The organism is Acetobacter estunensis (assembly GCF_011516945.1).
Classification (GTDB): domain Bacteria; phylum Pseudomonadota; class Alphaproteobacteria; order Acetobacterales; family Acetobacteraceae; genus Acetobacter; species Acetobacter estunensis.
Map to the genome: position 1 here is coordinate 1 of NZ_WOTH01000017.1, position 57,553 is coordinate 57,553.

The window sequence follows — 57,553 nt, forward strand, 5'->3', positions numbered from 1 at the left end:
TCAACATCAAAGAAACCAGGCTGCTTCATCTTCCACCATCCCCAATCAACGCCGAAGAAATGGAATCACACAGAACAGCTCAGAGCCAAGGGTTTTTCGAACCCTCCACCTTTTGGGGTGATCACAGTTTATATAATTTTTCCTCTGCAAAAAATCTGAAAAATTGTCAGAAATGCAGTGTTGAATGATTTCAGGTGTAGAAAAGACCCAGTCAAATGGACCGGAAAAGCGCCGTAAGCCCGCATCTTGAATCATCTGAGCCGTAAAGCAGAATGACCCCAAACTAACGACATAACATATTTTATTTTCGTTATTCATGTTCGGGTGCCAAAATTAATCTATGCTTCCTTGTATGTGTTGAACAAGAATTTGCCGAAGTATATCGTGGCCATGCTGCTGAATAAGGCTATGATAATAGCGCCAATGGGATCCCAGATTTGGGTCAACTTTTCCTGCTTCGAGCCCTTTCACGCCTTCTTCCAACTTTCTTTGTAACTGTTCTGTAGTGCGAATAGGAAAATGCAACATTGTAAAACCAGCTTCGATCATGCTTTTAACACGACCTTCTGCAGGGCCGCCGCCCGCTATGTAGTGGTTTCCCGCCTCAGGATAAAATCCACCGCTCAATCGAAGTGCGATTTTGGTGACGTGCGTTTTCATTGTTTGGAACACCGCCATTGTGGTGGTTGACAGTGTCTCTGCAAATTGTGTGATCTCTTGAGTGTTTCGGTCAAACAATGCGGCCTGCGCCCAGTTAAATACAAGAACCTGAATGTTTTCGTCTCGAAGCGTTGCATTCATGGCTTCTACAGCAATGGCACCATCTTTTACACAACATGTGATAAATTCGTCGGCATCTAGAAAAAATACCCAGTCAAGTGCATGTGCCTGAATGGTTGTATATGTCCGAATGAAGTCCATTATGGCCTTCATTTTGACTTCCTGTACATGCCCAGGTTCATAATCCGTGAGGTAGCAGACGTGAGCTTCGGGAAAATGTCTGCGAAATGCAAAGATATATTCCGCCGTGCGGTCGGTGCTGTTGTTGTCTAGGATAAAGAAATGCCGAAAACCCAGTCGATAATGGTGCTCTAGATTTAACCGGATGGTGTCTTCCGAGTTTTTCACCAGCATCACAAAGGCAGCGTTCGCCAATTCGGAGACATGGACATGATCATTGATCTGCCAGTTTTCGCTCATTCGCAGGCTGTCGAAACAGGTAATTTCTCTCTGAACGAACTGCGGTGAAAGCTCTGCCATAATCGATGTTTCCGTATTTTATCCCAGCACGAGGAACCCGATATACCGTTTTGGGCTATAATCCTACCGTCAGCTTGTCCTCTGGGATAGATCTCGACGCTCCGACCTTATGTGTGCAGCGCTTATTTTCTTAAAGGACCACTACTGGATAACCATTGGCGCTCTGTGGTGCACCAGACGAGACTTCCTGTGCCATGACCCACGGTCTCTCCATTGTTGCGAATATCTGGAACGAAAGCGATCTCTCCCGGCTCACAGGGCGTGGGAAGGTTTTCTGCGTGGATGGCTGCCAAGCGTATGGGGTTTTGGTGCATCTGGCCGCCGCCGGTTTCGGCGCGTAGCTTGATTGGAGTGTAGATAATGCCCCGCCAGGCTGCTCCAGAAAAATGTGTGATGGCAAGGATATCGGGAGGGACGGCAGCATTGTAGCCGCTGCCGGGGTCTGTAATGCGGATAGAGCGAATACCGTAAAGTGGTTCCACAACAGGTTCTACGCTTGGTGGCCCGTTTCCTCCAGAGATCCAGGAGAGAGTGAGGACGGTACGTTTCATGCCTTCTGGCGTGATGGCGTCCGGCAAGACGGAGCAGTTTCCGGGATGTGTAACGGTGAAAAGTGTGCCGTCATATCGCACTGTGGGGTGGGTCGTGCAGCGTCCACCTGTCAGAGCGAAGGTCATGCCAACTGTCACGCCATCTGGGGCATTACTGTGATCGGTCGCATTCATGGCGATCCCGCCCTGAAGGGCGCGAAGACTGTAGGACGCCACTTCCGCTCTGGCAGGGGTTCCTCCCTGGGGTGGACGACCGATGGAGAGCGTGACAGGTGCGTTGAAACGTCCCGGCTCTTCAATGATGATGTCGCTGATACCCGAAGTGGCGTTTTCGAGAATGGGTGTATTGACGCTGGTAGCGCCGATCTGGCCGTCTTTATCAATGGTTGCTGTGCGAGTGGCTGCGGCTGTTACGCCCGCGGATATGACGCCAGATGTTGCTGTGTCGGGTGCGGTTTGCATGGTGATGAATTGATTGCCGAAAATGCGCCCCTTTGAATCGATCCCGCTATCGGGCATGGGCTGCTGGTTGGAATACAGTCCGTCATGATGGGCGATGCACCAGTCAAGAATGGTTGCATCGCATTGGGCCATGGTATGCCAATCTCCCGCTGGGTCCAGAGCGTAGGATGTGGGGACGTGTCCCGGGCCAGGGGCAATATTATCGATATGGAGGCCGAGCGTGTTGCCATTGAGCGCATTGCCGGCGAAGGCTCCCCACCAGCCGGAATTGTTGGCAATTTCTGCTTCCAGGCCCGCCCAGGGAATATGTTGTCCCGGCTCGATCTGATCGGTGCCGTGATATTCCCATAGGAACCCGCGTCGGACGAATTTATTGACGTGTTGTTTCACTTCCGCGCCGACCATGCCGCAGCCCCATCCGCTGCCATCGTTGAGGCAGTTTGCGTTATCTTGGGCGATAAGCAGGGCCTGGCCCTGAATATCCGGTAATGAGCGCTGGTAGAGTTCCTGTGTGATGTTGACGGTGGTGGGCATTTTATTATGTCCGCTCGCCAGAAAGGAGACCTGGGAAAAAGCGGGAGCGTTGCCGTCGCTGCTGTCAATGGAGGCGGAACCGTAAATGAAACGGACGTTGGGCGCCAACTCAAACGAGGTTCCATTGCGGGTATAGACGGTTTTTGAGAGGTAATAGACGCCGCCGGGAACGAAAATGCGGGCATTGTTGCCGCCGTGTTCCAGATCATTCCACCATGCAGCTTCCTCAAAAGCGCGGTAATCATCTTGTTGCCAGAAGCCGATTGGTTGTCCGGCGTGGGCATTGGTCATCCAGTTGCGGGAGAACCAGATGGGGCTGCTTTGCCAAGTCAGATGAAGCGGAGTGCCTGAGGGGATCAGTGTGGAGACGGGTTGATCCGTGTAGAGCGTTTTCCCGCTTACGGAGATGATATGCGTTCCTGAGGGTAGGCCGGGGGCGGAGATCGAAGCTCCTGATGGGATAATGGCTGGGGCGTTGACGATCAGGGCGGTCGCCATACCGTGAGACGGAGCGATGGGCGACTGCTCTGCGTCTGGTAGGGTTTCAGTGGCAGTGAAGAGAGTAATCACCTGTTGCTCGGGGGGAGAAATGCCGCTGATTATTGTGTCGGGTGGCAGACCGTCTGTGATGACGTGCATTCCGGGACGCAAATGGGAGTCTGTCGGGACCATCGCGGAATGCTCCCCGATGTTTGGGGGATTCAGGAGGACGGAGTCCCATGCTCCACCAATAATGCCGCCTGCAGCATAGTCCCGCACTTCGGGCTTGTCAGCTGTGCGCTGCGGCAGAGAAATGGGAAAGGTTTCTCCCGGGAGAGCCGCCCTGACTGGTGGGAGTGGATCTGCGTGAAGGTTAGGTGCGGCAAGAAGTAGGCCGATGGTAGCAAGGAGAAGGCGTTTCATGGGAAGACTTTTGCATACAGTAACGGGATTTCAATGACGCTAAAAGGAAATGTTCCGCGTTTCACTCAAGATAAATTTAGTTTGCCTGTAAAGCTGACGCCTTGCGTCTGATCTTATTTTCTTGCTGAAGTACATTGGATATTTTGTGGTCGCATTCGAGTAATTGTTGCAAGGATATGGCTTTTCAAAAATCCAGATTGGCATACCAGGCTGGAGGCGTAAGCCCGGGCACCCGGTCATTCAGCAACGGACGGAAGCACGGGCGCGACTTTACGCGGGCGTACCAGTCACGGGCCGTCGGTGATTTGCTCCAGTCGATATCGCCAATAAAGTCGAGGCAGGAAAGATGGGCCGCAGCGGCGAAATCGGCCAGCGACAACGCGCCTCCTGCCAGCCACGTCCGTGATTCCGCCAGTTGTCCGATATAGTCCAGATGCGGATAAATGTTGGCATAGCCCTCGCGCAGCGCCGTTCCATCCGGATTGCCGCGCGCACCGAGGCGTTTGAACACCTTTTCCCCGAGTAATTTGCGGGTTACGTCGCGGGCAAAACGGTTGTCGAACCACGCGACCAGTCGCCGGACTTCCACCCGTTCCGCCAGTGTGCGGCCAAGAAGGCACGGGTCAGGATAAGCTTCTTCCAGATACTCGCAGATCACCGAAGAATCCGGCACGACAAGCCCATTGTCTTCCACAAGCACCGGTACTTCCTGCGCAGGATTCAGGCGGGCGAACTCGGGGCGCTGCTCCCACACCCGCTCTGTCAGCGGCTCAAAGGGAAGGCGCTTTTCACCCAGCATCAGCCGGACTTTCCGGCAATAGGGTGACAGGGGGAAATGATGTAGGATGCGCATGAGGCCCGATTTAGGCGATCCGCGCCGCGCGCGCCAGTATCGGGATGCTTGCGTGCGCGTGAATGTTCGTCAATGTTGCAGAAAATACGGCCCCCACTCGCCTCGACAGTGAAGGGGCGGCGGTGTAGCTACCATGTAAACCTATCCGGCGAGCGCGTGGTGGCGTGCCATCCCGTCTTCAGATTCTAGAGAACGAGCTTTCCATCGTGACCCTTTCCACCGCTTCCGCAGAAACGACGGGACTGCCTCGCATTCGTGCCGGCGGCCGTTCCTTTCTCGCTCTTGTGCTTACGCCGGAAGCGCCTCTGGAAACGTGGCTGGCGGCACTGGATCATCAGATCGCCCGTTCAGCCGGTTTCTTTTCCGGTAAACCCATCATCCTTGATCTGACGCTTCTGCCGCTGGACACGCCCGGCCTGTCCGATCTGCTCCCGGCTCTGGGCGAACGCGCGATCCGTGTGATCGGAATTGAAGGCGCCGATCGCGATGAAGCTGTCTTCGCGGGATGGGACTGGCCGGAAGGGCTGACGGGCGGTCGCTCGACACCGGAAGAAGATGTTCCCGATGACGAACTGGAGCCATCGTCTCTGCCGCCGGGCGCGCTGATCGTGGATGAACCGGTACGCTCAGGACAGCATATTGTCTGGGCGGAAGGAGATGTGATCGTGCTCGGATCCGTCGCCTCGGGCGCGGAGGTCTCGGCCGGAGGCTCGATCCATGTCTATGGAGCGCTGAGAGGACGGGCCATTGCCGGGATTGTCGGACGTCCGGACGCTCGGATTTTTGCCCGCGTGATGGAAGCGGAACTGCTGGCCATTGACGGTTTCTACGCGATTGCCGAGGAAATGCCCGCCGAGCTTCTCGGGAAACCGGCGCAGGCTGTGCTGGAAGACGAAGTTCTTACACTTCGACCGCTTTCCTGACACTTTTCTGGCATTTCTTCACTTTTGGTTTCCGGGTTTGTGAGCCCATACTGACCATATACCGCAGTGCCCATGAGGTGCCGTGGGACAGACAATAAGGACAAGGAATTCATGGCGCAGGTTCTCGTCGTCACATCCGGCAAGGGCGGCGTTGGCAAGACCACCACCACCGCGGCTCTCGGCGCGGCGCTTGCCAAGACGGGCAAGTCCGTCGTCGTCGTCGATTTCGACGTCGGGCTGCGGAATCTCGATCTGGTGATGGGAGCTGAACGTCGGGTCGTCTTCGACCTGGTCAATGTCATTCAGGGGGACGCCAAGCTTCCGCAGGCGCTCATCAAGGACAAGCGGCTGGACAATCTCTCGCTCCTGCCGGCCTCCCAGACACGCGACAAGGACGCGCTGACGGCGGAAGGTGTCGCCAAGGTGATGGCGGAACTGAGAGAGAAGTTCGACTGGGTGGTGTGCGACAGCCCGGCCGGTATCGAGCGCGGGGCACAGTTGGCCATGTATCACGCCGATCAGGCCGTGATCGTGACCAACCCGGAAGTCTCCTCGGTGCGCGACAGTGACCGCATCATCGGTATGCTCGACAGCACGACCGAAAAGGCCAAAGCCGGTGAGAAGGTGAAGAAGAGCCTGCTTCTGACCCGCTACGACCCGGCGCGCGCCGCGCGGGGAGAGATGCTGAGCGTGGACGATGTGCTGGAAATCCTGTCCATTCCGCTGATCGGCATCATCCCGGAGAGCCAGGATGTGCTGCGGGCTTCCAATCTCGGTGCGCCCGTCACGCTTGCCGCGCCGGAGAGCGCACCGGCCCGCGCCTATTTCGAGGCGGCGCGCCGTCTGTCCGGCGAGAAAGTGGACATCACCATTCCGACCGAGAAGAAGGGCCTGTTTGACTGGCTCTTCAAGCGGGGGGCGGCATGAGCGGATTTTTCTCAAGCTTTTTCAGTCGCAAGTCTTCGGCTCCGGTCGCGCGCGATCGGTTGCAGATCCTTCTGGCCCATGAGCGGGCCAGTCTGGGGGAGGGAAAATCCGACCTTCTCGTTCAGCTCCAGAAAGAGATCATGGAGGTCATTCGCAAGCATGTGTCCGTCGATCAGGACAAAGTGCAGGTGAAACTGGACCGGGGCGCAAGCTGCTCAATGCTGGAAATCGACATTGAGGTGCCGGGTCTGGAAAACGGCGATAAAAACAAGCTGAGCGATCATAAGAAAAGCGCCTGACGCACTTCCCGTCTTTGATCTCGGCATAAAAAGGGCGCTCTCCATTAGAGCGCCCTTTTTGTATGAGAACAGCGTAATGATGTGCCTTTGGTGGGCAAGGGCGACGGAACCCTTGCCATGACCGCCTGAGGGCAAGTTGGTGTCAGTCTTCCAGTTGCAGAGCCTCTGTCGTGCTCTTGCGCAGCTGTTCGCACAGAGCCGGATTGTCTGAGAGTTTCTGTCCGAATGACGGCACCATTTCCTTGAGTCGGGCCTCCCACGCGGGAAGTTGCGCTTTAAAGCAGCGCTGGATGATCGTCAGCATAATGGGGGCGGCCGTAGAAGCACCGGGGGAGGCGCCAAGCAGGGCCGCAACCGAGCCATCGGCCGAGTTGATGACCTCCGTGCCGAACTGCAGCACGCCACCCTTCTTGGCATCGGCCTTGATGACCTGCACGCGCTGACCGGCGACAATCAGTTCCCAATCCTCATCGCGCGCATCAGGAATAAACTCGCGCAGGGCCTTCATGCGGTCGCCCTGACTCTGAAGCACCTGCTGGATGAGGTATTTCGTCAGCGGCCAGTTATCGCGGGCGACAGCGAGAATGGCGCCGATATTATTGCCCTTGATCGATCGAGGCAGGTCGAACAGCGAGCCTTTCTTGAGGAAACGCGTGGAGAACCCGGCATATGGGCCGAACAGCAGCGAGGATTCGCCGTCGATCATGCGGGTATCGAGATGCGGGACGGACATCGGCGGGGCACCTACGGACGCCTTGCCATAGACCTTGGCACGGTGGGCGGCGATGACCTGAGGATTCTTGCAGCGCAGGAACTGGCCGCTAACCGGGAAACCGCCCACGCCACGGGATTCGGGGATGCCGGTCTTCTGGAGCAGCGGCAGCGCCGCGCCGCCTGCGCCGATGAAGATGAATCGTGCGCTCACGGTTCGGCTCTGGCCCGTATGGAGTGCTTTCACGCGGACATTCCAGCGACCGTTCTCGCCGCGTTTGATGTCCTCGACCTCATGACCCGTGTGAAGAGCCACGCCGGGCTTTGCGGACAGCGCCCGGAACAGCAGGCGCGAAAGGGCGCCGAAGTTCACATCCGTGCCGGACGCGATCCACGTCGCGGCCAGCTTCTCGCCGGGTGCGCGGTCTTTCATGACCAGCGGCATCCACTGGCGAAGCTGCTCGGGGTCTTCGGAGTAGCGCATGCCGGAAAACAGCGGATGGTCCTTGAGCGCTTCATAGCGACGGCGGAGGAAATCGACGTTCTTGTCGCCCCACACAAAACTCATATGCGGGATGGGCGTAATGAATTCGCGGGGGTTGGGGATCTGGTTGCTGCGCACGAGGAAAGACCAGAACTGACGCGAAATCTGGAACTGTTCGTTGACGTTGAGCGCTTTGCTGATGTCGATCGCGCCATCCGCGCGCTCGGGCGTGTAGTTCAGTTCACACAGCGCGGAGTGACCGGTGCCAGCGTTGTTCCACGCATTCGAGCTTTCCAGCGCGACGTCATCGAGCCGCTCGAAGATGTCGATCGTCCAGTCGGGCTGCAGGGTCTGGAGGAATGTTCCCAGAGTGGCGCTCATCACGCCACCACCAATCAGAAGGACATCCGTGGAACTGCGGATTTCAGTCGTTGCAGCACTCATGAAACTCTCCGGGAAGATGGGATCCGACACGACATAGAAGCGCTTTCCACACACTGGAAGGATGCGGGAAAACGCACACTGGAAAACAGGCGCGGCAGGAGAGCCGTCATGCTCTCCCCGCGTGATGGGCCGGACCAATACATGACAGATGGTATGCACGCGATTTCGTTTCAGCGCGACATCATCTCTTTGCGACTGACATGGCTGGCAGCACGAAACCGCCTTCCCGTCCGCCGCGTTGCACGTGAAGGTTCCTGCCTCGTCCGAGAGGCGACACACCATCGAAAGGACAGTCCATGACCATCCAGAAATTCGGCACGGCGCATTGGGAAGGCCCGATCAAGGAAGGCAAGGGCCTGATTTCGACCGAAAGCGGGGCGTTGAAAGACCAGCCCTACGGCTTCAACACCCGTTTTGAAGGCAAGCCCGGCTCCAACCCAGAGGAACTCCTCGGTGCGGCGCATGCGGCCTGTTTCACGATGGCGCTCTCCCTCATTCTTGGGGACGCGGGCTTCACGCCCACGGCGCTCGATACGAAAGCGACGGTGTCGCTCGATAAGCAGGAGGGAGGGTTTGCCATTACAGCCGTCCATCTGGTTCTCACCGGCACCGTGCCGGGAGCCAGTCAGGAGAAATTCGTGGAACTGGCTGAAAAGGCGAAGGCCAATTGCCCGGTGTCGAAGCTGTTCAAAACCGAAATCACGCTGACGGCTGAGTTGAAGGGCTAAGAGTCGCCTGAACCCAGCATCGACCGGGAATAATTATCGGAAAGCCCTCGTTGCGAGCGGCTTTCCGCCCGTTGCGGGATACTATTCCGCTGCCTGTGGGAGTGATTTTGCCTCTGTCAGGGCCTGCTGGGTCAATCGCTTCTCGTTTTTCTTGAGAAACATGCCAGTGCCAAGCAGGCAGACGGCTGTCAGCACTCCGATCGCAATTCCAGTAGGGCCGGACACCTGCGAGATCTTGCGGCCCAGCAGATAGGTGCCGAGCGCCCAGCCGCCGGCCCAGACCGTGCCGCCCATCGCGTTGAAGAGCATGAAGCGCTCCCAACGCATGTCGCACGCACCCGCCAGAATGGCGACGAACACGCGGACAACCGAGACGAAACGTCCCAGAAAGACGATGGCGCTTCCGTGATGGCGGAACAGATATTGCCCGAGGATGAGGCGTTCTGACGTGAGGCCAACGCGCGCGCCGTATTTTTCCAGCAGGGGAAGTCCGAAATGCCGCCCGATCAGGTAGCCGAAATTATCGCCAATGATGGCGCCCGCAATGGCGGCCAGCGCTACGCCTTCGATCGCCAGATGGTGGGTCTTGAGACAGTAGAGTGAGGCCGTGATGATGCAGGTCTCGGCTGGTACGGGAATGCCCATGCTCTCCATGAGAACCAGCACGGTGACAATGCCATAGCCGTAATGGTGAAGCAGGCTGTCCAGATGATGAAGCAGGGGGAAACATCCTTGCGAGGGGAAGAAATCCCCACATGCCGACAGATGCGCCTTTGGGGGAAGGGGGGCTGTCGCATGTCTGCCTTCCCTGTGATGTCAGAGAGCGGCGGAGTGGACGGCATCGGCTGATGGGGGAAAGCCGATGCCGTCCGTAGATCCCGAGGGTGACGAAGTGAAGTGGACGGTTGGACACGGACGACACCTGAGGGACAAGAATCATGGTATTGCGAACAATTATTATTTGCAAGAAAAAAGAGGCCGTGTTTCGTCATTCAGATGACCCATGGGATGGGAATTGTCGAAAATTCATGACCGTCAGGCTTCTCAAGGGGTGGTGCTGTGCCCCAATCGGGGGTCTTCTGAAGCGCCGTCATGCCAGAATGGGACGTGGCGGTTTGAATGTTCACATGAGGAAAACCGACATGCGTGACATCACTGACTGCGAACTCGATCAGGTCTCTGGCGGCAAGGGTTTCTTTGCCGATCTGTCCAGTGCGCTCACAAAGGCCAGCAATGCGGTGGCATCGGCCGACAGCAGCCTGCTCAAGACAGCCGCCACGGCACAGACCGATCTGGCGTCCCACCCGCAGGCCGCCAAGGCCGCAGCGACCCTGTTCGGGGACGCCTCCACGGTTCTGACATCCGTGGAAAAGGGGCTCTCTAGCCTCGCAACGCTTGCTGCGAACACCAGCGTTTCGGTGACGACGGGCTCCAATAGCGCTTCCGTTACCGTCACGGTCTGAGGATACGGGCTGGCCAAAGGCTCTTTGAGGGGACCGTCTGGCCAGCCTACCCACTTATTCGCGTACCGGTGTGAGTGGCCCACGCTGCCACTCCATCGGTCATTAACCCTCTTTTTTCATTACATTTCATATATCGCGCACGGTCTGCCGGTCAGGGGAGTTGACCGGGAGAAGATTGCTCCGCCAATATTGTTTCGATAATGAAACTGGCATGGTCCCATGCAGGACCGGGAAACGGAGCAAGATGTCCTCGTCCACCTTGATCGGCGCCTTCCTTCCTCTCTTCACAGGTGAACAGGGAACGACGTGTTGGGGCCGTGTACAAGGAGCCGCCTGTGCAGGATAAGGCGCCTGAGATTGTCCCTGCTGTCAGCCTGCACAATCTGACGAAATCCTACGGACACGGAAAACCGGTTCTCAAAGGGATCGACCTTGAAATCTGGCCGGGCGAATTTTTCACCCTGCTGGGGCCATCGGGTTCAGGCAAGACGACCACGCTGCGTCTTATTGGAGGTTTCGAGTTTCCCGATGCGGGTGAGATCAGCCTGTGCGGGGAGGATGTGTCGCGTCTGCCGCCCTATCGGCGGGATGTGAACACGATGTTTCAGGACTACGCGCTGTTCCCCCATATGAGCCTGCGCGACAACGTGGCCTATGGCATAAAAATTCGTCGTGTGCCCGAACCGAAACGACGCGAACGGGCCACGCAGGCGCTGGAGATGGTGCATCTGGAAGGGGTGGCCGATCGGCGTCCCTCGCAGCTCTCGGGTGGCCAGAGGCAGCGTGTGGCGTTGGCGCGCGCGCTGGTGAACGAACCCTCCCTCATTCTGCTCGATGAACCTCTCGGCGCGCTCGACCTCAAGCTCCGCCGCGAAATGCAGGTCGAACTCAAGCGCATCCAGAAGCAGACGGGCATCACGTTTGTGTATGTCACGCACGATCAGGAAGAAGCGCTGAGCATGAGCGACCGGATCGCCGTGTTTTCAGAGGGGCGGCTTGAGCAGGTGGGAACGCCGCAGGAACTGTACGAACATCCGGCGAGCACCTTTGTCGCCTGCTTCATCGGCTCCTCGAACATCCTGACGGAGGCCGGTCAGGACATCCTGCTGCGTCCCGAGGATGTGCGCGTGGAGGCACAGGGCTATGTGCCGTCGCCCGATGAGGCGGTCATGCCGGGAACGGTCACGGAAATCGCCTATCTCGGGCCGGTCACGCGATGCCGGGTAAGGGGAGCCTCGGAGGACGACAGCATTCTGGCCATCCTGCCGTCCCGTCTGGCGCGCGGGCTGCGTGAAGGTGAGCCTGTGGCGGCTGTGTGGTTTCGCGCGGCGGCCTATCGTCTCCCGGCCTCCGCTGCATGAAAAACGTATTTTCTCTTCCTTTGAAAGGGACGATGACCATGAAGGCTTTCACCGCATTTCTTCTCGCGACCGGCTGTTCGGTCGTCTCCCTCGCGGCGCAGGCCGCCGATCTGCCGGGCGCCATCGGCAAAGGAGAAGGGGATCTGAACGTCGTGGCATGGGAAGGCTATGCCGATGACGTTTGGGTCAAACCGTTCGAGCAGAGCACCGGCTGCAAGGTGCACCGCAAATATGTCGGGTCATCCGATGAGATGGTGGCTCTCACCCGGATGGGGGGCGGCAAGGGGTTCGATGTCGTGTCCGCATCCGGTGACGCGGCGCTGCGCCTGATTTTCGGACACAATGTGCAGCCGGTGAACATGAGCCTGATCCCGGCCTATGCCGACCTGATGCCCGAACTCAAAGAACCGGGTTTCAACACCGTAAAGGGTGTGCATTACGGCGTTTCCTATGAATGGGGGCCGAATGTTCTCATGTGGAACACGAAGTTCCTCACACAGGCGCCCAAAAGCTGGGCGGTGATCTACGACAAGACGTATGCCGGTATGATTACGGTGCCGGACAACCCGATCCAGATCGCGGATGCGGCGCTTTATCTTTCCCATGCCAAACCGGAACTCGGCATTATCGATCCCTACGAACTGACACAGGCGCAGATGGACGCGGCGGTGGCGCTGTTGAAGGAACAGCATTCGCTGGTGCGCAAATATTGGGCGCTGGCCTCTGACGAGATTGATCTGTTCAAGAGCGGGGACGCGCATGTCGGCGCCGCGTGGCCCTATCAGGCCAATACGCTGCGAGCGGCCGGTGTGCCCGTGCAGGACAGCGTCCCCGATGAAGGGGCGACGGGCTGGGCGGATAGCTGGATGATCAGCGCTCATGCCGAGCACCCGAACTGCGCCTATCTGTGGATCAATCACGTGCTGACGCCCAAAGTTCAGGCCCAGCAGGCGCTTTCCTTTGGCGAGACGCCCGCCAACACGAAAGCCTGTGCCGAGATGGACGCGCAGCAGGCGGGTTCGTGCAAGCAGTATCATGCCGATGCGTCTTCAGATTATTTCGCAAGCATCCATTTTTGGAAGACGCCTGTGAAAGACTGCGGAAACGGCAAGAAAGAGTGTCTGGACTACGGGGCGTGGCAGCGTGCATGGCAGCAGGTCAAGCAGTGAGCATGGGCCTGCGCCGTTATGCGGGCAATCTGGCCCTTCTGGTCCCTCCGTTTGGCTGGCTGACGGTTTTCTATCTCGGTAGCCTGTTCATCCTGCTGCTGTCGGCTTTCTGGCAGGTCGATTCCATGACGGGCGAGATCGTCCATGACTGGACGCTGGACAACTTCCGCGTCCTGTTCTCGGATGTGACGTATCGCATCGTGGCGCAGCGGACGATCGGGATTGCCGTGCTGGTCACGTTGACCGACATCGTTCTGGCATGGCCGCTGGCGTGGGTGATCGCCCGCAAGGTCGGCCCGCGGCTGAAACTGTTGCTGCTGGTTCTGGTGGCGCTTCCTTTGTGGTCGAGCATGCTGGCGCGCATTTATGCGTGGCGTCTGATCCTTGGGCATGACGGCGTGCTGAACTGGTTTCTGCATGAGGCCGGTCTGCCCGGGCAATCCATCGCTTTCACAAACGTGGCCTTGTGGCTGGTGTTTTCCTATCTCTGGCTGCCGTTCATGGTCATGCCGCTGATCGCAGCGCTTGAGCGTATTCCGGCTTCGCTGCTTGATGCGGCAGGTGATATGGGGGCCACGCCCTCGCAGGTGTTGCGGACCGTCATCCTGCCTCTGGCCGTGCCGGGCATGGCGGCGGGGTCTATCTTCACTTTTGCCGTGACGCTGGGAGATTATGTCACCCCCATGCTCGTGGGCGGTGCCGGATCGGATTTCGTGGGCAACGTGGTCTATTCCAATGTGGGGGTTTCGGGAAATGTGCCGTTTGCTGCGGCTTTTTCTCTCCTTCTCCTCGTGGTGGTCGCGGGTTACATGCTGGTGGCCCGACGGTTCGGAGCGTTTGACGGCACATGAACGGGTCTTTGCGAAACATCGCGGTCTGGACGGCGGCGCTGGCTGTTCTGGCCTTCCTTCTGCTCCCCCTGTGTGTGGTGCTGATCTATGCCTTCGATGCGGCGTCCGTGCAGGTATGGCCCATTCGCGGTCTTTCGCTGAAATGGTTCGTCTCCACCTGGGCGGATGAGGAAGTGCGCAGCGCGCTGCTGATTTCGGTCGAGGTGGCGGGATTGGCCACGTTGCTGGCGTCCGTGCTCGGCACGCTGGCGGCTCTGGGCATGAACGGTCTGTCGTCGCGCATCGTGCAGGCCGGGTCGTTCTTTCTTACGCTGCCCATCGCAATGCCGGGTGTCCTCACCGGCATTGCGATGAACAGTTTTTTCACCACCTGCGGGTTGCCGTTCAATCTCGTGACACTGGTGATCGCTCACACCACGTTCTGCACGGTCGTGGTTTACAGCAACGTCATGGCTCGGCTCCGTCGTCTGTCGCCCACATTGCTCGAAGCCGCGCAGGACATGGGAGCCACGCCGTTTCAGGGGTTTCTCACCGTCACGCTCCCGCTTCTGGGTGGGGCGATCATGTCGGGCATGCTGCTGGCCTTTGCCCTGTCCTTTGACGAGGTGATCGTCTCCACCTTCACGGCTGGCAGCGAGACGACTCTGCCGCTGTGGATCTTTGGCGCGATCCGGCTGGGGCAGCATATGCCGGAGGTGAACGTGGTGGTCTTTGCCGTCATGGCGGTGACACTCGTGCCTGTCGTAATGGGGCAGAAATTGGCAGCGTCGGCCTCTCGGGAATAGGCCCCATTGGGCTATCTTGGTGCTGATTCGTATCGGTTCATGTCGGAAATGTTCTTATTCACGTCGTGCGACTGGAAGCAAAACGCCGAACGGCTTATGGGGAAGCACGACGCGCACGGCATGTCCCGGTCGTGTCGAGGTGTGGTGTTCCGTTCGTCCGGTTCCTGCGCGGTGTTCCACCCGGCAGGGGCGGGCATGCGGTTTATGGGAATGGGAATAAGAACGTGAGTACAGGCAAGAGCAACGCAGCCCTCGCCGCCCGTCGTGCGGCAGCGGTTCCTGTGGGTGTCGGTTCGGCCACCAGCATCTATGCAGATCGTGCACAAGGCGCTGAACTGTGGGACGTCGAAGGCCGTCGCATCGTGGATTTCGCTGCAGGCATTGCGGTGGTCAATGTCGGGCATCGTCACCCGCGCATTATCGCGGCTGTGGAAGCGCAGCTTGGCCGCTTCAGCCACACCGGTTTTCAGGTGGCGCCCTATGAGAGCTACATCGAACTGGCTGAGCGCCTGAACGCGCTCGCTCCCATCGATGGTCCCGCCAAAAGCATCTTCTTCACGACCGGCGCGGAAGCGACCGAGAACGCCGTGAAGATCGCACGCGCCGCCACCGGTCGTTCGGGCGTGATCGCCTTCACCGGCGGTTTCCATGGTCGCACGCTGCTGGCTTCCGCCATGACCGGCAAGGTGAATCCCTACAAGACGCAGTTCGGCACCATGCCGGGCGATATCTTCCATGCGCCGTTCCCCGCACGTGGCATTTCGGTGGCCGACAGCCTGCGCACGCTGGATCTGATGTTTGCCGCCGATGTCGATCCGTCGCGCGTGGCGGCCATCATTATCGAGCCGATTCAGGGTGAGGGCGGTTTCCGCGTGGTGCCTGAAGAACTGCTCAAGGGCCTGCGTGAGCGGTGCACCAAGCACGGCATCCTGCTGATCGCCGACGAAGTGCAGACGGGCTTTGCGCGTACGGGCAAGCTGTTCGGCATCCAGCATTCCAGCGTCAAGCCGGATCTCATCTCGGTGGCCAAGGCGCTGGGCGGCGGTTTCCCGTTGTCGGGCGTGGTTGGACGTGCGGAGATCATGGACGCGGTGCGTCCGGGCGGTCTGGGCGGCACCTATGGTGGTTCGCCGTTGGCCTGTGCGGCTGGTCTGGCCGTGCTGGACGTCATTGAGTCCGAAAAACTGTGTGAGCGCGCCGAGCATATTGGACACGTCATCAGCGAACGTGTCGCGGGTTGGAGCGAGCGTTCCGATCTGATCCCGGTCGGCAAGGCGCATGGTCGTGGCGCGATGGTCGGTTTCGACGTGCTCAAGGCGCGTGGAACGGACGAGGTCGAGGCCGGTGGCGCGAGCAAGGTCTGCGCGGCGGCGGTCAAGGCGGGTGTGATCGTGCTGTCCTGTGGCGTGCTGGGCGAGACGGTGCGTCTTCTGCCGCCGCTGACCATCAGCGATGCAGTGCTCAACGAAGGCCTCGACTTGCTTGAGAAAGCTCTCAAGGCCTGAATGACGGACTAAACGGGCGGGGGCCAGTGCCCCGTCCGATGCCAAAAAGGGCGTCCTTTCCCAGTGGGAGGACGCCCTTTTTCGTGATGGAAGACGGCTTAGTAAAATGTGCAGATGCGTTGGCGTCCGGAGCCGAGAGCCGCGAGAATCGCGCCGCTGACGATGGAGGCGAAGACAGCGTGTCCTTCAGCCGTGAGCCGCTTTCCGTCCGTGGTCGTGTAAAGACCGGGATTGGCGCGCAGCAGGAGCGAAAGTCGCGCGCCCACGTCGATGGCGACCACTTTCTCATCGTCGGGGTAGGCCAGTTGATAGGCAGACAGAGCGCTATTGAACACCTGCGCCCAGCTTGAGCCATAGGCGGATGCGTCATGGAAGGCGAACGGCATGATGGGAAAAAGCCATGCATCCGGGGCTGCGGCCCGGTGTGCGACAAGACTGTGCGTCATGGCGGCCGTGGCGTCGGACGTGCTGGCGCTGGCGGCGGCGTCGTTGGCCAGAAGATTGAAGGCCACCCAACTCGGGGCGGTCCCGGCATCGCCGTAGGAGCTGAGCATTCCATCACTGTCGAGTGCCGAGATGCCGGCATCGATCCGGTTCCAGCGACTCAGACTGTCGTTGTAGGCGCCCCCCATACCGTTGGATGAGCCGGCGACAACATGGAAAGCCGGTACGTCTTTCGTGCTGTCACCGGGCGTAAGATAGCCCGAATCGGCGCTTGCCGAGATGCAGGTGTCGTAACCCGCGTTGTCCATCGCCCGCAGGACGAGATAAGGCCACGCGCACAGCACATTGTCCGCGCCGTCATCGGCGGCGATGCCCTCAGCCAGATCATCGCCCACGATCTTGCCCCATGAGCGCGATATGGAGGCGCGGGCGAGCGATGAGGCCGCGTCCAGCGTCATGCCGCTGACACTCAGACAGTTGGCGCCGCCGTTCCAGCGGCTGCTGTCCGGTGTGCGGGTGAGAAACACTTCCAGAGTGTTGACCTGCCCGGCCGTGATTCCGCTCAGCGTGATATCGCCCTGTGCCGAAAGATTCGTCATGGCGGTGCCGTTGAGAAACATCGTGACATAGGCCCCCGTTCCGCTCGGGCCGAGGTGAAGCGTGGCCGTGGGGGTGGCGGAGGCGAGCCAGACGACCTTGAGCCATGCGCCGACATTCCACGTCCGTCGCCATCCTGAACCGCGGCGGCCCGCATCGCCCGACCAGTTGCCGGGAGAGAAGAGAAAGGACTCGCAATCGACCGGTAGCGCTGTGGACGCTGCGCCGCTCAGCGCCGTCAGGGTGAAAGACGCGGGATCGGTCAGGGTTGCGCTGTTGCTGACGCTCATCAGTCCGTTCCCGGCGGCTGATGCTGTGAATGTGAAGGTTACGGGCGCTGTGGAACCGGCGGCGAAGGTGAGACGGCTGGGAGAAAACGTCCCGGCCAGTGTGCAATCGGGCGTGAGGGTGATGGCGCTGGCATGTGCAGCCCCGGTGCCGGGTGTGAGAGTGTAGGTCGCAGGCGTGCCCACCAGCACCGAGCGCGGGCCGCTGATGCCATAGGCCGTGTAGATGGGGGCGGAGGCGTTGGACGTTACGAACAGGTCGGATGGATTCGACAGGCCGCCCGTGTTGGTCACGCTCACAGTGCCCGCGCCGGACTCGGAGGGGATGAAGGTAAAGGTGGCCGCAGCGGTGGACCCGGCGGGAATGGTGACACTTGTGGGGGAGAACGTGCCGGACAGCGTGCAACTGGGCGTGATGGTCACGGCCGAGGCCAGCGCCGTGCCGCTGCCGGGTGTCACGGCATAGGTGGCGGGTGTTCCGACCACCAGGCTGGTGGGGCCGGTGAGTGTGAACGTGGTGAATGCTGTCGAGAGCGCGATGGCGAACACCGAGATGCCGTTGGGGTCGGTCAGGCCGCCGGAATTCGTCGTTGCAAGCGTGCCGCTTCCCGCAGTTGTGGGCGTGAAGGTGAAGGCGACACTGGAGGTCGAGCCCGCCGCCAGCACCACGGAAGACGGGGCAAATGTGCCCGCCAAGGTGCAGGCTGGCGTGACGGTCACGGCGGATGTCAGGGTGGTCCCGCTCGGTGGCGTGAGCGTGTAGGTTGCCTTGGCGCCCACCGAGAGCGAGGTCGGCCCGGTGAGTTGATAAGGGGACAGGAGTGCCGCGCTCGTGCCTGCGGAGGTCTCGGTCATGTCGGTGCGCTCTGCATTGGTGGTCAGGAACGGGAAGCCGATCGCGTCTGCCGGGAGCAGGGCACGAAGGATAAGGTGGAAAACCGCCTTTTCCCGTTGGGATGTAGCGACATGAGGCGAATTCGGGTCGAGAGGATGTTCACGGCTGTCTTTCGCGATCTGTCAGGCTGTGAACGTGCAATAACCGTCCCCGGACAGGGCCGCATCCTCTGGAAATCAAGGCCATGGTTCGAAAGGGAAACGTGGTGTTTAGAGGCTCTGTTGTGTCTTTTCGGGGAAAATAGTCATTGAAAAGAACGGATCGTCCTCAGAAGGCGTAAGCGATACCTGCATGCAGCGTCATGCCATTTGTCCAACTGCTGGGTTCGTAGAGGGAGTAGCCGCCATGCTGCGCGACGGACTGGCTGCGCCCGAAGGAATAGTAGGAATACTGCACGCCGCTGATGAAATGGAGGGAACGGGAGAGCCGGTAATCGAAGTCCAGTGCGGCGATCCATTCCGGGCGCGGACGCAGGCGGAACGTGCCTTTGACACCAGCGGCGTCCATGTGCGAACCCAGCCGTTCATCCCAGCACAGCCGCCCGCGCACCACGAAGGCATCCGTTACGGCGTAATCGAGATGAACGACAATGCCGGCAACGAAACCGGCGTAATCTTCAGAACTGGACGACACGCCCTGAGAGCCTTTGACATTGCGCCCCCATGACCAATAGCCCCCCATGATGGCAGGGGTGATCATGAAGCGGTCCGTCACCATCAGCCCTTTGCCGAGTTCGATGCGGGCGTCGATCGTCTCGCGATTGGAGGAGTTGCGGTAAGGCAAGGTCTGCCATCCGTTGCTGGCGGAGCCGTGATAGCCCACATTGCCGTCGCTGAAGGCGACATGCCCGGCCAGAAGGATGTGCTGCACCTCGTAGAGATCGAACATGGTCGAGGCGTCGAACTGAAATCCGGGCGCCCAGCCGGTTTCCCGGTCATAGCCGGTCTCAGGCCCTTCCCACAGCGGCTTTTCCTTGTAATTGGTCCATGACCCCGTCGCAGACAGACCAATCTCGCGATTGACCTGCACGACGGCCAATTCGCCTCGGGCTTTCGAATGGTAAGGAGTCGGGCGCCACTCATCCGGCGCATGGTTCTTGCGACGGCGCGGGACACGGGACAGGGAATCGTCCTCCTCGAAGCGGCGGACGGGCATTTGCGGCAGCACGTCGTTGGACGTGTCCGTGGAAGATGTGGCGACCTCGTCAGGATCCATGCCCAGTGTCATGAGCATGCGTGCAAGCGTGCGGTGGCGGATCTCCGCGTTGCGGCGGGAATCGAGATAGGTGCCAGTGTGCGTGGGAGCGAACTGTGCATGAGCCCGCCCGTTGGCGGTCAGGGCCGAGAGGAACAGTCCCGTACACAGGAGAAACTTGCGCAAGAACGCCTCATCCACAAGAGAAACGGTATGTCCGTTTCTCCTAAGGAGTGGCGGTTAATGCAGCCTTACCAATCCGGCTCAAAGCGCGGTCCATCCGTCTTTTTTCAATACGACGCCCGCCAGATAGAGGCTGCCGCAGATCAACACGCGCGCGGGAGTTCCCGCGCGGGGAAGGGCTGCCAGCGCCGTTGCGATATCGGGGCCGGGACGGGCGATGCCGCCTGATGATTCCACAATGACATCTACGGAGAGCGCCAGATGCTGTTCCGGCTCCGCCACGGCCCATACGGAGGTGGTATGCGAGAGAATCGGACGCAGAAACCCCGAAGCGTCCTTCGTCTGCTTCATGCCCACCAGCACATGCAGCGGGCGGTCCGACCAGCGTTCCAGCACCGGCACCAGCGCTTCCCCCGCACCGGGATTGTGGCCGCCGTCGAGCCATAGTTCCCACCCTTCGGGAAGTGTCTGTGCCAGCGCGCCATGCAGTTTCTGAAGACGTGCGGGCCATTGGGCATGAGCGATTCCTGCCCACGCTTTTGGCGGCAGGGGCAGACCGCTGGCGCGCAGGGTGGCGACGGCCAGACCGGCATTGTCGTCCTGATGCGGGCCGGTCAGGGCAGGACACGGGAGAGACAGCGCGCCCTGTGCGTCGGAGAAGGTCAGAGCGCTTCCATCTTCCGTGCGGGCAAGCTGCCAGTCACGGTCGCGCAGCCACAACGGGGCGTCTTTTGTGGCCGCTTCGGCTTCCAGCACGTCCCGCACTGCGTCAGGCTGGCGTCCGGTGATCACCGGAACGCCCGGCTTGATGATCCCGGCTTTCTCACCTGCAATGGCGGTAAGGGTGGAGCCAAGGAACGCCTCGTGATCGAGCGAAATGGCGGTGATGGCGCAGGCGGCGGGATGGGGCAGGACGTTGGTGGCGTCGTGTCGTCCCCCAAGCCCCACCTCAATGATGGCGAGATCCGCCGGATGGCGCGAAAACAGCAGGAAGCCCGCGGCCGTCAGTACCTCGAACACCGTGATGGGTTCTCCGGCATTGATGCGCTCGATCTCCTCCAGAACGCTGACAAGCTCGTCCTCGCTCACGAGCTTTCCGGCCACGCGGAAACGCTCGGTCACATCCACCAGATGCGGGGACGTCATGACATGAACGCGCCAGCCTGCCGCTTCCCCGATGGCGCGGAGATTGGCGCAGGTGCTGCCTTTGCCGTTGGTGCCCGCGACATGGATGACCGGCGGCAGCGCCAGTTCGGGATGGCCGAGCTTGGCCAGCAGAGCCTCAAGGCGCCCGAGTGAGAGATCGATCAGTGCGGGATAGAGTCGGTTCAGCCGTTCCAGAACGGAGCCGGTGCGGCCAGTGAACTCGGCACCCAGAGCAGGCGTGGAGGGAGGGGCGGGCGGTGTGTCGGTCATGCTCGGCTCTGCTGCAAGACTCCCGGTGTAAAGGCCGGGAGTGTGCCCGCGCGGGTGGGGGTGTCAGGTCGTGGGGAGAACCGTATCGCCCGGTCCGGGTTCTTCCGGGTCCGGGAGTGTGTTGGTGAACACATCGCCCGCTGGCGCGTCCGTCAGCAGACCGATCACACGGCCCAGTGTCTCGCGCAGATTTTTGCGCTCCACCACCATGTCGAGCATGCCGTGCTCCAGCAGATACTCGGAGCGCTGGAAACCCTCTGGGAGCTTCTCACGCACCGTGTCCTCAATCACGCGCGGCCCGGCAAAGCCGATCAGGGCTTTCGGCTCGGCGATCTGCACGTCGCCCAGCATGGCGAACGAGGCTGAGACGCCGCCCGTGGTGGGGTCCGTCAGCACCACGATATAAGGCAGGCCAGCGTCTTTCAGCATCTGCACGCCCACTGTCGTGCGCGGCATCTGCATCAGGCTGATGACGCCTTCCTGCATGCGCGCACCGCCCGAGGCCGTGAAGATAACCAGCGGGGCGCGTTGAAGGATGGCCAGACGCACGGCGGCGATAAAGGCTTCGCCCAGACCCGACCCCATCGTGCCCGCCATGAACTCATAGGCCATGACGGCCACGACGGCCGGATAGCCCGTGATCTTACCGTGAGCGACGGCGAGCGAGTCGTCCAGTCCGGTCTTGGCGCGGGCGTCCCGCAGACGGTCGGTGTAGCGTTTCTGGTCGCGGAAGCCGAGCGGGTCGGCGGCCACTTTCGGCAGTTCGATGCGCGTGTAGCTGCCCGGATCGAACGTCCAGTCGAAACGCTGGGTGACGGGCACCTTCATGTGGAAGCCGCAATGCGGACACACATTGAGGGTGCGCTCCAGTTCCTTGACCAGCACCATCTGGTGACAGGAAGGGCAGTTGGTCCACAGATTGTCGGGGACCTCGCGCTTGAGCAGTCCCCGGATCTTCGGCCGGACATATTCGGTCAGCCAGCTCATGCTGAACTCCGTCACACAAGAAACAGGAACGACCAGCCGCTCCGCACCACCGGCCGCAGGGCTGCCCATAAGGGGCACTGCATAGCTTCCCCGTGACGGGCTGCCAAGTACAGGGCGTTTTCCTCCACACTCTCCATCGGTGCACGAGAGAGGTCATGCGTGTTGTTTTGCTCTCACTGAACCGTGGCGATCACAGGACAGGGAGATGCGGTGGTGACACCGCGATTCCACGCTTTGGTCAACCGTCATGCCCGATCTAATGGATGGCAACGAACGATTCCTTGTGCAGAGGAAATGCTGGATCTGACGGCGTTTCGTATGAATGTGGGCCGTTGCCCGTAAACCGAACCATCGGTGCGTAAGGTCGCGGACGTACCGCGTTTATCCTTTTAATGACACGCCGATTATGGACATCGACAGCCGCTTGCCGATGGAAGACGTCCTGCGGCAACCTCTGACTGCGTTGGAACAGGTGCTGGCGGCTTATCCGTGCACATGCATGGTCGGACAGGACGGTTTGCCGGAGACTCCCCGCGCGGTAGGGTAAGCGCCTGCGCCTCACGAAAAGCGATGGATGCCCCATGCAGGATTTTCATTCTCTCTACCGGCACGGCTTCGCACGTGTGGCGGCCTGCACGCTGCCCGTGGGGCTGGCCGATCCGCGCCTGAACGCCGCGCGCACCATCGAGTGCGCCCGCGCCTGCTCCGAGAAAGGGGCGGTGCTGGCCGTGTTCCCCGAACTGGGTCTGTCGGGCTACGCCATCGACGATCTGCGGCAGCAGGATGTGCTGCTCGACGCGGTGCAGGACGCCATCATCGAACTTATGGCCGCCACAAGCACGATGCAGCCGATGGTGGTGGCAGGCGCGCCGTTGCCGCACCGGGGACGCCTCTACAACTGCGCCGTCGTGGTGCACCGGGGCGAAGTGCTGGGTGTGGTGCCGAAATCCTATCTCCCCAATTACCGCGAGTTCTATGAGGCGCGGCAGTTCTCTCCCGGCGCGGGAATCACGGGCGAGACGATTCGTGTGGCGGGCGTGGAGGTGCCCTTCGGGACCGATCTTCTGTTCGAAGCCGACGACATTCCCGGTTTCTGCGTGGGCATCGAGATTTGCGAGGATATGTGGGTGCCAAGCCCCCCCAGCACGCAGGCGGCGCTGGCAGGAGCGACGGTGCTGGCCAATCTGTCTGCCAGCGACATCACCGTGGGTAAGGCGGACGAGCGCGACATGCTCTGCCGTTCCCAATCCGCGCGCAGCCACGCGGCCTATCTCTATGCTGCGGCAGGAGAGGGCGAATCTACGACCGATGTGGCGTGGGATGGGCAGGTGTCCATCTTCGAGAATGGTCGTCTGCTCGATGCGAGCGACCGCTTCCCCGCCGGCCCCCGGCATGTCATCGCGGATGTGGATCTCGATCTGCTGCGTCAGGAACGGATGCGGATGACCTCGTTCGGGCAGAACGGAGATGCGGTACAGGGCCAGTCGTGGCGGCGGATCGTCCGCAGCTTCGCGCCTCCCTCCGATGACCTTGGGCTGCTGCGCGTGCTTCAGCGCTTTCCCTTCGTTCCGGACGATCAGACCCGGCTTGCGCAGGATTGTTACGAAGCCTGCACCATTCAGGTCTCCGCCCTTCGCCAGCGTATGGCAGCGACGGGCGCACGCAAAATGATCATTGGCGTGTCAGGCGGTCTCGATTCGACGCATGCTCTGTTGATCTGCGCGCGTGTGGCTGACGAGCTGGGGTTGGGGCGCGATGCCGTTCTGGCCTTCACTATGCCGGGATTCGGCACCAGCGAGGGCACGCGCGCCAACGCTCACGCGCTGATGCAGGCGCTGGGCACCACGCCCGCCGAGATCGACATCCGCCCGGCTGCCGAGTTGATGCTGCGCGAGATGGGGCACCCATATGCTGAGGGGGAGCCGGTCTATGACGTCACGTTCGAGAACGTGCAGGCAGGGCTGCGCACGGATTTCCTGTTCCGTCTGGCCAATCAGCGAGGCGGTCTGGTCATCGGCACGGGCGATCTTTCGGAACTGGCGCTGGGGTGGTGCACCTATGGCGTGGGCGACCAGATGGCGCACTACAACGTCAATTCCGGTCTTCCCAAAACCCTGATCCAGCATCTGATCCGCTGGCTGATGGCGTCCGGCCAGTTCAGCCCGCAGACCACCGACATCCTGCGCGACATCCTTGCCACCGAAATCTCGCCCGAACTCGTGCCGGCGGATGCGAGCGGCGCCGTGCAGAGCACGCAGGCCACCATAGGGCCGTATGCGCTGCATGACTTCACGCTCTTTCACGTGCTGCGCTATGGCTTCCGCCCCTCGAAAATAGCCTTTCTGGCCGAACATGCGTGGAGCGACGCCGGCATGGGGAATTGGCCGCCCAACTTCCCCGAAGATGAGCGGGTGTCGTATTCTTTGCCTGAAATCCGGCATTGGCTGGGCGTGTTCCTGCAACGTTTTTTCACGGTCAGCCAGTTCAAGCGCTCGGCCATGCCCAATGGGCCGAAAGTGCTGGCGGGTGGCGCGCTGTCGCCGCGAGGAGATTGGCGCGCGCCATCGGATGGCAATGCGCGGGCATGGCTGGAGGAACTGGAGAAGAACGTGCCGCAGGAGACCTGAAGATGGCGCCGCGCACGCGATTGGCCTGTCGCGTTTCGCCGCGTTGCGCTGTATGACGGCATCCGCCGGGCCGACCCGATCATGGCCTGAACGAAGAGGGGGAGCCCGCACGCATGTCCGACTGTCTGTTCCAACGCTACCGCACGCACGTTCTCGACGCCCTGCGTCGCATCGTGCCGGATATGGGCGAGGAACTGCTCGCCCGCGTGGAACTGACGCCCACGCGTGAGGCCGCCCATGGCGACATGGCGACCAACGCGGCGTTGATCGCGGCCAAACCCGCCCGCCGCAAGCCTGCCGAGATCGCCGCCGAATTGGCCGCAGCACTGGAATCCGTGGAAGGCGTGACGAAAGCCGCCGCCGCCGGACCGGGGTTTGTAAACCTCACTCTCAAGCCTGCCGTGCTTCAGAGCGTGGCACGCTCCGTGCTGGCGGCTGGCGAGGCCTATGGCGATTCGCGTGCAGGCGCGGATGTGAAGGTCAATGTCGAGTACGTCTCGTGCAATCCGACCGGTCCGATTCATGTCGGGCATTGCCGCGGCGCGGTGGTGGGCGATGTGCTGGCCAACCTGATGGACAAGGCCGGTTTCGACGTCACGAAAGAGTTCTACATCAACGACGCGGGTGCCCAGGTCGCGGCCCTCGCCTGGGCCACTTACTGGCGTTACCTTCAGGCCATCGGCTCCACCATCGACGCAGAAGCGTTCGATGCGCTGACACCCGGTGGGCTGCAATATCGTGGCGAATATCTGATTCCCATCGGGCAGGCGCTGGCGGAGACGCACGGCACGGCGCTGGCCGACGAAGGCGGTCGTCCGGCAAAACCCGAGAAGTGGTTCGCGCTGGTCAAGGATTTCGCGGTCGCACGCATGATGGACGGCATCCGCGAAGACCTGAAGCTGCTCGGCGTGGAGCATGGCGTGTTCACATCGGAAGCCAAGGTGCTGGCGGACGGCGTGACGGACCGGGCCATCAAGGCGCTTGAGGACAAGGGACTGCTGTACGAAGGCGTGCTGGAGCCGCCCAAGGGCAAGCTGCCCGATGACTGGGAAGCCCGCCCGCAGACGCTGTTCCGCTCGACCGCGTTCGGGGACGACGTGGACCGCCCGCTGCGCAAGTCCGACGGGTCCAACACCTATTTCGCCAACGACATCGGCTATCACCTCGACAAGGTGGAGCGTGGCGCGCAGGTGCTGATCGACGTGCTGGGCGCGGATCACGGTGGCTATGTCAGCCGCATGAAGGCTGCGGTCAAAGCGCTGACCGACGCAAAAGTGCCGCTTGAAGTGCTGCTGTGCCAGATCGTGCATATCGTGCGTGACGGACAGCCGGTGCGCATGTCCAAACGCGCGGGCACCTTCGTCACCCTGCGCGATCTGCTCGATGAGGTGGGACGTGACGCCGTGCGCTTCACCATGCTCACGCGCAAGAGCGACGCGCAGATGGAGTTCGATCTGGACGCCGTGGTGGCGCAGACGCGCGACAATCCGGTGTTCTATGTGCAGTACGCCCATGCCCGCTGCCGTTCCGTCCTGCGTGCGGCCGAGGAGATGCTGGGCAAGGAGGCGATCACGCCTGAGGCGCTTCTGAACGTGCCGCTCGACGGGCTTGAGGCGGACGTCGAACTGGCGCTGCTGCGCCGTGTGGCAAGCTGGCCGCGCACGGTCGAAGGCGCGGCGCTGGCACGCGAACCGCACCGGATCGCGTTCTGGCTGGGCGATCTGGCGGCGGATTTCCATACGCTGTGGAACCGCGGGCGCGATGAGACCAGCCTGCGCTTCCTTCAGGAAAACGACCGGGCGGCGACGCTGGCCCGCGTGGCGCTTGTCGCTGCGACGGCAACGGCCATCCGATCCGGTCTTGCGGTGATGGGCGTCGAGCCTGTCGAGGAGATGCGATGAGCCTGAACGACTCGTCCCCACCCGATCCCCACGCCGATCGGCTCAACCGCGCCCGCACGCGCGAGCGGCTGGTCGCGGATTACGATGACGAGATGGAGCCGCGTCCCCCCGCCCGTCCCAAGGGCGGCAAGGCGGCCGCCTTGGCGGCCCTATTGCCCACGGACCCCATGACGCGGCGTCTGACCTATGGCGCGGTCGGGCTGGGCGCCCTGCTTCTGGTGGGAATCGGTGGCTGGTCGCTGTTCGGCCATCATCAGGGCGGCATCCCGATTTATGGGCCTCCTGCCCAGCCGTTGCGCGAAAAACCCGCCGATCCGGGGGGCATGGAGCTGGATGGCGCCATTCCGCCACCCGATGCGCCGGGAGGCGCTGCCCGTCTTGCGCCCGGACCGGAGCAGCCCAACCCTGAGGCCCTCGCCGCTCATTATGGCGAGACGGCCCGCAGCGATCCGCCCATGACGGACAGGGCCGATCCTTCACAGCCGCCCTCTTCCCCGGAGGCTCTGCCGGATACTGTGTCCACGCAGCCGCAGGATGCCGCGCCTCCACAGGAGGAGCCGTCCTCCGATACGGTCGCGCCGCCATCACGCGATGATGCACAGCCTCCGCCTGCTGGCGCGGAAGAAGACACGACACCCACAAAGACGCCGAGCCGGACGGAGGCCGCAGCCGCACCGAAGAAAGAGCCTCACAAGGTGGCGGAGGCGTCTGACGCTCCGGCGGCGACCTCTTCCGGCCCCTATAGCGTGCAGCTTGCAGCGCTCGATTCCGAAGCCAACGCCTACAAGGAATGGGACCGGATGAAGGCCGTCTCGCCGGAACTGTTTGCAGGCCATCGCCCGCAGATCGAGAAGGTGACGCACACCAACGCCATCTTCTACCGCCTGCGCACCCGTGGCTTCGACAGCATGGCTTCGGCCCGGGCGTTCTGCGACAAGCTGCGTGAACACGGGCATGCCTGCAATCCTCTGCGTCCCTGAGATCTGCTGCGTGCCCGAGACGGGAACGGGCGGAGAAGGGACAGGCGGCATGGAGGAAAGCGCCCGCTCTCCCGTTCTGCATCTGGATGGGTTCGAGGGGCCGCTGGATCTGCTGCTCGATCTCGCGCGGGCGCAGAAGGTCGATCTGGCGAAAATCTCGATCCTGCAACTCGTGGAACAGTATCTCGCCGTTGTGGAATCGGCCCGCTCCATCCGGCTGGAACTCGCGGCGGACTGGCTGGTCATGGCCGCATGGCTTGCGTGGCTGAAATCGCGCCTGCTTTTGCCGCAGGAAGAGGGGCCGGACGAGGAGGCGGAAGATGCCGCTGAACTTCTGGCCGCGCGGCTGGAAGAGTTGGCGCGTATCGGGGTCGCGGCGGAGTGGCTGTCCGCTCGTCCGCAGCTTGGTCGCGATGTGTTCGCGCGCGGCGAGAGCGAAACGCTGGTGGAGATCGACCGCTCCGCGCTGGCGCTGGATGTGCCACAGCTTATGCGGGCCTACATGGCGGTGATCCGCCGCAATGCGCGCCACCGGGTCTATACACCGCGCACCATCCGTTTCTGGACCGTGCAGGACGCATTGAGCCGCTTGAAGAAGCTGCTTGGCAGCACGCCGCCCGGCTGGAACGATCTGGACGCCTTTCTGCCCGATCTGCCTGCAGGCACGGATGAGGTGGAGGGTGTTCGCATCCGTCGCGCCGCCATGGCGGGGACGTTGATCGCGGGATTGGAACTGGCCAAAAGCGGCATGCTGGAACTCAAACAGGACGAAGCATTCGGGCGCATCCAGTTGCGGCCGCATGAGGAGGGTGCGTGAGCGAGACGGAGGCAACATCTGGCGTGAGGCTGCCGGAGCCTGATTCAGCCGCTCCCGTGGAAGCGGTTGGGGAGAGCGGCACGGCACATGAGGACGTGTCTGCGGAGCCTCAAGAAGGAGAGGCGGCGGCCGCACAGCCCGCGCCTTCCGATGAGGTGATCCGTCTGACGGAGGCCATGATCTTCGCCAGCACTGAACCTGTCAGCGCCCGCGCGGTGCTGAACCTGCTGGATGGGCAGGGGCTGATCCCCGAGAGCGTGGAAGATGTGAGCGCATGGCTTCGCACCGTGTTCGCAGCGCTTCTCGCCCGTTATGAAGGACGCGGCGTGACCCCCGTTATGGTTGCGGGTGGCTGGCAGTTCCGCACTGCGCCCGATCTCGCGCCCCGTTTGACGCGGGTGATGCCCAAGCCCCGTCGTCTGGCTCGCGCCACGATGGAGACGCTGGCCATCATCGCTTATCACCAGCCCTGCACGCGCGCGGAGATTGAGGAAATTCGCGGCGTGAGCGTGAACCAGAACATTCTCGACACGCTGATCGAGGAATCTCTTGTCGCGCCGCGCGGACGCAAGGAAGTGCCGGGCCGTCCCGTATTGTGGGGCACGACGCCGGATTTCCTGCGTCATTTCGGTCTCAAGGCATTGAGCGACCTGCCGCGCCGTGAAGAACTGATGGGCGACATGCCCACCTCGCCCAAACGTCCGCTGCCCGGTGGAGTGGATCTGTTGGCGCAGGCGGTGGAACCGGCGGAAGACAGCGCGGGCGTGATCGTGGAAGAAGAGGCGGCGGACGGGGCGACGGAGAGCGGCGTGTGAGGACGGGCCGTTTGCGAGGCGGATGGGTCGTGGTAGGGCTGTCACTCATCTGTGTGTGTCCGCGTGGTCATGCCCCGTCCGATGGTCGGATCGGACGGGACGGCGCGGCGTCTGCCGGCGGGAACGATGTTTGATTTTGCCTGGTCGGAATTCGCGCTCGTAGGCGTGGTGGCGCTGCTCGTCATCGGCCCCAAGGATATGCCGGCCGCCATCCGCTCTGTTGCCAAGGTTGTGCGCAAGGCCCGCAAGCTCGCGGGCGAGTTTCAGGGCCATGTGGACGAGATGGTGCGCGAGGCCGATCTGGGGGAAGTGCGCGATCACGTCCGCTCGCTTCGCAGCCTCGATGTGCGCAGCCAGATTCTCAAGACCATCGACAATGACGGCAGTCTGCGCCGCAGCCTCGACGATCCGGTGCTGAAAGGCCGTCCGTTCGACGATCGACCAACGGCTCTTTCCGCGCCGGAAGCGCCGTCCTTCGTGCCGCCACCGCCCCGGGCGGAGATAGGCACGTCCCCGTTGGGCATTCCTTCACTTATGGACGAAGGGGCCGGACCCGCTCCGGGTGAGGCACCTGCCATCATTCCGCCCACCATTGCGCGACGTGTGGCCAATGCGTGGCCGCGTCTGCACACGCCCGCCATCGTTCCGCCCGCACGCGTGCTGCACGGCAACCGACGGGTCGCACCGTTCGTGCCGCCGCAGGTTGGCGCCAAATCCGACAGGGAGAGCACGTCGTGAGTGACGCTCCGAGACAGGACGATCCGATTCACGACGAACCGATGCCGCTGCTCGATCACCTGATCGAACTGCGCCGCCGTCTGCTGTGGTCCCTCGTCACCTTCGGGGTGGCGTTCGCGGTCTGTTATCACTACGCCGCCGACATCTATCTCTTTCTGGCACGGCCTCTGGGCGACATTATGCGTCAGAAAGGTGAGCAGCCGCATCTGATCTACACGGCGCTGTATGAGGCGTTCTTCACCTATATCCGTGTCGCGGCCTTCGGGGCGGCATTCATCTCGTTTCCCATGATCGCCATTCAGGCATGGATGTTCATCGCGCCCGGTCTGTATCGTTCCGAGAAGAAGGTGTTCGCGCCTTTTCTTGTCGCAACACCCGTGCTGTTCCTGCTGGGCGCATCGCTGGCCTATTATTTCGTCTTTCCCATGGCGTGGAAGTTCTTCCTGTCCTTTCAGACCACGGGCGGGGCGGACAGCCTTCAGATCGAACTTCAGGCCAAGGTGTCGGAATACCTCAACCTCGTGATGAAGCTCATCATGGCGTTCGGCATCGCGTTCGAACTGCCGGTGGTGCTCACGCTTCTGGCCGTGGCGGGGATCGTCAATGCGGCGCAACTCAAGAAGTTCCGGCGTTACGCCATCGTGGGCGCGTTCGTGGCGGCTGCAATTCTCACGCCGCCCGATGTCATCACCCAGACGGCGCTCGCGGTGCCGCTGATCATCCTTTACGAGATTTCCATTATCTCGGCGCGTTTTGTCGAACCCAAACGTCCCATTGAGACCGAAGAGAAAGAGGCCAACTGATGCACGATCTCCGCGCCCTCCGCGCCGACCCCGCCGCTTTTGACGCCGATCTGGCCCGTCGCGGTATGGAGCCTGTGTCGGAGCGCGTGCTGGCGTTGGATGAGGAACGCCGCGCGGCGCAGACGGCCCTTCAGGAGAAGCAGACGCGCCGCAACGCGCTGGCCAAGGACATTGGCAAGATCAAGCGCGAGAAGGGCGACAGCGCGGCGCTGGAGGCCGAGGCGGTCACGTTGCGCAACGAGATGGAGGCGCTCGACACGCGCGCCCAGACACTCGATGGCGAGGTGAAGTCCCTGCTCGAAGTCCTGCCCAACCGGCTCGACGCTTCCGTGCCGCCCGGCCCAGACGAGAGCGCGAACGTCGTGGTGCATGAGTGGGGCACGCGCAAGGAGTTCGCTTTCACGCCTAAGCAGCATTTCGAACTGGGGGAAGCCATTGTGACGGGCGGGCAGCCGCAGATGGATTTTTCCACGGCGGCCAAGCTGTCCGGTGCGCGGTTCGTGCTGCTGCGTGGTGGCATCGCGCGTCTGTCACGTGCCCTCGGCCAGTTCATGCTGGATCTGCACGTGACCGAGCACGGTTACACCGAAACGCAGGTGCCGGTGCTGGTGAACGAGGCCGCGATGTACGGCACCGACAAGCTGCCGAAATTCGCGGACCAGTCTTTCCTCACCACCGATGATCGCTGGCTGGTCCCCACTGCCGAAGTGCCGCTCACGGCCTCCGTTGCGGGCGACATTCTCGATGCCAGCCAGTTACCGCGCCGTATGACCGCGCTGTCGCTGTGCTTCCGTTCCGAAGCCGGGTCGGCCGGGCGTGATGTGCGCGGGATGCTGCGCCAGCACCAGTTCGAGAAGGTGGAGATGGTGTCCGTCACCACGCCCGATGAGAGCGAGGCCGAGCATGAGCGCATGACACGCTGTGCCGAGCGCGTGCTGGAACGGCTGGAAATCCCGTATCGTCGGATGCTGCTCTGTGCGGGCGACACGGGTTTCGGTGCGGCCAAGACGTTCGATCTTGAAGCATGGCTGCCGGGGCAGCAGGCGTGGCGCGAGATTTCTTCTTGTTCCAACACGCGTGATTTTCAGGCGCGTCGCATGAACGCGCGTTTCCGACCGCAAGGCGGCAAGCCGGAACTGGTGCACATGCTCAACGGCTCCGGTCTTGCTGTGGGCCGCACGCTGATCGCGGTGATGGAGAACTGGCAGAACGAGGATGGCAGCGTGACGGTACCCCCTGTTCTGCGTCCTTACATGGGCGGTGTGGAAACACTGGCCTGATCCTCTCTCACGCCCAGCATTTTCATTTTTCGATGAAGGGTGGAGCGGCTGACGCCCAGCAGCCGTGCCGCCGGGGCGACCTTGCCTTTCGACATGGCAAGCGCCCCTTCGATGACACTCCGTTCTGCGTCAGGGAAACTTGGTACGCCCTGTCCATGGGTGGCGAGGTCGAAACAGACCTGTGGTCCATCGTCCTTCAGGTCCAGCATCAGCCGCGCGGCATAGGTCGCGCCCACCACCACATGGGCTTCGTCCAGAGCCACCATGGGCAACGAGATGTCGTCACTCGCACCCAGCAGGACGACGGTATAGCCCTTGAAAGCATCGAGAAAGCTGCGTCGTTCGATGCGACGGGCCGCGTCCACCAGAACGGCTTCCATCATGGTGGCCACGCGCCCTTCCGGGTCCGGGCGGGTCGAGCTCACATCCAGAGCACCGGCCAACCTGCCATCGGGCCCATAAAACGGCACGGCAGAGCAGGTGAGGTAACGCAGCGCCAGTCGCCAGTGCTGGTCCATGTGCACTGTGACCGGCCGTCCTTCCATCAGACAGGTGCCGATTCCGTTGGTGCCGGCTACGGATTCCGCCCACTTCGCACCGGGCCAGAGATGCCAGCGTTTGTGCCCGCGTTCCTGCGGCGCATCGCCCCGGCGCGTCAGGACGATGCCCTGCGGATCAGCCAGAAGAACGCTGTAATCGAGCGTCGAGACAATGCCGTGCAGACGTTCCAGTTCCGCCTCCGCCACTTTCAGCAATGGCCCCATCCGGGCGCAGGCCTGACGGATTTCCGCGCCGCACAGCAGATGAATCGGCCCTTCGGCGGCGGGGGGCAGAACGTATTGCGTGGCGCAGCGATGCCATGAGGCCCGCAGAGGCGCGGGCAGCATGGCAAGGCGTTCGTCCGTGACCATAACAGGTTCAGCCATGGGAGATGTTCCTGCAACGAGTGAATGTGTGGCGCAGGAACGCGACAGTGCGGCAGACGCTCCGTCACATACGCGTGACCGATAGCTCGTGTGTGTGTCAGATGCAGTCGTCCATCCGCTTTCCTTGGCGCAGTTCGGGCCAGCATGGTCCGAAAGGCAGTCGAGGAACGATCTATGCAGATTGCACGCGATATTCTCACACGCTCCTACCGGTCGATGCGGACCATTCGTGATTTCGAGGAACGCCTGCATGTGGAATTCGCCACGGGCGATATTCCCGGCTTCGTGCATCTCTATTGCGGCGAAGAAGCTTCGGGTGTGGGCGTGTGTGCGCATCTGACCGACACGGACACCATCGCCAGCACCCATCGCGGTCATGGGCACTGTATTGCAAAAGGTGTTGGTGTGGACGGGATGATGGCGGAAATCTACGGTCGCAGAAGCGGAGTGTGCCGGGGGAAGGGCGGCTCCATGCACATTGCCGATCTGTCGTTGGGAATGTTGGGTGCCAACGGCATTGTGGGTGGTGGGCCTCCTCTGATCTGCGGGGCCGCCCTGTCGCACAAGACCCTGAAAGATGGGGCTGTGGCCGTCGCGTTTTATGGCGATGGCGCGTCCAACGAAGGCAGCACGCTGGAAAGTCTCAATCTTGCTTCAGTGTGGAAGGTGCCGGCCGTATTCGTGGTGGAAGACAACGGATACGGGGAGGCCACGGGGGCCTCTTATGCTGTTGCGGGCAACCAGAAGGATCGCGCGGCCGGTTTCGGAATGCCGTATTTCGAGTGTGACGGTAACGACTTTTTCTCTGTCTATGAGACAGCAGGAGAGGCCATCGAGCATGCGCGCAAGGGCAACGGCCCCGCAATGCTGCACGTTCATCTGGCACGCTGGTATGGGCATTTCGAAGGGGATGCCATGACCTACCGCGCGGCGGATGAGGTTGCGAAACTTCGTGCGGAACACGACTGCCTCGTCAATTTCCGGCGTAAGGTCGTGGGTGCCGGTCTGTTGGAAGATTCCGATCTCGACACCATCGACACCGCCGTAAAAGACGAGATTGAAGCTGCCGTGGTTGCGGCCCGCAAGGCGCCGCTGCCCGAGGATGCCGATCTCATGAAAGATGTCTACGTTTCCTACTGAAATCACCTTGCATGGAAAAGGATTGGATATATGACGAAGAAGAGTTTCCGTCAGGCGATCAACGAGGCCCTGCGGCAGGAGATGCAGCGTGATCCGCGTGTCATTCTCATGGGAGAGGACGTGGCGGGTGGTCGCGGCGGCACATCCGGGGTGAAAGATGCGTGGGGTGGCGTGCTCGGTGTGACCAAAGGGCTTCTGACCGAGTTCGGAGAAGACCGGGTTCTGGATACACCCATCAGCGAAGCGTCCTATATCGGAGCGGCGGCAGGTGCGGCCGCGACGGGTCTGCGACCTGTGGCGGAACTGATGTTTGTCGATTTTGTCGGCTGTTGTCTCGATCAGATCATGAATCAGGCGGCCAAGTTCCGCTACATGTTCGGCGGCAAGGCGCGCACGCCACTGGTCATTCGGGCCATGTATGGCGCAGGTTTCAACGCCGCTGCCCAGCATAGTCAGGCGCTCTATCCGCTGTTCACGCACATTCCCGGCCTGAAGGTGGTGGTGCCATCCTCTCCCTATGAAGCCAAGGGTCTGCTGATCGAGGCCATCCGTGACGACGATCCTGTGATCTTCCTTGAAAACAAGGTCATGTATGACGATGAGGAAGACGTGCCCGACGACCCGTACACCATCCCGTTCGGGGAGGCGAACCTGACGCGTGAGGGCGATGACGTGACCATCGTTGCGTTCGGGCGGATGGTGAATTTCGCCAATCAGGCTGCGGATCGGCTTGAGAAAGACGGTATTTCCTGCACTGTCATCGACCCGCGCACCACATCGCCTCTGGATGCAGCGACGATTCTCGATTGCGTGAATGAAACCGGCCGTCTGGTGATCGTGGATGAGTCCAGTCCACGCTGCAATATGGCGACCGATGTGGCGGCCTTAGTGGCCGAGGAAGCCTTCGATGCGCTCAAGGCCCCGATCCGTCGTGTGACGCCGCCTCACACGCCTGTTCCGTTCGCGACGGTTCTGGAAAAACTCTATGTGCCGGACGTGGAAAAAATCGAGGCGGCTGTGCGCTCCGTTGCGGCCTATCGTGTGAAGGAGGAGGCTTGATCATGGGAAACATCACGCCGATCACCATGCCGAAATTCGGTCTGGCCATGACGGAAGGCAAACTGGCAAGCTGGAGCGTGCCGGTGGGAACCGATATCAGCGCCGGTCAGGAAATTGCCGATATTGAGACAAGCAAGATCACGAATGGATATGAAAGCCCGGCGGCGGGCGTGTTGCGCCGTCAGGTCGCGCCCGAGGGCGAAATGTTGCCTGTGGGGGCGTTGATCGGCGTGCTGGCCGATACGGACGTGCCGGATGCGGACATCGATGCGTTCATCACGAAATTCAACGAAAGTTTTGCACCGGAAGGCGGTGGGGCTGAGGCATCTGACGAGCCGGTTCGTAAAGCGGTCACTGTGGGGGATCTGACGATTTCCGTTCAGGAAAGCGGCAGTTCTCACGAGGGTGTTCCCGTTCTTCTGATCCACGGTTTTGGCGGCGATCTGACAAACTGGCTGCTCACCCAGCCCGCGCTCTCGGACACGCGGCATGTCATTTCCTTCGACTTGCCCGGTCATGGGGAGTCCACGAAGAAGGTCGGTGACGGAAGCCCCGTGACGTTTGCCGAAACGGTTGCCGGGCTTGCGCGGGAGTTGAAGATTCCGCGTGTGCATGTCGTGGGCCATTCATTAGGGGGCGCCATCGCGCTGGAACTGGCGAAAGCTCATCCCGATCTGGTGGCGTCACTCTCGCTGGTGGCGCCCGCCGGGTTGGGGAGTGACATCAACATGGCCTTCATCAACGGGTTTATCGAGGCGGATCGACGCAAGACGCTGGAACCGGTTGTGCAGTGTCTCGTGCATGACAAATCGCTTATCACGCGACAGATGCTTGAGAATATCATCCGCACCAAGCGTCTTGATGGTGTGGTGGCGGGTCTGCGCACCATCGCCGACACCTGCTTTCGTGACGGCAAGCAGGCGTTTCCCCTGCGTTCCGTGCTGGAGACGTTTACCGGGCCAGTTCAGGTGCTTTGGGGCGAAGCGGACGAGATCCTGTCGGTCTCGGGCGCGGACGGCCTGCCCGATGCGGTGACGGTGGTGCGTTACCCGGACACAGGGCATATGCCGCAACTGGAAAAGGCGGGCGATGTCAGCCGCGCCCTCGCGACCTTCCTCGACCGGGCCGAGGCGTAAATGAAATCCGGCGTGGAGGTGTGAAACGTCCACGCCGTTTTCAGACGTGTTTCAGGATGGCAGCCAGTTGGCCTTGCCGCTTTCCTCGCACCCCTTGTCGCCTACACTCAGGCGCGCGGCCTTGAGCGTGTTGCGCAGCAGGCAGGCAATGGTCATCGGCCCGACACCGCCCGGAACCGGGGTGATGCGTCCGGCTACATCCACCACCTGATCGAAATCCACATCGCCCACCAGCCTGGTCTTGCCGCTCTCGGTCTGGATGCGGGTGATGCCGACATCGATCACGGTCGCGCCCGGTTTCACCCAGTCGCGCTTGACGAGATGATACACACCCGTCGCCACCACGAGGATGTCTGCCGTGCGGGCCAGTTCGGCTGGGTTTTTCGTGTCGATATGCGCAATCGAGACCGTGCAGCCTTCGTTGAGAAGCAGTAGCGCCATCGGCTTACCGACGAGGTTGGACGCGCCGACCACGACGGCGTTCATCCCGCGCAGATCGTCAAGCTCCGATTTCAGCAGCATCAGACAGCCCAGCGGCGTGCAGGGCACGATGCCTTTCAGGCCCACGCTTAGGCGACCTGCGTTCACCTCGCCCAGACCGTCCACGTCCTTTTCCGGCGCAATGGCGTTGGTCACGCGGTGAGGGTTGATGCCCTTGGGCAAGGGAAGCTGCACAAGGATACCGTGAATCTCCGGATCGGCGTTCAGGCGGTCGATCAGCGTTAGCAGCGCGTCTTCGGACGTGGTCTCGGGCAGCATGTGCATGAAGGAACGCATGCCCACGCGGTGCGTTTCCAGTGCTTTATTGCGGACATAGACCTCGCTTGCCGGGTCGTTGCCCACGAGCACCACGGCCAGCCCGGGTGTTACGCCGTGCTTCTCGTGAAAGGCGACCACGTCACGCGCTGTCTGCTCACGCAGATTTTTCGCGAAAGCCTTGCCGTCGATCAGCTTCGCTCGGCTGGAAGCGGCGGTTGCGGGCGAGGTCGGATCGGACATGGGCGGGGCCTTGCTCGGGTGCTAGAAGTGGTGGGTCCGCATCAGACGACAGGAAGCGACATGGAACAGAACACGGACGGCGCGCAGCCCCATGACCGGCAGTCCTCCCCTGACGGCGGGAGTGCGGAACCTATACGCACGAACTTCATGAGCGACAACGTCGGCACCGTGTCGCCTGAAATCCTCGCGGCGCTGGCGCAGGCCAATGTGGGGGAGGCTCCGGCGCATGGCGCGGACAGTTGGACACGCCGGCTGGAAGCCCGCGTGGCGGAAGTGTTCGAGGCGGAAGCAAGGGTCTTTCCGGTTGCCACCGGCACGGCCGCCAATGCGCTTGCACTCTCAGCACTATCTCCGCCGTGGGGCGCGATTCTGTGCGACGAGAGCGCGCACATCAACCGCCGGGAATGCGGCGCGCCGGAGTTCTTCACGGGGGGCGCCAAATTGTGGCCGATTCCCTCAGCGGATGGGCGCATGGAGGCGGGACTTCTTGCATCCGCCGTGGCGGATCTTTCCGCCGGTGGGGCGCGTCTGAGTCGTCCCGCCGCCCTGAGTCTGACGCAGGCCACCGAGTGGGGCACGGTTTATACACTCGAACATCTCGTGGAGCTGACGGCTCTGGCGCATGAAGCCGGATTGAGCGTCCACATGGACGGCGCGCGGTTTGGCAACGCACTGGCGCATCTGGGGTGCTCTCCTGCCGACATGACCTGGCGTGCGGGTGTGGATGTGCTCTCGCTCGGGGCCACCAAGAGCGGCGCTCTCTCGGCCGATCTGATCGTGATGTTCGACCTTTCGCTGGCTGAGGATATGGAGCGGCGGATCAAGCGCTCGGGGCATCTGTGGGCCAAGCAGCGTTTTCTCTCGGCGCAGCTTCTGGCGTGGCTGGAGAACGATCTGTGGTTGCGCAATGCACGCCATGCCAACGAAATGGCCGGACGGCTGGCGCGAGGACTGGCGCGGCATCCGGCGGCGACGTTGCCGTTCGACACGCAGGGAAACGAGGTGTTCGCGGTGCTGCCGGAACTGCTGGTGGAAGGGCTGGAAGCGGCGGGATTTGTATTTCTGCGTCGGACCGCGCCGCCGGGTGTGACCGGCACATTGGTGCGTTTCGTTACGGGACACGACACACGTCCGCAGGATGTGGACGCGCTGCTGGAAGCGCTGGCGGGCACGACGGAGTGAGGAGTGCCCGATCATAAGGAAGTTTTTGGTGAAGCTTTTTTCAAAAAGCCTCAGAGAACGTTGCCTTTTTAGAAAAAGGCAACACCTAAAAACTTTGATGTCATTCAATAATAATGCATTAAAAACAACACATTAGAGAAAAAGCACGAGATCAGCCCGACGAGACGGCGGCGGAAGCTGCGCCCAGAAGCCTGAGCATGTTGGCTGCATCCGGGTGGGCGGCCGTGCGGACAGGGCGGAACCCGTTGTGCTCAAGAACGCGGGCAGTCGCGGCGGAGATGGCTATGGCCGGCATGTTACGTATCACGCAATCCGTGCTCCGCAGTGCCCGGCAGAGTGTGCGGGCGCTTCCGGCAGAAAAGGACAGGACGAGGCTGATCTCGCCCTGTTGCCATGCCCGCAGGACAGGGGACGGCAGATCGTGCTGGGGGCGGGAGGCATAGGCCACGCGCCGTCGGACCCGAAAGCCGTTCGTCCGCAATTCAGCCGCCAATGCGGCGCCATGTCCTTTTCCTGAAAGCAGCAGCAGCGTGCCGTTTTCAGGCGTCAGGCGTGCGCGGACAAGCGCCGCCAGATCGCCTGCGTTGCCGCTTGCGCTTTCTACATGGGTGAAGCCGCGCTCGCGTGCGCGGCGTGATGTGGCATCACCGACTGCGAAAATCGGCAGATCACGCGCCACAGCCTGTTCGAGCGCGGGAAGGGACTGGGAACTGGTGACGAGAGCAGCAGCGACACCGGATTGCTGCGGTACGAATCGTGGTTCGATGTGCAGGGACGAGGCGGCGAAAGGCTCCCATCCCAACGTCCGCGCGGCCTCCACCGTTTCCGAAAGCCCCGGCTCGGGGCGGACGATCAGGACGCCGGGTTTGCGATTGTGGGCAGCCCCGTCCTGTTCAGTCATTGTCCGTGAAGATGGAAGCCGGGCTGTCACGACGCAGGCTGCGCCCGAGTTCACGGCCAATACGCTCGGCGTCGGCAGCGGCGCCGGTAATTTCGCGGCGCAGCAGAAAGGTGCCGTCTTCCGAGGCGACAAGACCCGTCAGATGCACCTGTCCCTTCGGTCCAGCGGCCGGATTGAGCAGGCGGGCATAGCCGCCGATGGGAGTGCGGCAGGAACCGTCAAGTTCTGCCAGTAGGGCGCGTTCGGCAGTGGAGACGGCCCGGGCTTCATAATCTTCAATGGCAGCGAGGAGTTCGCGCAGTTCGATGTCGCTGGCGCGGACCGTCACGCCCACAATGCCCTGTCCGGCGGAAGGCACCATCACGGCGGGGTCCAGCACGACGGAGGCGCGATCTTCCATGCCGAGACGGCGCAGACCCGCCAGCGCCAGCAGTGTGGCGTCGCACTGGCGGGCGGCGAGTTTGTCGAGTCGGGTCTGCACGTTGCCGCGCAGCAGTCCAAAGCGAAGGTCGGGGCGCACATGCAGCATCTGCGCCTGCCGCCGCACGGAGGCGCAGCCCACCAGTGCGCCATGCGGCAGGGCGTCATAGGGGCGCATGGGATCATCGGAGGGTTTCAGCCCGGGGCCGAGGATCAGGGCGTCGCGGGCGTCTTCGCGCTTCATGGTGCAGGCCAGCACCAGTCCGTCAGGTAGTGTGGTTTCGAGATCCTTGAGGCTATGGACCGCGAAGTCGATGCGTCCGTCCAGCAGCGCTTCATGAATTTCCTTGGCAAACAGCCCTTTGCCGCCAATTTCGGCCAGCGCGCGGTTCTGGACCTGATCGCCTGTGGTGTTGATCAGGTGCTCCTGAAAGGCGTTCATGTCGCGCAGCACCGGGCAGAACCGTGTCAGCCGGGTAAGAAAGGCGCGGGTCTGCCACAATGCGAGTGGAGAGCCGCGCGTGCCCACCCGCAGCGGCAATTGCCGGCGGTGCTGCGGCGCTGCGGTCTTCTGACGCGCGGCGGCTTGGGCCGCGATCTTCTGGAGCGCGGCGGAGGGAAGCGGACGGGACGGCTGTGCGGAAACCATTTGGCGTGTTTATTACCAGCACCGGATGAAGGAAAGGTGACGTGACGCCAGAGAACACCGACGGAAACGCTGCCTGTGGGGCGTGGTCATACCCCATGGGCCCCCTGCTTGCCATTGAATCGTCGTGCGACGAGACGGCGTGTGCCATTCTCTCCACGCAGGGCGACGTGCTGGCCGAGCGCCTTGTCTCGCAATCCGATCACGCGGCTTTCGGGGGGGTGGTGCCCGAGATCGCGGCGCGCGCGCATCTCGCTCTTCTCCCTGATCTTGTTGAGGAAACTCTCAAAGCCTCCGGTCTTGCCCGCAGCGATCTGGGCGCAGTCGCGGCCAGCACGGGACCGGGTCTGATCGGCGGCCTGATCGTGGGCGCGAACTTCGGCAAGGGGTTGGCGATCGCGCTGCAAAAGCCTTTCATCGCGGTCAACCACATCGAGGCCCATGCGCTTTCGGCAAGGCTCCCCGGCGTTTTTGCGGGAGGGCTGCCTTTTCCCTATCTGCTGCTGCTCGTCTCGGGCGGGCATTGCCAGTGTCTGGCCGTCGAGGGCGTGGGGCGCTACCGGCGGTTGGGCGGCACGATCGATGACGCGGCGGGTGAGGCTTTCGACAAGGTGGCCAAGATGCTCGGGCTTGGCTGGCCCGGCGGCCCAGTGCTGGAGGCATTGGCGCGGGAAGGGAACCCGACGGCCTTCGCCTTCCCCCGTCCGCTCAAGGGACGGGAGGGATGTGACTTCTCGTTCTCCGGCCTCAAGACGGCCATGGCGCGTCAGCTTGAGCCTTACGGCATGGAGCCGTTGCCGCGGGAACTGGCTGCGGATCTGGCGGCCAGCTTCCAGCAGGCCGTGGCGGACGTGATCGGGGACCGTGTGACGCATGCGCTGGGCATGATGGAACGTCCAACCGCGCTGGTGGCCGCTGGCGGTGTCGCGGCCAATGGAGTGCTGCGCGCGCGTCTGACGGCGCTTGCGCAGGCGCATGATCTGCCCTTCGTGGCGCCGCCCCTGCGGTTGTGCACCGATAACGCGGTGATGGTTGGGTGGGCGGCGCTCGAAGTGTGTCGTGAGGCGCAGAGGCTGGGTGTGCCGCTGCCCGATGACCGAAGCACGCGCCCGCGTCCGCGCTGGCCTCTGGCGGAAATGGCGCAACGGTTCGCGAGTGGATGAAATTCTTTGGAAAAACGGTTGTGACTTGACGCAGATCGCTTGTCGGCGCGGGGGCGTGTGGTATTGCCTGCGTCCTCGGAGGTTGCTGACACATCATGATACAAAACCGCTTTCTGACAGGCGCCGCTCTGGTGGCCCTTCTTGGTTCTCTTGGTCTCGCTCCGGCGCAGGCGCAGACCGATGCGCCAGCAGCCGCTCCCACGCCGGAGGCGGCCAGCGGCCGCGTCATGAGCGCGGTGCAGACCATTCCGGGCATGCCGCCGGTGGTCGATCCGTCCAACATCTATTCGGAAGCGGCGGCGGGCAAAGTCCGTGCGGACGTGGCCAGCGACCCGGCGCGGATCTATGTGCCCAATCTGCGGTCGAACGATGTCTATGTGATCGACCCCGCCACCCTGAAGGTGGTGGACCGTTTCCCCGTGGGCAAAAGCCCGCAGCACATCGTGCCGTCATGGGACATGCGGACCCTGTGGGCGACCAATAATGCCGAGGGCACGACGCAGGGCAGCCTGACGCCGATCGACGCGCATACGGGCAAGCCCGGCGCGCCTGTGCCGGTGGACGATCCCTACAACATGTATTTCACGCCGGACGGTAAATCCGCCATCGTGGTGGCCGAAGCCCGCCGTCGTCTGGACTTCCGTGACCCGCACACGATGGAACTGCAGGGATCCGTGGACGCCCCGAAATGCCCGGGTATCAATCACGCCGGGTTCTCGATCGATGGCCGCTACGCGATCTTCACCTGTGAGTTCGGCGGCATGATGGCCAAGGTGGACACGGTCAACCGCAAGCTTCTGGGCTATCTGAAGCTGTCCAAGGGCGGCATGCCGCAGGACATCCTGACGGCGCCGAACGGCAAGACCTTCTATGTGGCCGACATGCACGCGGACGGTGTGTTCATCCTCGACGGTGACACTTTCACCGAGACGGGCTTCATTCCGACCGGTGTGGGCACTCACGGCCTGTATCCGAGCCGGGACGCGAAGTTCATGTATGTGGCGAATCGCGGTTCCCACAAGGTGCATGGGCCGCGCCACAGCAAGGCCGGCAGCGTGTCAGTGATTGAATTCGCGACCAATCAGGTGGTGAAGACGTGGCCGATTCCCGGTGGCGGCAGCCCCGACATGGGCAATGTCAGCGCGGACGGAAAGAAACTGTGGCTTTCGGGCCGCTTCGATGACGTGACCTATGCAATCGATACCGACACAGGCGCGATGACGGCCATTCCTGTAGGGGCGGAGCCGCATGGCCTGACGGTCTGGCCGTTGCCGGGCCGCTATTCCGTGGGGCACACGGGCATCACGCGCTAAGACGGAACAAGGGGTCTCTCGTCCGCTGCCTGAGAGGTACGAGAGACCCCTTGAGCCGGTTGCGAAGGTGAGCGGTGCAATTATCACTGGTGCCGCTGCGGTCTTCCCACTAGAAACGCCACCCAATTCGTTCCTTCAACCTGCGGCTAGCTGCGGGAGGCTCCGTATCGTACGGGCGCTTCCGCCTGATCCGCTTCCAGTTCATGGAGATATCCGGCCCATGTCCGACATCCTGCCTCGCGTTGCTCCCGATCAGGCGCCTTCCGGCCTGCTGCCGGTCGAAGGTCAGGAAGGAGTGTGGCATCTCGCGCCGCCGGAAAAGGAATATGGCCATCTCTTCCCGGCCAAGGTGCTGACGGTTCATCACTGGACGGACCGCCTGTTCAGCTTCACCACCACCCGCGATCCGGCGCTGCGTTTCGAGAATGGCCAGTTCACGATGATCGGCATGGAAGTGGACGGCAAGCCGCTGCTGCGCGCCTATTCCATCGCGTCCGCCAATTATGAAGACCACATGGAGTTCCTCTCCATTGCCGTGCCGGACGGTCCGCTGACCTCGCGTCTGCGTCATGTGAAGGTTGGGGATACGGTGCTGATCGGGCGCAAGCCGGTGGGCACGCTGCTGCTCGACAATCTCCGTCCGGGCCGCAACCTGTATTTCCTGTCCACGGGCACGGGTCTTGCGCCGTTCATGAGCCTGATCAAGGATCCGGAATGCTACGAGCGCTACGATAACGTCATTCTCACCCACACGGTGCGCGTCTCCGGCGAACTGGCGTATTCCAATCACATCCGCCACGAACTGCCCGAACACGAGTTCCTTGGCGAGTATGTCGCCTCCAAGCTGCGCTATTACCCGGCTGTGACGCGTGAGGCGTTCGAAGTGACGGACCGCATCACGACCCTGATCGAGAACGGCAAGATTTTCCGCGATCTCAATATTCCCGAGCTGGATCCCGAGCATGACCGTGTCATGATCTGCGGTTCGCCGGAGATGCTGGCCGATACGGAGAAGCTGCTTCAGGCGCGCGGCTTCGATGAGGGCAACAACTCCAAGCCCGGCGCTTACGTCGTCGAAAAGGCTTTCGCCGAGCGTTAATCGTCCCCTTGTTCCGGCGCGTCTTTGCGCCGGATCTGGTGCCCCGCTTTCGGGTGGGGCACATTGCCGGTCGGGCGCAAAAGGCCGTTTCGGTTTGCCCGTCATCTCGGGTGAAAACGGAGCCTGACCATGCCTGCCGCTACTTCTTACGATGTCGATCTTCTGGTCATTGGCGCCGGATCGGGCGGCGTGCGCTGCGCGCGTATCGCGGCAGGCCATGGCGCCCGCGTGGCGGTGGTGGAAGGGCGGCACTGGGGCGGCACCTGCGTCAATCTAGGGTGCGTGCCCAAGAAGCTGATGGTGCAGGCCAGCGAGTATGGCGACTATGTCGCAGACAGCCACGGATTCGGCTGGAACACGCCCGAAGGCACGCATGACTGGGGCAAGCTGATTGCCGCCAAGGATCGCGAGATTTCGCGCCTGAACGGCATCTATGTCTCCATGCTGGGAAAGGCCGGTGTGCGGCTGCTGACGGGTCACGCCGCCTTCGAGGATGCCCATACCATCGTCACCACGCCGACGGCGCTGGACGTGGAGGCAAAACCCGAGCGCATCACGGCAGAGCGGATCGTCATTGCCACCGGCTCCACGCCGAGCGTGCCAGATATTGAAGGGCACGAACTGGCCATCACCTCCGATCAGGTGTTTGCGCTGAAAGAAATGCCCAAGCGCGTGTGCATCGTGGGCAGCGGTTACATCGGGATTGAGTTTGCGGGCATTTTCGCAGGTCTCGGCGGCAGTGTGGATCTGGTCTACCGGCAGGATCTGCCTTTGCGGGGCTTCGATGAAGACCTGCGTACGGCGCTGCATGAAGCCATCGACCAGCGCGGCATCCGTCAGCATGTGGGCGCAAGTCCGGTGCGAATCCGTAAAACCGGGAATGACCTGTCTGTCACGCTGGATAACGGGACGATTCTGAGCGTCGATTGTGTGCTGATGGCGACCGGACGTCACCCCAAGATTAAGGGGCTGGGACTGGAGAACACGCGTGTCCGCACAGAAGACAATGGGCGCATCATGGCGGACCGGCATTTCGAGACGACCGAACCGGGTGTGTTCGCCATCGGCGATGTGACGAATCACGAGAATCTTACGCCGGTGGCCATTGCCGAAGGTCATATCCTTGCCGACCGTCTCTTTGCCCACCACGCGCGGGACTGGTCGTTCGATACGGTGCCCAAGGCCGTTTTCTTCACGCCGCCGGTGGCAAGTGTGGGACTGACGGAGACGGAGGCTGCCGAGCGCGGGACGGTGGATGTATATGTCAGCCGATTCCGTCCGATGCGACACACGCTTAGCGGACGCGAGCGCCGCACGCTGATGAAACTGGTTGTGGATCAGGCGACCCAGAAGGTAGTTGGCGTCCATATGATCGGTGAGGATGCGGCCGAGATCATGCAGGGCATGGCCATTGCGGTGACGGCGGGGCTGCGAAAGGTGGATTTCGACCGGACCGTGGGCATTCATCCGTCCTCGGCGGAAGAGTTCGTCACGATGCGCACCCGTACGCGCGTCAGCGGTGATTGAAGGCGTCGTCTCTCTATCCAGAGCGACCCATCCACTGAACGCGAGGTTGAGATAGGGATATAGGCGCCAGGACATCCGGCAAACCGGATCCCTGCTGCGCAAGGGGCGAAAGAACGGGCGAATTCTGGCGAGTAAATTCCCTTGCTCTGTTCAGACAGTGTGATTCCCGCAACGCAGTCTGGGGCATTTCGTCTAACGTAGTGTGCGAACACGTCTTTCAGGCTTTGGAAGGCTTGAGTATTTCGTTTCGATTAAGCTACGTTATCAGGCGAATAGCTAGTCCAGCGGTCTCTCGGCACGAATCGACCGCTGGGCACAGACGCGAATGAGGCAGGGAGCAGCGGGCGTTCATGAAAAACAAGGTTTCCTCGTTCGTGAGGAGAGAGGCAGTGCCGGATCTGTGGCGTAGCCGCCTGACACGCATGGCCATGGCGGGCACGGCCCTGCTGGCCGCCACTCCCGCCATGGCGGAGGATGCGGCGTCTGCGCCTGCAATCGATACGGGCGATACGGCGTGGATGCTGACCAGCACCGCGCTGGTGCTGATGATGACCATTCCCGGTCTGGCGTTGTTCTACGCAGGCATGGTCCGCAAGAAGAACGTGCTGGCCACGTTGATGCAGAGCTTTTCGATCTGCTGCATCATCACCGTCGTGTGGATGGTGCTGGGCTACTCCCTCGCCTTTTCCACCGGCACGCCCTATGTCGGTGGCCTGTCGAAGGCGTTCCTATCCACGCTGGGTGAGCACATCGCCAAGGGCGCAGATGTGCCCTTCACCATTGGCGCGGATTCGCCCAATGCTTCGACGATGACGATTCCCGAGAGCGTCTTCATGACGTTCCAGATGACCTTCGCCATTATCACCCCGGCGTTGATCGCGGGCGCCTATGCCGAGCGTATGAAGTTCTCGGCCATGTGCATCTTCACCATCCTGTGGTCGCTGGTGGTCTATTCGCCTGTGGCGCACTGGGTCTGGAGCCCGATCGGCTGGCTCGCTGGCATGGGAACTCTGGATTTCGCGGGCGGCACGGTCGTGCATATTAACGCCGGTATCGCTGGTCTCGTGTGTGCGCTGGTGCTGGGCAAACGTAAGGGGTTCGGCACGGATGACCTTGCACCGTTCAATCTGACCTATGCTGTTATTGGCGCCTCCCTTCTGTGGGTGGGCTGGTTCGGCTTCAACGCCGGGTCGGCTGCAGGCGCAAACGGCCGCGCGGGCATGGCGATGGCGACGACCCAGATCGCTGCTGCAGCGGCCGGCGTGTCGTGGATGGTGGCGGAATGGATTCGCACGGGACGGCCGACGGTGCTGGGCATCATCTCGGGTGCGGTCGGTGGTCTGGTGGCCATCACGCCGGCCGCAGGCTTCGTGCTGCCGGGTGGCGCGCTGATTATCGGTCTTGTGACAGGTGTTGTCTGCTACTGGGGCGCGACCAGCCTCAAGCATATGATGGGTTATGACGACAGCCTCGACGCTTTCGGCGTGCATGGCATCGGCGGCATTGTGGGCGCATTGCTGACGGGCGTTCTGGCTTATGGACCGCTGTCAGCCACGGACGCCTCGCCGGAAGGCACGTCCGGCTCGCTCCATCAGCTTCTGGTGCAGGCCGAAGCCGTGGGCGTGACCATCGTGTGGTGTGGCGTGATGACGTTCATCCTGCTCAAGATCGTGGACATGCTGGTGGGGCTACGGGTTTCTCCCGATCAGGAACTCGAAGGTCTGGATGTTTCCCAGCATGGCGAGCGTATCGCCTGAGGCCATCGTCCGATCCGGTTGTGTGGAAGAAAGGGTAGGTCCGATGGGCCTGCCCTTTTTCTTTCATTCACATTGTCTTGCGTGTTGTCCGGCCATGAGGTCTTTCTAAGGTGGGCCTGTTGTTCCTGCGGAGAAATGGTCCACCGCGTCCGGTCATGAGGCAGGGCGTGTTCCGCACTACAGTCATAAGGACAGCCGATGGGCTTCAATCGTTCAGCACGCGCCTCGCTCGCGTCTCTCGCTCTTCTCGCTGGTGTAGCGTTTGTGGGCGTACCGCAGGCGGCTCACGCCATGACTGCCAAGGAATGCCACGCGAAGTTCAAGACCGCGAAGGAAGATGGCACGCTGGCAGGCCAGACGTACAAAGCCTTCAAGGCGGCGCAGTGCGGTGATGCGGAAGCCGAGCCGGAGGACAAGGCTGACGACAAGACCGCGCCAGCCGATGGCAAGGCCGCGGCCGAGACTCCCGCAGCCGCGAAGAAAGCCGAGGCGCCCGTTGCGCCGGTCTCTTCGGGCAATGTGGTGTTCCCCGGTGCCGTTTCGTCGAAATATTCTTCGCTCAGCGCTGGCAAGGCCCGCATGAAGACCTGTCTGGACCAGTATCACGCCAACAAATCGACGGGCGGAAATGGTGGCCAGAAATGGATCATGAAGGGTGGCGGGTATTACAGCCTGTGCGTCAAGCATCTCAAGGGCGCGTAATAAAGTGTTTCTGGCGAGGGAGGGCAGCAGCCCGTCCCTTGCCAGCTTTTTACTGCTGATATTTGAAATACCTCTTATCCAGTCCATCGGCGGGATGTTTGCGTTCTCTCCAATTGGCCGCTCATTTCTTATGGGGCGCTTTTCGGCATTGGCGGCAGAGGCTGTGCCTTAACGGATCGGCAAGGTCTGTATCCGGAAAATTAGTAAACAGTACGAAGAATGAGACCCGGAACATTTTTGGTTCGCGCGATTCAAAAGGAGTCGCGCCAAAGCTCCGAGGGACTCATGAGCGACACGACGAATACGCCGTTGGATGTGAAATCCGGGACCGGGATTACGACACTCTCCTCGTCCGTTACCAGTGCCATCATCGAAAGCGGCGGTATTCTTTCGATGACCAGTGGCGGCGTTGTGTCGTCGGTAACCGTGGAGGACGGTGGTAAGCTTTTTGTCGGCAAGGCAGGCGACCACACCAGTGAGCCCGGTGTGCAGGGCACCGTCAGTGGTGGCACGGTGGCCGCTGGCGGTATCCTGACGATCTCAGGTGGCGGCCTTATCGAAAACACGACAGTCGCCACGAATGCTTTTGTCGTAGCTTCGGGAGCGGCGGCCAGCAACGTCACCCTTTCAGGGTCCAATGTTCTCGAAAGCCTGTACGGCACTGACTCTGGCACGGTGATTCTTGCCGGGACTAAGCAGGACATCAATGATGGGGGTGTGGCCAGCGGGGCCACTGTGTCGGCGGGGGGCAACCAGCTGATCCTCGCTGGTGGTAGTGCATACGGCACCATTGCGTATGGTGTGGCGGGCCTTGCGCAGGAATCCATCACCAATGCGGGATATATATCAGGCGCGCAACTGATCGGCTCCGGCGCACTTCTGCATGCCGACGCCGGGTCGGCGGATGGGACGCTGCTGATTTCCGGTGGTAGCGCCCTGATCGAGTCGGGCGCGATCATGAATGACACCACCGTTGAAAGCGGCGGTGTGTTGTTCGTGCATGCGGGAGGCAATGCTTCTGGCGTTGTCGTCGAGAGTGGCGGCCACATCAGCGGTGCGGGCGGCACTACGGCGGCCGGTGCGACTGTGGCGAATATTACCAACGCTACGGTCCAGAGCGGCGGCGAACTCGACGCCATCAACACGACGGTTTCGGGCGCCACGGTCGAAAGCAATGGGTGTCTCGTTGCCTATCACGACAGTGGATATACGCCGACGATTGATGCCGTCACGGTGCAGGCTGGTGGCACGCTTGAACTCGTTCAGAGCGATATCACAGTCACCAACCTTACTCTGGCCTCGGGCGGTATGCTGGCACTGGACGCGCTTAAAGGCGCGGACACTCCGAGCGTTTCCGTTTCGGGCGACACGGTGACGATTACGGCCACCAGCAACGGCACGACACTTACCCAGACCCTGTCTTTCGCCGACACGCAGGGCGCTCTTACGCCCGAGGAGTTCAGTTCGGCGGATTGGTCGGACGGCGTGCTGACCTATGTGGCCTGTTACCTGCTGGGCACCCTGATCGCGGTCGAGAACGAAGAGGTTCCGGTCGAGACCCTGCGCATTGGGGATCATGTGCGCACGGCTTCGGGCGCATTGCGGCCCATCCGCTGGATCGGTCGCCGTAGCTATGCGCCGGAGTTTGTCGCCAGTAATTCCAGCCTCTTTCCAGTTCTGTTCCGGGCGGGTTCGCTCGGCGAGGGTCTGCCGCGTCGGGATCTGCGTGTGTCCGCCATGCACGCGATGTTCCTCAATGGCGTGCTGGTGCCCGCCGGCGCGCTGATCAATGGCCACAGCATCGTGCGTGATGAGTCCATCGGAGAAGTGAACTACTTCCATATCGAGCTGGACACGCATGATGTCCTGTTGGCCGAGGGAGCCGCGTCCGAGAGTTACGTCGAGGATGGCGCACGCGGCATCTTCCAGAACTTTTCAGAATATTACACGCTCTATCCCGATGCGAGCCGGGAGTGGGCCGTGCGCTGCGCTCCTTATGTGGATGAGGGTGAGACGCTGCGGGCCATTCGCGCGAAACTGGAAGAGCACGCATCTCTTCTGGAAATGGCCGAAGTAATGCAGGAGTTTGAGGACGACAGCCGTTTCCAGGGATGGCTGGACAGCGTGACGCACAGCCGGATCGAAGGGTGGGCGTGGGATGCCCGACATCCGTTCGACATGGCGTGCGTCGAAATTCTTGTCGATGGTCGCTCCATCGCCACGTTGTCGGCGGATCGCCAGCGCGGCGACATCGCGCGGGCCGGCATGGGCGCGGGCTGGGCCGGGTTCCGGCTGGATCTGGATGAGCCGTTGGACTGGCGCTGTGCGCACCGGATCGAGGTGCGTCATGCCGTGTCCAAGGTGCCGCTGTCGGGATCGCCCAAAATGCTGGAGCCGCTGGAGGTTCTGGATGAGGCAATGGAGCACGCCATCACCCGTGCGGTGAAGGGGCTGGCTTCCCGTCCCGAGCGTCTGCGGGCGTTGTCGTTCATGACGGAGCAGGTCGAGCGTCTGCGTGCGCAGGAAGCGGAGTGCGACATGCGCCGCGACGAAGTGGAGGCACTGGGCAAGGCGCGGCGGCGTGCGGGACGCGCGGCGGCGTCCATGCCCGAAATCCGACGTGCGCTGGTGTTGGCCGAGACGTTGCCCTGCGATGGTCTGTCATCGGAAGCGACGACGCTGCTTTCGCATATGCGCGGTCTTAAACGCCTTGGCTATGACGTGACCTTCGCGGCGGTGGACCAGTGTGTTCCGGCTGCGATGGCAGCGGAACTGGACGCCGAAGGTGTGAGTGTGGCGCAGGCGCCGCTTTACACGTCGGTGGATGATCTGCTGCGGCGTCAGGCCGATGGGTTCGAGGTGATGTATCTGCGGGGACAGTCCGTGGCCTTGGCCTATGCGGGGCTTGCGCGCCGTTATCTGCCGCGTGCCCGACTGCTGTTTGCTCTGCGTTCGCTGCGTCATCTGGCGTTGGCGCGGCGGGCCGAGGTGCAGCAGGTGCCGGAACTCGGTCGGGCCGTTGCCCAACTGCGCACGCAGGAACTGACCACGGCCCTGCTGTGCGATGCGGTCATCGTGCATTCTGAAATGGAAGCGACCAGCCTGCGGACTCTGGCCCCCATGCTGAATGTCCATGTTGCCCCATGGGATGTGACGGGCGTGCCGACTTCGGTGGACGCTGCGCAGCGTTCGGGTGTCGCGTTCCTCGGACATTATGGACACATGGAAACGCTGGAAGCGGCTTCATGGCTGGTCCGCGACGTTATGCCGCGCGTGTGGGCGCAGGCTTCGCACATACGCTGTGTGTTGGCGGGCGAGGGGCCGCAGGATGTCGTGAGCGCTCTGGCCCGGGCGGCTGACGAGACGTGCGGTGGTGTTGAGGTCGTGGGCCCCGTGGACAATCTGTCGCGCGATCTGTTCAGTGCCGTGCGACTGGGCGTGGCGTCCCAGCGACTGGGAGCGGGTGTTGCCGCCAAGGTGGTGGACACGTTTGCGGCGGGACTGCCCTGTGTGATGACGCCGGTGGCGGCAGAAGGTCTTTCTCTTTCCAAGAGACTGGAAACGCTGGTGTGCGGTGATGCCAACTCCATGGCGCGCCGGATCGTGCGGCTGCATGATACCCCTGAAAAGGCCGAGGCGCTTGGGCGGAGCGGTCAGCGCATGGTGCAGGCGGCCTTTACCGCAGATGCTGTGGCCAGTGGTCTGGCGGCGGCGCTGAATGTGACGATGCCAGCCGTTCGTCTTCGCGCCTGAGTGATGGACCACGGGAGGTTCGTCCTCCCGTGGTGTTGGCGGTTTATGGAAGCGGGTTGACGAAAAAAGAGGGAATATCGCTGTTGTCGCGGACGGCCGCCAGTGTGGTATCCACGGCGTCCAGCGCCTCTCCGATCGAGACATCCATGTCGAGATAACGATAGGTGCCGAGGCGACCGAGAAAGGACACCCCTTTCGTCTTGCGCGCCATGTCCACGTAAGCCGCGAGCATTTCCTGCTCCTGCACGAGACGGATTGGATAGTACGGGATGTCGTTTTCGTTCGCGAGGCGGCTGTATTCCCGGAAGCAGACCGTGCGCTCCAGTTTGTCGGCTTCCCATGGCGCGAAGTGCTTGTGTTCGGACACGCGCGTGTAAGGCACGGCTCGGTCGCAATAGTTCATGACCGCCGTGCCCTGATAATCGCCCTCGGCGATGAAGCGTTCGAAGTCGAGCGTGCGATAGCCCAGTCGCCCGATGGGAAAGCCGAAGAAACGATCAATCGGGCCGGTGTAGAAGACGTGGTGGAACGTCTCCTTCACGTCTTCGAAGCGCGTTCCGAGGGCACGTTCGATCTTTGGATGGTCGAGGATGTTTTCCACGATGGCGGTGTAACCGTCTTCGGGAATGCCCTGATGGGTGTGGTTAAAGTAATTGTCGTCATAATTGAAGCGCACGGGCAGACGCTTGAGGATGGAGGCGGGCAGTTCCTTTGGGGAGAGGCCCCACTGCTTGAGCGTGTAGCCGTGAAAGAACGCTTCGTAGAGTTCGGGGCCGATCATGGACAGTGCCTGCTCCTCAAAGGAGCGTGGCTCGGTGATGGAGCGGTCGGCCTTAGCGGCGATGAAGGCGCGGGCTTCATCGGGACGCAGGGTTGTGCCGAAGAACTGGTTGATGGTGAGCAGATTGATCGGCAGGGAGTAGACCCGGCCACCGGACTGGGCCTTCACCCGGTTGATATAGGGTCGAAACGATCCGAAGCGATTGATGTAATTCCACACGCGATCACTTGAAGTGTGAAAGATATGCGGGCCATAGTGATGGACCATGACGCCGGTTTCCGCGTCACGCGTCGTGTGACAGTTGCCCGCGACGTGCGAACGTTCGTCGATCAGCAGGATATCATGCCCATTTTCCGCGAGCGCACGCGCCATAATACTTCCGCTGAAACCAGCACCGACAATACAATAACGCATATTCAAATATCTCCCGGGATCGTGACCCTATGATGTCGCAGGATAGGTCATTGGCCATGAAGGCACCAGTAAAGCAGGACAGCACGATGGCAATTGGCAGTCTCTATGAAACCAGTAGTTCGCCCCTTTCCGGAATCCCGCCCCTGACAGGGGATGTGCGGGCCGATGTGGCCATTATCGGCGGCGGACTGACGGGTGTGTCCACGGCTCTCCATCTGGCGCAGCAGGGGGCGCGTGTTGTCCTGCTGGAGCGGCACGAGCCGGGATGGGGGGCTTCCGGTCGTAATGGCGGTCAGGTCAATCCGGGCCTGAAACCGCCGCCGGAGGAGGTGGAGAAGGATTTCGGACCAGAGGTGGGAGGACGGCTGGCGCATCTGGCATGGAACGCGCCCGACCTCGTGTTCGAATTGATCGAGCGGCATGGCATTGCCTGCGATGCCATACGGGGCGGCACATTGCGCACGGCCACAGCGCCCTCCCAGATCCCGGCGTTGCGGGAACTGGCGGACCAGTGCCTTGCGCGTGGCTGGCCGGTATCATGGTTGGATGAAGCGGCTGTGCAGGCGCGCACGGGTTCGCCTTATCACAAGGCGGCGCTGCTGGACGCGCGGGGAGGGCAGGTCGATCCCTTGGCATATACGCGCGGTCTGACACGGGCTGCGATGGAGGCGGGCGCACGCATTTGTTCGCAAAGTCCGGTCGTGCGTCTGCGGCGTTCCGCACGCGCATGGCAGGCGGTGACGCCTCAGGGCAGCGTGACCTGCGACAAGGTCGTGGTGGGAACGAACGGTTACAGTTCCTCGCTGATCGATCCTCTGCGACGGTCCGTTATCCCCGTGTACAGCGCCATCGTGTCCAGCACGCCGCTGCCGCAGGCTTTGCGCGAGCGCATTATGGCGCAGGGCGAGGTGCTGTATGAACTGGGCATCGTGACGGCCTATTACCGTGTGGACGCACAGGGACGGCTGCTGATGGGAGGACGCTCATTCTCCCATCCCGCGCAGGGCGTGGCGAGTTTTCCGTTTCTGACGGCGCATGCCGAAAAGCTCTGGCCCGAACTGGGGGGGGCAGTCTCATGGACGCACGGCTGGAACGGACAACTGGCCATGACGCTGGATCATTATCCTCACTGGCATGAGCCGCAGCCGGGTCTGGTTGCGGCCCTCGGTTACAACGGGCGCGGTGTGGCTCTGGCCACTCTGACGGGACAGGAGATCGCTCGCTATTTGGCGGGTGAAGCCTCCCCCCTGTTTCCGTTCACGCCCATCCGCCCGGTGCCGTTTCATCGCTTCTGGCGTATGGGCGTGGCCGCTGGAATCGTGTGGGGGCGGCTGCGGGATCGTCTGGCGGGCGCCTGAACCGGCAACCGGTTTCCGAGGCAGACGTTACAGGATTTTGATGACAGCCGGAGGGAGGCTACGTCCTTTCGGCTTTCTCAAGAGCGACAGGGTGGAAGGACGATCAGGAATTGACCGCTCCATCTTTGTTTCGTTACGGTTGAAGAATAATCATCCGCGATCCGGTTTTACGGCTCGATCTGCGGCTCCGAGATAACCTGCGCTCATGTCGTGTGTGACAAGGGCGTGCCCCGGACAAGTCAAAACGGCATGTCCGATCGCAGGAGGAAACATGAGCGGACAGACCGTTTCCAGCCCCACGACCGCAGGCGGCGCATTGCGCTCCCGTCATGTAACCATGATCGCCCTTGGGGGGGTGATGGGAGCCGGGTTCTTCGTCGGATCGTCGGGCGCCATTGCCACGGCGGGTCCATCCGTCATCTTGTCCTACGCCTTTGCCGGGCTTCTCGTTCTGTGTGTGAACATCATGGTGTGTCTGGTGGCGCTGCGGGCACCGGGGCGCGGTTCGTTCGTGGCGCAGATTGGTGGCGTGTTGGGGCATCGCTGTGGCTTTGTCATGGGGTGGACCTACTGGACCATCTGGATCACCACTATCGGCATCGAAGTCATGGCCGCGGCCACGCTCATGGCGCCATTCGTGCACCTGCCCTACTGGGTGATCGAGGCGCTGATTCTGGGGGTGATGACGGCGCTCAACCTCGCTTCCGTGCGCGGGTATGGCGAGGTCGAAAGCTGGCTGTCGGGGATCAAGATTCTGGCTGTGCTCGCGTTTCTGGGGATCGGTCTGTACGCGCTGGGGGTCGGGCGGCATATCACCCAGCTTCCACTTCTTGAGGGCGGCTTCTTTCCCCATGGTGGCATTGCCGTGCTCTCGGCGGTCCCGGCGGCTGTGTTCTCCATGTCTGGCAGCGAAATCGGCACGATCGCGGCGCTGGAAACGGATTCGCCCGCAGCCAATATCGCACGAGTGGCGCGAACCATAGCGATCCGGCTGGCGGCTTTCTTCATGACCTCCATTGGCATGTTGCTGTGTCTCGTGTCGTGGAAGGAATACGCGCCGGGCAATTCCCCTTTCCTGCTGGTGCTGGAACGCCTCAATGTGCCGTTCGCGCAGGACGCCATGACTCTGGTCATTCTGGCGGCCATCCTGTCCACGCTCAATTCCGGGCTGTTCGCGGCCTCACGTGTGCTGAACGAATTCGCATTGTCCGGGTATGGACCAAAGGCGTTTCATGACGCGACGAATGCCGGTGGCATACCCCGTCGCGCCGTGCTGTGTGTGGCGGCTGCCTCGGGACTGGTTGCGCTTTCGGCTGTTGCTTCCCCCAAGCTGGTTTTTGCTTTTCTTGTGAGTGTGATTGGTTCGTTCATCATCATCGACGATGTCCTGATCGTCATGGCGGGCATGAAGCTTGCGCCGGAACGTCGTGCCCTTGGCTGGTTCACACTGGCCTGTCTGATGGCGGTCCCTGCATCCATGGCGCTCTATCCGGCGACGCGCGGAGAACTGGCTCTTAGTGCGGGTGCCATTCTGGGCATTGTGGGGATCGGGAGTGTGATGGAGTGGATGCGTGGACGACAGGCAGTGGAGTGCGCACCGGTCCTGCACGATGAGGGCGTGCCTCTGGCGGTGCCGGTGAGGAGCGTGTCTCGGCAGCGTTGAAGAAAAAGCGTGGTGGATGTGCTGCCCACCACGCTTCTGAAAACCCGTTCAGGAAGCAGGAAATATCTTTCCCGGATTCATGATGTCCTTCGGGTCCACCGCATTCTTGATGCGGTGCATCATGTCCAGCTCCGCACCACCGCGCCATGACGGCATCATGTAGGTCTTGAGCTGGCCCACGCCGTGCTCGGCGGAGAAAGAGCCTCCCAGTTCACGCACGATGTTGGCGACCGTATCCATCATCTCGTGATCGCGGGCGAGGAAGGCGTTGCCGTCCATGCCTTCGGGCTGAACCAGATTGAAGTGGATGTTGCCGTCACCGATATGGCCGAACGGCGCGACGCGGATGCCGGGAATGAGCTTTTCACACGCAGCGGTCGCGCGGTCGAGGAAGGTCGGGATGGCCGACAGTGGCACGGAGACGTCATTCTTGACGGATGCACCGGCACGTTTCTGCGCCTCCGCGTGTTCTTCACGCAGCTTCCACAGGGCAAGCCGCTGCGTCTCGCTCTCGGCCAGCACGGCGTCGCTCACCAGCCCGTCTTCGAATGCCTTGCCCAGCACCTCTTCCATCAACTCGCGCAGGGCATCGCCTCCGCGCGGGCTGGCCAGTTCCACCAGCACATAGGCCGGTGCGGGTTCGGAGAGTGGCAGGGCAGCATCGGGAATGAGCATGTTGACCAGATTCATGCTCAGCCCGGACATGAACTCGAACGCCTGAATGGCGCTTGGCTCGGTGTTGCGAAAGGCCGCGAACAGGGCGAGCGCGGTTTTGGCGTCGGCCACGGCGCACAGCGCGGCCTCAATGGATTTCGGCTTGGGCTGAAGCTGGAGAATGGCGGTTGTAATGAGACCGAGCGTGCCTTCGGAGCCGACAAAAAGCTGACGCAGCGCGTAGCCGGTGTTGTCCTTGCGCAGTCGGCGCATCAGGTCGAGTACCTGTCCATCCGGCAGGACTGCTTCCAGACCCAGCACCAGTTCGCGGGCATTGCCGTAGCGCACGGTGTTGTTGCCGCCCGCGTTGGTGGCCAGCACACCGCCAATCTCGGCCGAGCCTTCGGACGAGATGGACAGTGGCAGCATCAGCCCCGCATTGGTGGCGGCATCCTGCGCGGCTTTCAGCGTCACGCCCGCTTCCACAACCATGGTGTTATCGATGGGGTCGATCTCGCGCACACGATTCATGCGGCTGGTGACAAGCACCAGCGCGTGTCCTGTCGTGTCCGGCGTGGCCCCGCCCACCATGCTTGTGTTGCCACCCTGTGGGACGACCGGCACGCCATGCTCGGCGCACAGACGCACGACTTCAGCGCAGGCCTGCGTGTTGGCCGGGCGGGCGACGGCGCAGGCGCGCCCATGGAAAAGATTGCGCCAGTCCGTGAGGTAGGACGCCATGTCGGATGAGGCCGTCAGCAGGCCGCTGGAACCGAGCACCTT

General features: G+C 61.9%; 48 protein-coding genes and 1 pseudogene (1 of these 49 cut by a window edge). 33 read left to right on the forward strand and 16 right to left on the reverse strand.

Annotated elements, in window-relative coordinates:
- A partial coding sequence (locus tag GOB87_RS16815) for a hypothetical protein (RefSeq protein WP_242006279.1) occupies positions 1-188 on the forward strand: 188 nt, incomplete at its 5' end.
- Between the two features lie 4 nt (positions 189-192).
- Here GOB87_RS16815 and GOB87_RS17150 read toward each other — a convergent pair.
- From GOB87_RS17150 to fzlA, 4 genes and pseudogenes are all read right to left on the reverse strand, one after another.
- Positions 193-318 (reverse strand): annotated as a pseudogene (locus GOB87_RS17150) (DUF1796 family putative cysteine peptidase); the annotation flags it as partial.
- Positions 319-333: 15 nt separating this feature from the next.
- On the reverse strand, positions 334-1,260 hold the full coding sequence (locus tag GOB87_RS09355) for a glycosyltransferase family 2 protein (protein WP_166315678.1): 927 nt from the start codon (positions 1,258-1,260) through the stop codon (positions 334-336).
- 122 nt (positions 1,261-1,382) lie between these two features.
- Positions 1,383-3,479 carry a hypothetical protein gene (locus GOB87_RS09360; protein WP_166315681.1) on the reverse strand — a complete coding sequence of 699 codons (2,097 nt, stop codon included), beginning with the start codon at positions 3,477-3,479 and terminating at the stop codon, positions 1,383-1,385.
- 415 nt (positions 3,480-3,894) lie between these two features.
- Positions 3,895-4,563 carry an FtsZ-binding protein FzlA gene (gene fzlA, locus GOB87_RS09365; protein ID WP_166315684.1) on the reverse strand — a complete coding sequence of 223 codons (669 nt, stop codon included), beginning with the start codon at positions 4,561-4,563 and terminating at the stop codon, positions 3,895-3,897.
- 206 nt (positions 4,564-4,769) lie between these two features.
- Between fzlA and minC the strand changes: the two genes are divergently transcribed.
- From minC to minE, 3 genes are all read left to right on the forward strand, one after another.
- Complete coding sequence (gene minC, locus GOB87_RS09370; RefSeq protein WP_264805240.1) at positions 4,770-5,486, forward strand: septum site-determining protein MinC; 717 nt, start codon at positions 4,770-4,772, stop codon at positions 5,484-5,486.
- A gap of 111 nt (positions 5,487-5,597) precedes the next feature.
- A complete protein-coding gene (gene minD / locus GOB87_RS09375; protein ID WP_166315690.1) occupies positions 5,598-6,413 on the forward strand; it encodes a septum site-determining protein MinD in 816 nt (271 codons plus the stop codon).
- Positions 6,410-6,712: a cell division topological specificity factor MinE gene (gene minE, locus GOB87_RS09380; protein ID WP_166315693.1), complete on the forward strand. Its 303-nt coding sequence runs from the start codon at positions 6,410-6,412 to the stop codon at positions 6,710-6,712. Before minD ends, minE begins: the two co-directional genes overlap by 4 nt.
- Positions 6,713-6,854: 142 nt before the next feature.
- Here the strand turns inward: minE and GOB87_RS09385 are convergent, their stop codons facing one another.
- On the reverse strand, positions 6,855-8,351 hold the full coding sequence (locus GOB87_RS09385) for a malate:quinone oxidoreductase (RefSeq protein ID WP_166315696.1): 1,497 nt from the start codon (positions 8,349-8,351) through the stop codon (positions 6,855-6,857).
- Positions 8,352-8,459: 108 nt separating this feature from the next.
- On the opposite strand from GOB87_RS09385, the gene GOB87_RS09390 reads away from it, so the two are divergent.
- Both GOB87_RS09390 and GOB87_RS09395 read left to right on the forward strand, forming a co-directional pair.
- Positions 8,460-8,651, forward strand: coding sequence for a hypothetical protein (locus GOB87_RS09390; RefSeq protein ID WP_166315699.1), 192 nt, complete (start codon positions 8,460-8,462; stop codon positions 8,649-8,651).
- Positions 8,648-9,079 carry an OsmC family protein gene (locus GOB87_RS09395; protein ID WP_166315702.1) on the forward strand — a complete coding sequence of 144 codons (432 nt, stop codon included), beginning with the start codon at positions 8,648-8,650 and terminating at the stop codon, positions 9,077-9,079. Before GOB87_RS09390 ends, GOB87_RS09395 begins: the two co-directional genes overlap by 4 nt.
- An 81-nt stretch (positions 9,080-9,160) precedes the next feature.
- Here GOB87_RS09395 and GOB87_RS09400 read toward each other — a convergent pair whose 3' ends face one another.
- The gene (locus GOB87_RS09400) at positions 9,161-9,745 is read right to left on the reverse strand and encodes a DedA family protein (protein WP_264805237.1); all 585 of its coding nucleotides are present in this window, start codon (positions 9,743-9,745) and stop codon (positions 9,161-9,163) included.
- A 476-nt stretch (positions 9,746-10,221) separates the two neighbouring features.
- Here GOB87_RS09400 and GOB87_RS09405 point away from each other — a divergent pair, with 476 nt between their 5' ends.
- The 6 genes from GOB87_RS09405 to gabT all read left to right on the forward strand — a co-directional run bounded on the left by GOB87_RS09405 (position 10,222) and on the right by gabT (position 16,213).
- Positions 10,222-10,542, forward strand: coding sequence for a hypothetical protein (locus tag GOB87_RS09405; RefSeq protein WP_166315705.1), 321 nt, complete (start codon positions 10,222-10,224; stop codon positions 10,540-10,542).
- 335 nt (positions 10,543-10,877) lie between these two features.
- The gene (locus GOB87_RS09410; RefSeq protein ID WP_264805235.1) at positions 10,878-11,903 is read left to right on the forward strand and encodes an ABC transporter ATP-binding protein; all 1,026 of its coding nucleotides are present in this window, start codon (positions 10,878-10,880) and stop codon (positions 11,901-11,903) included.
- 38 nt (positions 11,904-11,941) lie between these two features.
- Positions 11,942-13,072: an ABC transporter substrate-binding protein gene (locus GOB87_RS09415; RefSeq protein WP_166315708.1), complete on the forward strand. Its 1,131-nt coding sequence runs from the start codon at positions 11,942-11,944 to the stop codon at positions 13,070-13,072.
- 2 nt (positions 13,073-13,074) lie between these two features.
- Positions 13,075-13,923: an ABC transporter permease gene (locus GOB87_RS09420; RefSeq protein ID WP_166315711.1), complete on the forward strand. Its 849-nt coding sequence runs from the start codon at positions 13,075-13,077 to the stop codon at positions 13,921-13,923.
- The gene (locus tag GOB87_RS09425; protein WP_166315714.1) at positions 13,920-14,708 is read left to right on the forward strand and encodes an ABC transporter permease; all 789 of its coding nucleotides are present in this window, start codon (positions 13,920-13,922) and stop codon (positions 14,706-14,708) included. The genes GOB87_RS09420 and GOB87_RS09425 overlap by 4 nt, the downstream gene beginning before the upstream one ends.
- A 224-nt stretch (positions 14,709-14,932) precedes the next feature.
- Positions 14,933-16,213 (forward strand): 4-aminobutyrate--2-oxoglutarate transaminase, encoded by a 1,281-nt coding sequence (gabT, locus tag GOB87_RS09430; protein ID WP_166315717.1) that lies wholly within the window; start codon positions 14,933-14,935, stop codon positions 16,211-16,213.
- Positions 16,214-16,311: 98 nt separating this feature from the next.
- Here the strand turns inward: gabT and GOB87_RS09435 are convergent, their stop codons facing one another.
- From GOB87_RS09435 to accD, 4 genes are all read right to left on the reverse strand, one after another.
- A complete protein-coding gene (locus tag GOB87_RS09435; protein WP_166315720.1) occupies positions 16,312-18,396 on the reverse strand; it encodes a hypothetical protein in 2,085 nt (694 codons plus the stop codon).
- Between the two features lie 307 nt (positions 18,397-18,703).
- Positions 18,704-19,816, reverse strand: a complete 1,113-nt coding sequence (locus GOB87_RS09440; protein ID WP_166315723.1) for a hypothetical protein — start codon at positions 19,814-19,816, stop codon at positions 18,704-18,706.
- A gap of 78 nt (positions 19,817-19,894) precedes the next feature.
- Positions 19,895-21,229, reverse strand: a complete 1,335-nt coding sequence (locus tag GOB87_RS09445; RefSeq protein ID WP_166315726.1) for a bifunctional folylpolyglutamate synthase/dihydrofolate synthase — start codon at positions 21,227-21,229, stop codon at positions 19,895-19,897.
- Between the two features lie 63 nt (positions 21,230-21,292).
- Complete coding sequence (gene accD / locus GOB87_RS09450) at positions 21,293-22,216, reverse strand: acetyl-CoA carboxylase, carboxyltransferase subunit beta (protein WP_166315825.1); 924 nt, start codon at positions 22,214-22,216, stop codon at positions 21,293-21,295.
- Between the two features lie 581 nt (positions 22,217-22,797).
- Here accD and GOB87_RS09455 point away from each other — a divergent pair.
- From GOB87_RS09455 to serS, 8 genes are all read left to right on the forward strand, one after another.
- Complete coding sequence (locus tag GOB87_RS09455) at positions 22,798-24,843, forward strand: NAD(+) synthase (RefSeq protein ID WP_166315729.1); 2,046 nt, start codon at positions 22,798-22,800, stop codon at positions 24,841-24,843.
- A 113-nt stretch (positions 24,844-24,956) separates the two neighbouring features.
- On the forward strand, positions 24,957-26,744 hold the full coding sequence (gene argS / locus GOB87_RS09460) for an arginine--tRNA ligase (RefSeq protein WP_166315732.1): 1,788 nt from the start codon (positions 24,957-24,959) through the stop codon (positions 26,742-26,744).
- Positions 26,741-27,724: an SPOR domain-containing protein gene (locus GOB87_RS09465; protein WP_166315735.1), complete on the forward strand. Its 984-nt coding sequence runs from the start codon at positions 26,741-26,743 to the stop codon at positions 27,722-27,724. The genes argS and GOB87_RS09465 overlap by 4 nt, the downstream gene beginning before the upstream one ends.
- A 49-nt stretch (positions 27,725-27,773) precedes the next feature.
- On the forward strand, positions 27,774-28,541 hold the full coding sequence (locus GOB87_RS09470; RefSeq protein WP_166315828.1) for a segregation and condensation protein A: 768 nt from the start codon (positions 27,774-27,776) through the stop codon (positions 28,539-28,541).
- Positions 28,542-28,717: 176 nt separating this feature from the next.
- Positions 28,718-29,356, forward strand: a complete 639-nt coding sequence (gene scpB / locus GOB87_RS09475) for an SMC-Scp complex subunit ScpB (RefSeq protein WP_166315831.1) — start codon at positions 28,718-28,720, stop codon at positions 29,354-29,356.
- A gap of 126 nt (positions 29,357-29,482) precedes the next feature.
- Complete coding sequence (tatB, locus tag GOB87_RS09480; RefSeq protein WP_166315834.1) at positions 29,483-30,094, forward strand: Sec-independent protein translocase protein TatB; 612 nt, start codon at positions 29,483-29,485, stop codon at positions 30,092-30,094.
- Positions 30,095-30,135: 41 nt separating this feature from the next.
- Positions 30,136-30,897, forward strand: coding sequence for a twin-arginine translocase subunit TatC (gene tatC, locus GOB87_RS09485; protein WP_166315837.1), 762 nt, complete (start codon positions 30,136-30,138; stop codon positions 30,895-30,897).
- Positions 30,897-32,177: a serine--tRNA ligase gene (gene serS / locus GOB87_RS09490; RefSeq protein WP_166315738.1), complete on the forward strand. Its 1,281-nt coding sequence runs from the start codon at positions 30,897-30,899 to the stop codon at positions 32,175-32,177. Before tatC ends, serS begins: the two co-directional genes overlap by 1 nt.
- Here the strand turns inward: serS and GOB87_RS09495 are convergent.
- Complete coding sequence (locus GOB87_RS09495) at positions 32,147-33,103, reverse strand: helix-turn-helix domain-containing protein (RefSeq protein ID WP_166315741.1); 957 nt, start codon at positions 33,101-33,103, stop codon at positions 32,147-32,149. The two genes, serS and GOB87_RS09495, sit on opposite strands and share 31 nt — an antisense overlap.
- A 174-nt stretch (positions 33,104-33,277) precedes the next feature.
- Here GOB87_RS09495 and GOB87_RS09500 point away from each other — a divergent pair, with 174 nt between their 5' ends.
- Genes GOB87_RS09500 through GOB87_RS09510 form a run of 3 tightly spaced genes read left to right on the forward strand, consistent with a single transcriptional unit; the run spans position 33,278 to position 36,438 of the window.
- On the forward strand, positions 33,278-34,243 hold the full coding sequence (locus GOB87_RS09500) for a thiamine pyrophosphate-dependent dehydrogenase E1 component subunit alpha (RefSeq protein ID WP_166315744.1): 966 nt from the start codon (positions 33,278-33,280) through the stop codon (positions 34,241-34,243).
- Positions 34,244-34,273: 30 nt separating this feature from the next.
- Complete coding sequence (locus tag GOB87_RS09505) at positions 34,274-35,302, forward strand: alpha-ketoacid dehydrogenase subunit beta (protein ID WP_166315747.1); 1,029 nt, start codon at positions 34,274-34,276, stop codon at positions 35,300-35,302.
- Positions 35,302-36,438, forward strand: coding sequence for an acetoin dehydrogenase dihydrolipoyllysine-residue acetyltransferase subunit (locus tag GOB87_RS09510; RefSeq protein WP_166315840.1), 1,137 nt, complete (start codon positions 35,302-35,304; stop codon positions 36,436-36,438). Before GOB87_RS09505 ends, GOB87_RS09510 begins: the two co-directional genes overlap by 1 nt.
- A gap of 51 nt (positions 36,439-36,489) precedes the next feature.
- On the opposite strand, the gene folD is transcribed toward GOB87_RS09510, so the two are convergent.
- A complete protein-coding gene (gene folD / locus GOB87_RS09515; RefSeq protein WP_166315750.1) occupies positions 36,490-37,437 on the reverse strand; it encodes a bifunctional methylenetetrahydrofolate dehydrogenase/methenyltetrahydrofolate cyclohydrolase FolD in 948 nt (315 codons plus the stop codon).
- Positions 37,438-37,497: 60 nt separating this feature from the next.
- Between folD and GOB87_RS09520 the strand changes: the two genes are divergently transcribed.
- Positions 37,498-38,619, forward strand: a complete 1,122-nt coding sequence (locus GOB87_RS09520; RefSeq protein ID WP_166315753.1) for a threonine aldolase family protein — start codon at positions 37,498-37,500, stop codon at positions 38,617-38,619.
- Between the two features lie 151 nt (positions 38,620-38,770).
- Here the strand turns inward: GOB87_RS09520 and GOB87_RS09525 are convergent, their stop codons facing one another.
- Positions 38,771-39,520 (reverse strand): uroporphyrinogen-III synthase, encoded by a 750-nt coding sequence (locus GOB87_RS09525; RefSeq protein ID WP_166315756.1) that lies wholly within the window; start codon positions 39,518-39,520, stop codon positions 38,771-38,773.
- Positions 39,513-40,589 (reverse strand): hydroxymethylbilane synthase, encoded by a 1,077-nt coding sequence (gene hemC, locus GOB87_RS09530; RefSeq protein ID WP_166315759.1) that lies wholly within the window; start codon positions 40,587-40,589, stop codon positions 39,513-39,515. Before hemC ends, GOB87_RS09525 begins: the two co-directional genes overlap by 8 nt.
- 95 nt (positions 40,590-40,684) lie before the next feature.
- Here hemC and tsaD point away from each other — a divergent pair, with 95 nt between their 5' ends.
- From tsaD to GOB87_RS09565, 7 genes are all read left to right on the forward strand, one after another.
- Positions 40,685-41,749, forward strand: coding sequence for a tRNA (adenosine(37)-N6)-threonylcarbamoyltransferase complex transferase subunit TsaD (gene tsaD / locus GOB87_RS09535; RefSeq protein WP_194303303.1), 1,065 nt, complete (start codon positions 40,685-40,687; stop codon positions 41,747-41,749).
- Positions 41,750-41,844: 95 nt separating this feature from the next.
- The gene (locus GOB87_RS09540) at positions 41,845-43,062 is read left to right on the forward strand and encodes a YncE family protein (protein WP_166315765.1); all 1,218 of its coding nucleotides are present in this window, start codon (positions 41,845-41,847) and stop codon (positions 43,060-43,062) included.
- Between the two features lie 220 nt (positions 43,063-43,282).
- The gene (locus GOB87_RS09545) at positions 43,283-44,161 is read left to right on the forward strand and encodes a ferredoxin--NADP reductase (protein WP_166315768.1); all 879 of its coding nucleotides are present in this window, start codon (positions 43,283-43,285) and stop codon (positions 44,159-44,161) included.
- A 129-nt stretch (positions 44,162-44,290) separates the two neighbouring features.
- Positions 44,291-45,688, forward strand: a complete 1,398-nt coding sequence (gene gorA, locus GOB87_RS09550; protein ID WP_166315771.1) for a glutathione-disulfide reductase — start codon at positions 44,291-44,293, stop codon at positions 45,686-45,688.
- Between the two features lie 428 nt (positions 45,689-46,116).
- Positions 46,117-47,445: an ammonium transporter gene (locus GOB87_RS09555; protein WP_277876626.1), complete on the forward strand. Its 1,329-nt coding sequence runs from the start codon at positions 46,117-46,119 to the stop codon at positions 47,443-47,445.
- A 198-nt stretch (positions 47,446-47,643) separates the two neighbouring features.
- Complete coding sequence (locus tag GOB87_RS09560; protein WP_166315777.1) at positions 47,644-48,147, forward strand: hypothetical protein; 504 nt, start codon at positions 47,644-47,646, stop codon at positions 48,145-48,147.
- A 285-nt stretch (positions 48,148-48,432) separates the two neighbouring features.
- A complete protein-coding gene (locus GOB87_RS09565) occupies positions 48,433-51,900 on the forward strand; it encodes a Hint domain-containing protein (protein WP_166315780.1) in 3,468 nt (1,155 codons plus the stop codon).
- 43 nt (positions 51,901-51,943) lie between these two features.
- Here the strand turns inward: GOB87_RS09565 and GOB87_RS09570 are convergent, their stop codons facing one another.
- Positions 51,944-53,095: a UDP-galactopyranose/dTDP-fucopyranose mutase family protein gene (locus GOB87_RS09570; RefSeq protein ID WP_166315783.1), complete on the reverse strand. Its 1,152-nt coding sequence runs from the start codon at positions 53,093-53,095 to the stop codon at positions 51,944-51,946.
- A 56-nt stretch (positions 53,096-53,151) separates the two neighbouring features.
- On the opposite strand from GOB87_RS09570, the gene GOB87_RS09575 reads away from it, so the two are divergent.
- Together GOB87_RS09575 and GOB87_RS09580 are read left to right on the forward strand one after the other, a co-directional pair.
- Positions 53,152-54,453, forward strand: a complete 1,302-nt coding sequence (locus GOB87_RS09575) for an NAD(P)/FAD-dependent oxidoreductase (RefSeq protein ID WP_242006280.1) — start codon at positions 53,152-53,154, stop codon at positions 54,451-54,453.
- Positions 54,454-54,724: 271 nt separating this feature from the next.
- Complete coding sequence (locus GOB87_RS09580) at positions 54,725-56,116, forward strand: amino acid permease (protein WP_166315786.1); 1,392 nt, start codon at positions 54,725-54,727, stop codon at positions 56,114-56,116.
- A 48-nt stretch (positions 56,117-56,164) separates the two neighbouring features.
- On the opposite strand, the gene GOB87_RS09585 is transcribed toward GOB87_RS09580, so the two are convergent.
- Positions 56,165-57,553 carry the 3' portion of an FAD-binding oxidoreductase gene (locus GOB87_RS09585; protein WP_166315789.1) on the reverse strand. It continues 48 nt past the right edge of the window, so only the last 1,389 of its 1,437 coding nucleotides appear in the window; its start codon lies beyond the right edge, outside the window — the gene reads right to left on this strand; its stop codon occupies positions 56,165-56,167.

Bases quoted from the DNA above. Each gene is read 5' to 3' on its own strand.
- GOB87_RS09355 (WP_166315678.1), bottom strand. From the start codon at position 1,260: ATGGCAGAGCTTTCACCGCAGTTCGTTCAGAGAGAAATTACCTGTTTC.
- GOB87_RS09360 (WP_166315681.1), bottom strand. From the start codon at position 3,479: ATGGTCCCGACAGACTCCCATTTGCGTCCCGGAATGCACGTCATCACA.
- fzlA (WP_166315684.1), bottom strand. From the start codon at position 4,563: ATGCGCATCCTACATCATTTCCCCCTGTCACCCTATTGCCGGAAAGTC.
- minD (WP_166315690.1), top strand. From the start codon at position 5,598: ATGGCGCAGGTTCTCGTCGTCACATCCGGCAAGGGCGGCGTTGGCAAG.
- minE (WP_166315693.1), top strand. From the start codon at position 6,410: ATGAGCGGATTTTTCTCAAGCTTTTTCAGTCGCAAGTCTTCGGCTCCG.
- GOB87_RS09385 (WP_166315696.1), bottom strand. From the start codon at position 8,351: ATGAGTGCTGCAACGACTGAAATCCGCAGTTCCACGGATGTCCTTCTG.
- GOB87_RS09390 (WP_166315699.1), top strand. From the start codon at position 8,460: ATGCTCTCCCCGCGTGATGGGCCGGACCAATACATGACAGATGGTATG.
- GOB87_RS09395 (WP_166315702.1), top strand. From the start codon at position 8,648: ATGACCATCCAGAAATTCGGCACGGCGCATTGGGAAGGCCCGATCAAG.
- GOB87_RS09405 (WP_166315705.1), top strand. From the start codon at position 10,222: ATGCGTGACATCACTGACTGCGAACTCGATCAGGTCTCTGGCGGCAAG.
- GOB87_RS09415 (WP_166315708.1), top strand. From the start codon at position 11,942: ATGAAGGCTTTCACCGCATTTCTTCTCGCGACCGGCTGTTCGGTCGTC.
- GOB87_RS09420 (WP_166315711.1), top strand. From the start codon at position 13,075: ATGGGCCTGCGCCGTTATGCGGGCAATCTGGCCCTTCTGGTCCCTCCG.
- GOB87_RS09425 (WP_166315714.1), top strand. From the start codon at position 13,920: ATGAACGGGTCTTTGCGAAACATCGCGGTCTGGACGGCGGCGCTGGCT.
- GOB87_RS09435 (WP_166315720.1), bottom strand. From the start codon at position 18,396: ATGACCGAGACCTCCGCAGGCACGAGCGCGGCACTCCTGTCCCCTTAT.
- GOB87_RS09445 (WP_166315726.1), bottom strand. From the start codon at position 21,229: ATGACCGACACACCGCCCGCCCCTCCCTCCACGCCTGCTCTGGGTGCC.
- accD (WP_166315825.1), bottom strand. From the start codon at position 22,216: ATGAGCTGGCTGACCGAATATGTCCGGCCGAAGATCCGGGGACTGCTC.
- GOB87_RS09455 (WP_166315729.1), top strand. From the start codon at position 22,798: ATGCAGGATTTTCATTCTCTCTACCGGCACGGCTTCGCACGTGTGGCG.
- argS (WP_166315732.1), top strand. From the start codon at position 24,957: ATGTCCGACTGTCTGTTCCAACGCTACCGCACGCACGTTCTCGACGCC.
- GOB87_RS09465 (WP_166315735.1), top strand. From the start codon at position 26,741: ATGAGCCTGAACGACTCGTCCCCACCCGATCCCCACGCCGATCGGCTC.
- GOB87_RS09470 (WP_166315828.1), top strand. From the start codon at position 27,774: ATGGAGGAAAGCGCCCGCTCTCCCGTTCTGCATCTGGATGGGTTCGAG.
- scpB (WP_166315831.1), top strand. From the start codon at position 28,718: ATGATCTTCGCCAGCACTGAACCTGTCAGCGCCCGCGCGGTGCTGAAC.
- tatB (WP_166315834.1), top strand. From the start codon at position 29,483: ATGTTTGATTTTGCCTGGTCGGAATTCGCGCTCGTAGGCGTGGTGGCG.
- tatC (WP_166315837.1), top strand. From the start codon at position 30,136: ATGCCGCTGCTCGATCACCTGATCGAACTGCGCCGCCGTCTGCTGTGG.
- serS (WP_166315738.1), top strand. From the start codon at position 30,897: ATGCACGATCTCCGCGCCCTCCGCGCCGACCCCGCCGCTTTTGACGCC.
- GOB87_RS09495 (WP_166315741.1), bottom strand. From the start codon at position 33,103: ATGGCTGAACCTGTTATGGTCACGGACGAACGCCTTGCCATGCTGCCC.
- GOB87_RS09500 (WP_166315744.1), top strand. From the start codon at position 33,278: ATGCAGATTGCACGCGATATTCTCACACGCTCCTACCGGTCGATGCGG.
- GOB87_RS09505 (WP_166315747.1), top strand. From the start codon at position 34,274: ATGACGAAGAAGAGTTTCCGTCAGGCGATCAACGAGGCCCTGCGGCAG.
- folD (WP_166315750.1), bottom strand. From the start codon at position 37,437: ATGTCCGATCCGACCTCGCCCGCAACCGCCGCTTCCAGCCGAGCGAAG.
- GOB87_RS09520 (WP_166315753.1), top strand. From the start codon at position 37,498: ATGGAACAGAACACGGACGGCGCGCAGCCCCATGACCGGCAGTCCTCC.
- GOB87_RS09525 (WP_166315756.1), bottom strand. From the start codon at position 39,520: ATGACTGAACAGGACGGGGCTGCCCACAATCGCAAACCCGGCGTCCTG.
- hemC (WP_166315759.1), bottom strand. From the start codon at position 40,589: ATGGTTTCCGCACAGCCGTCCCGTCCGCTTCCCTCCGCCGCGCTCCAG.
- tsaD (WP_194303303.1), top strand. From the start codon at position 40,685: ATGGGCCCCCTGCTTGCCATTGAATCGTCGTGCGACGAGACGGCGTGT.
- GOB87_RS09540 (WP_166315765.1), top strand. From the start codon at position 41,845: ATGATACAAAACCGCTTTCTGACAGGCGCCGCTCTGGTGGCCCTTCTT.
- GOB87_RS09545 (WP_166315768.1), top strand. From the start codon at position 43,283: ATGTCCGACATCCTGCCTCGCGTTGCTCCCGATCAGGCGCCTTCCGGC.
- gorA (WP_166315771.1), top strand. From the start codon at position 44,291: ATGCCTGCCGCTACTTCTTACGATGTCGATCTTCTGGTCATTGGCGCC.
- GOB87_RS09555 (WP_277876626.1), top strand. From the start codon at position 46,117: ATGGCGGGCACGGCCCTGCTGGCCGCCACTCCCGCCATGGCGGAGGAT.
- GOB87_RS09560 (WP_166315777.1), top strand. From the start codon at position 47,644: ATGGGCTTCAATCGTTCAGCACGCGCCTCGCTCGCGTCTCTCGCTCTT.
- GOB87_RS09565 (WP_166315780.1), top strand. From the start codon at position 48,433: ATGAGCGACACGACGAATACGCCGTTGGATGTGAAATCCGGGACCGGG.
- GOB87_RS09570 (WP_166315783.1), bottom strand. From the start codon at position 53,095: ATGCGTTATTGTATTGTCGGTGCTGGTTTCAGCGGAAGTATTATGGCG.
- GOB87_RS09575 (WP_242006280.1), top strand. From the start codon at position 53,152: ATGAAGGCACCAGTAAAGCAGGACAGCACGATGGCAATTGGCAGTCTC.
- GOB87_RS09580 (WP_166315786.1), top strand. From the start codon at position 54,725: ATGAGCGGACAGACCGTTTCCAGCCCCACGACCGCAGGCGGCGCATTG.